50 protein-coding genes are annotated in these 57527 nt (G+C 33.7%); 23 read left to right on the top strand and 27 right to left on the bottom strand.

Translation table 11 applies throughout. The features are described from left to right. The 7 genes from ACQ0RB_RS14235 to ACQ0RB_RS14265 all read left to right on the top strand — a co-directional run. On the top strand, positions 1-558 hold a 558-nt coding region (locus ACQ0RB_RS14235; RefSeq protein ID WP_430499256.1), incomplete at its 5' end, for an alpha/beta hydrolase family protein. A gap of 208 nt (positions 559-766) precedes the next feature. Then, a complete protein-coding gene (locus ACQ0RB_RS14240; RefSeq protein WP_430499258.1) occupies positions 767-1252 on the top strand; it encodes a hypothetical protein in 486 nt (161 codons plus the stop codon). A 152-nt stretch (positions 1253-1404) separates the two neighbouring features. After that, positions 1405-1977 carry an RDD family protein gene (locus ACQ0RB_RS14245; RefSeq protein WP_343795127.1) on the top strand — a complete coding sequence of 191 codons (573 nt, stop codon included), beginning with the start codon at positions 1405-1407 and terminating at the stop codon, positions 1975-1977. Positions 1978-2130: 153 nt separating this feature from the next. Next, positions 2131-2712 (top strand): MBL fold metallo-hydrolase, encoded by a 582-nt coding sequence (locus tag ACQ0RB_RS14250; RefSeq protein ID WP_430499260.1) that lies wholly within the window; start codon positions 2131-2133, stop codon positions 2710-2712. A gap of 83 nt (positions 2713-2795) precedes the next feature. After that, positions 2796-3287, top strand: a complete 492-nt coding sequence (locus ACQ0RB_RS14255; RefSeq protein ID WP_430499262.1) for a hypothetical protein — start codon at positions 2796-2798, stop codon at positions 3285-3287. 141 nt (positions 3288-3428) lie between these two features. Beyond that, positions 3429-4073 (top strand): hypothetical protein, encoded by a 645-nt coding sequence (locus tag ACQ0RB_RS14260; protein ID WP_430499264.1) that lies wholly within the window; start codon positions 3429-3431, stop codon positions 4071-4073. A 105-nt stretch (positions 4074-4178) separates the two neighbouring features. Next, a complete protein-coding gene (locus tag ACQ0RB_RS14265) occupies positions 4179-4634 on the top strand; it encodes a hypothetical protein (protein WP_430499265.1) in 456 nt (151 codons plus the stop codon). Positions 4635-4722: 88 nt separating this feature from the next. Here the strand turns inward: ACQ0RB_RS14265 and pheS are convergent, their stop codons facing one another. Continuing rightward, positions 4723-5742, bottom strand: a complete 1020-nt coding sequence (pheS, locus tag ACQ0RB_RS14270; protein WP_430499266.1) for a phenylalanine--tRNA ligase subunit alpha — start codon at positions 5740-5742, stop codon at positions 4723-4725. Between the two features lie 33 nt (positions 5743-5775). Continuing rightward, positions 5776-6132: a hypothetical protein gene (locus tag ACQ0RB_RS14275; protein WP_344726737.1), complete on the bottom strand. Its 357-nt coding sequence runs from the start codon at positions 6130-6132 to the stop codon at positions 5776-5778. Positions 6133-6533: 401 nt separating this feature from the next. On the opposite strand from ACQ0RB_RS14275, the gene ACQ0RB_RS14280 reads away from it, so the two are divergent. After that, the gene (locus ACQ0RB_RS14280) at positions 6534-7073 is read left to right on the top strand and encodes a CvpA family protein (protein ID WP_430499317.1); all 540 of its coding nucleotides are present in this window, start codon (positions 6534-6536) and stop codon (positions 7071-7073) included. On the opposite strand, the gene ACQ0RB_RS14285 is transcribed toward ACQ0RB_RS14280, so the two are convergent. The 4 genes from ACQ0RB_RS14285 to ACQ0RB_RS14300 all read right to left on the bottom strand — a co-directional run bounded on the left by ACQ0RB_RS14285 (position 7070) and on the right by ACQ0RB_RS14300 (position 12505). Further along, positions 7070-9253, bottom strand: a complete 2184-nt coding sequence (locus ACQ0RB_RS14285) for a PepSY domain-containing protein (RefSeq protein ID WP_430499269.1) — start codon at positions 9251-9253, stop codon at positions 7070-7072. The two genes, ACQ0RB_RS14280 and ACQ0RB_RS14285, sit on opposite strands and share 4 nt — an antisense overlap. A gap of 293 nt (positions 9254-9546) precedes the next feature. After that, a complete protein-coding gene (locus ACQ0RB_RS14290; RefSeq protein ID WP_430499270.1) occupies positions 9547-10029 on the bottom strand; it encodes a DUF2271 domain-containing protein in 483 nt (160 codons plus the stop codon). Between the two features lie 84 nt (positions 10030-10113). Beyond that, positions 10114-11595 (bottom strand): ankyrin repeat domain-containing protein, encoded by a 1482-nt coding sequence (locus tag ACQ0RB_RS14295; RefSeq protein WP_430499272.1) that lies wholly within the window; start codon positions 11593-11595, stop codon positions 10114-10116. Position 11596: 1 nt separating this feature from the next. After that, positions 11597-12505, bottom strand: a complete 909-nt coding sequence (locus ACQ0RB_RS14300; RefSeq protein WP_430499274.1) for a DUF6607 family protein — start codon at positions 12503-12505, stop codon at positions 11597-11599. A gap of 104 nt (positions 12506-12609) precedes the next feature. Here ACQ0RB_RS14300 and ACQ0RB_RS14305 point away from each other — a divergent pair, with 104 nt between their 5' ends. Both ACQ0RB_RS14305 and ACQ0RB_RS14310 read left to right on the top strand, forming a co-directional pair. Continuing rightward, positions 12610-14685, top strand: coding sequence for a TonB-dependent receptor plug domain-containing protein (locus ACQ0RB_RS14305; protein ID WP_430499276.1), 2076 nt, complete (start codon positions 12610-12612; stop codon positions 14683-14685). A gap of 26 nt (positions 14686-14711) precedes the next feature. After that, positions 14712-15341 carry an HmuY family protein gene (locus ACQ0RB_RS14310; RefSeq protein ID WP_430499278.1) on the top strand — a complete coding sequence of 210 codons (630 nt, stop codon included), beginning with the start codon at positions 14712-14714 and terminating at the stop codon, positions 15339-15341. 80 nt (positions 15342-15421) lie between these two features. Here ACQ0RB_RS14310 and ACQ0RB_RS14315 read toward each other — a convergent pair whose 3' ends face one another. The 14 genes from ACQ0RB_RS14315 to ACQ0RB_RS14380 form a co-directional block, all read right to left on the bottom strand. Further along, entirely contained in the window at positions 15422-16051 is a 630-nt protein-coding gene (locus ACQ0RB_RS14315; RefSeq protein WP_129760835.1) for a carbonic anhydrase family protein, read from the bottom strand. A 13-nt stretch (positions 16052-16064) separates the two neighbouring features. After that, positions 16065-17927: a SulP family inorganic anion transporter gene (locus tag ACQ0RB_RS14320; protein WP_262733600.1), complete on the bottom strand. Its 1863-nt coding sequence runs from the start codon at positions 17925-17927 to the stop codon at positions 16065-16067. Positions 17928-18073: 146 nt separating this feature from the next. Continuing rightward, positions 18074-18874 (bottom strand): universal stress protein, encoded by an 801-nt coding sequence (locus ACQ0RB_RS14325; protein WP_129760833.1) that lies wholly within the window; start codon positions 18872-18874, stop codon positions 18074-18076. Between the two features lie 7 nt (positions 18875-18881). Continuing rightward, the gene (locus ACQ0RB_RS14330; protein WP_129760832.1) at positions 18882-20474 is read right to left on the bottom strand and encodes a SulP family inorganic anion transporter; all 1593 of its coding nucleotides are present in this window, start codon (positions 20472-20474) and stop codon (positions 18882-18884) included. A gap of 71 nt (positions 20475-20545) precedes the next feature. Then, positions 20546-20848: a hypothetical protein gene (locus tag ACQ0RB_RS14335; protein WP_430499282.1), complete on the bottom strand. Its 303-nt coding sequence runs from the start codon at positions 20846-20848 to the stop codon at positions 20546-20548. 68 nt (positions 20849-20916) lie between these two features. Next, the gene (locus ACQ0RB_RS14340) at positions 20917-21666 is read right to left on the bottom strand and encodes a tetratricopeptide repeat protein (protein ID WP_430499284.1); all 750 of its coding nucleotides are present in this window, start codon (positions 21664-21666) and stop codon (positions 20917-20919) included. 1 nt (position 21667) lies between these two features. Beyond that, the gene (locus tag ACQ0RB_RS14345) at positions 21668-23443 is read right to left on the bottom strand and encodes a BatD family protein (protein ID WP_335972710.1); all 1776 of its coding nucleotides are present in this window, start codon (positions 23441-23443) and stop codon (positions 21668-21670) included. A gap of 88 nt (positions 23444-23531) precedes the next feature. Then, complete coding sequence (locus ACQ0RB_RS14350; RefSeq protein WP_430499286.1) at positions 23532-24395, bottom strand: tetratricopeptide repeat protein; 864 nt, start codon at positions 24393-24395, stop codon at positions 23532-23534. Continuing rightward, the gene (locus ACQ0RB_RS14355) at positions 24392-25429 is read right to left on the bottom strand and encodes a VWA domain-containing protein (protein ID WP_131508656.1); all 1038 of its coding nucleotides are present in this window, start codon (positions 25427-25429) and stop codon (positions 24392-24394) included. Before ACQ0RB_RS14355 ends, ACQ0RB_RS14350 begins: the two co-directional genes overlap by 4 nt. Beyond that, on the bottom strand, positions 25430-26434 hold the full coding sequence (locus ACQ0RB_RS14360) for a vWA domain-containing protein (RefSeq protein ID WP_129760827.1): 1005 nt from the start codon (positions 26432-26434) through the stop codon (positions 25430-25432). Then, positions 26435-28081, bottom strand: a complete 1647-nt coding sequence (locus ACQ0RB_RS14365) for a hypothetical protein (protein WP_430499289.1) — start codon at positions 28079-28081, stop codon at positions 26435-26437. Positions 28082-28089: 8 nt separating this feature from the next. Further along, on the bottom strand, positions 28090-28956 hold the full coding sequence (locus tag ACQ0RB_RS14370) for a DUF58 domain-containing protein (protein WP_129760825.1): 867 nt from the start codon (positions 28954-28956) through the stop codon (positions 28090-28092). Between the two features lie 108 nt (positions 28957-29064). Then, complete coding sequence (locus ACQ0RB_RS14375) at positions 29065-30069, bottom strand: AAA family ATPase (RefSeq protein WP_129760824.1); 1005 nt, start codon at positions 30067-30069, stop codon at positions 29065-29067. Positions 30070-30222: 153 nt separating this feature from the next. Continuing rightward, positions 30223-30999 (bottom strand): DUF4382 domain-containing protein, encoded by a 777-nt coding sequence (locus ACQ0RB_RS14380; protein WP_430499291.1) that lies wholly within the window; start codon positions 30997-30999, stop codon positions 30223-30225. Positions 31000-31216: 217 nt separating this feature from the next. Between ACQ0RB_RS14380 and ACQ0RB_RS14385 the strand changes: the two genes are divergently transcribed. From ACQ0RB_RS14385 to ACQ0RB_RS14395, 3 genes are all read left to right on the top strand, one after another. After that, the gene (locus ACQ0RB_RS14385) at positions 31217-32080 is read left to right on the top strand and encodes an aldo/keto reductase (RefSeq protein WP_430499292.1); all 864 of its coding nucleotides are present in this window, start codon (positions 31217-31219) and stop codon (positions 32078-32080) included. 330 nt (positions 32081-32410) lie between these two features. Further along, positions 32411-33163, top strand: a complete 753-nt coding sequence (locus tag ACQ0RB_RS14390) for an SDR family NAD(P)-dependent oxidoreductase (protein ID WP_262733592.1) — start codon at positions 32411-32413, stop codon at positions 33161-33163. A gap of 40 nt (positions 33164-33203) precedes the next feature. Continuing rightward, positions 33204-34337, top strand: a complete 1134-nt coding sequence (locus ACQ0RB_RS14395) for an ATP-binding protein (RefSeq protein WP_262733591.1) — start codon at positions 33204-33206, stop codon at positions 34335-34337. Between the two features lie 159 nt (positions 34338-34496). Here the strand turns inward: ACQ0RB_RS14395 and ACQ0RB_RS14400 are convergent, their stop codons facing one another. From ACQ0RB_RS14400 to amaB, 5 genes are all read right to left on the bottom strand, one after another. Then, on the bottom strand, positions 34497-35687 hold the full coding sequence (locus ACQ0RB_RS14400) for a DUF1501 domain-containing protein (RefSeq protein WP_262733590.1): 1191 nt from the start codon (positions 35685-35687) through the stop codon (positions 34497-34499). A 3-nt stretch (positions 35688-35690) separates the two neighbouring features. Next, positions 35691-37067: a DUF1800 domain-containing protein gene (locus ACQ0RB_RS14405; RefSeq protein WP_430499295.1), complete on the bottom strand. Its 1377-nt coding sequence runs from the start codon at positions 37065-37067 to the stop codon at positions 35691-35693. 156 nt (positions 37068-37223) lie between these two features. Then, a complete protein-coding gene (locus tag ACQ0RB_RS14410; protein ID WP_430499297.1) occupies positions 37224-37913 on the bottom strand; it encodes a hypothetical protein in 690 nt (229 codons plus the stop codon). Continuing rightward, entirely contained in the window at positions 37891-38601 is a 711-nt protein-coding gene (locus ACQ0RB_RS14415) for a hypothetical protein (protein WP_430499298.1), read from the bottom strand. Before ACQ0RB_RS14415 ends, ACQ0RB_RS14410 begins: the two co-directional genes overlap by 23 nt. Before the next feature lie 114 nt (positions 38602-38715). Further along, positions 38716-40269, bottom strand: a complete 1554-nt coding sequence (gene amaB / locus ACQ0RB_RS14420; RefSeq protein WP_430499300.1) for an L-piperidine-6-carboxylate dehydrogenase — start codon at positions 40267-40269, stop codon at positions 38716-38718. A gap of 237 nt (positions 40270-40506) precedes the next feature. Between amaB and ACQ0RB_RS14425 the strand changes: the two genes are divergently transcribed. The 7 genes from ACQ0RB_RS14425 to ACQ0RB_RS14455 all read left to right on the top strand — a co-directional run bounded on the left by ACQ0RB_RS14425 (position 40507) and on the right by ACQ0RB_RS14455 (position 51164). Next, on the top strand, positions 40507-46077 hold the full coding sequence (locus ACQ0RB_RS14425; RefSeq protein ID WP_430499301.1) for an alpha-2-macroglobulin family protein: 5571 nt from the start codon (positions 40507-40509) through the stop codon (positions 46075-46077). 81 nt (positions 46078-46158) lie between these two features. Continuing rightward, entirely contained in the window at positions 46159-46596 is a 438-nt protein-coding gene (locus ACQ0RB_RS14430; protein ID WP_430499303.1) for a hypothetical protein, read from the top strand. A 7-nt stretch (positions 46597-46603) separates the two neighbouring features. Beyond that, positions 46604-47326, top strand: a complete 723-nt coding sequence (locus tag ACQ0RB_RS14435; RefSeq protein WP_430499304.1) for a YqjF family protein — start codon at positions 46604-46606, stop codon at positions 47324-47326. Beyond that, positions 47323-47658, top strand: a complete 336-nt coding sequence (locus ACQ0RB_RS14440) for an antibiotic biosynthesis monooxygenase family protein (RefSeq protein WP_430499305.1) — start codon at positions 47323-47325, stop codon at positions 47656-47658. Before ACQ0RB_RS14435 ends, ACQ0RB_RS14440 begins: the two co-directional genes overlap by 4 nt. Positions 47659-47742: 84 nt before the next feature. After that, positions 47743-48105: an endonuclease domain-containing protein gene (locus ACQ0RB_RS14445; RefSeq protein ID WP_430499306.1), complete on the top strand. Its 363-nt coding sequence runs from the start codon at positions 47743-47745 to the stop codon at positions 48103-48105. A 197-nt stretch (positions 48106-48302) separates the two neighbouring features. Beyond that, positions 48303-50654: a penicillin-binding protein 1C gene (gene pbpC / locus ACQ0RB_RS14450; RefSeq protein WP_430499307.1), complete on the top strand. Its 2352-nt coding sequence runs from the start codon at positions 48303-48305 to the stop codon at positions 50652-50654. A gap of 63 nt (positions 50655-50717) precedes the next feature. Then, entirely contained in the window at positions 50718-51164 is a 447-nt protein-coding gene (locus tag ACQ0RB_RS14455; protein WP_430499308.1) for a hypothetical protein, read from the top strand. A gap of 55 nt (positions 51165-51219) precedes the next feature. Here the strand turns inward: ACQ0RB_RS14455 and ACQ0RB_RS14460 are convergent, their stop codons facing one another. After that, positions 51220-52278 carry an endonuclease/exonuclease/phosphatase family protein gene (locus tag ACQ0RB_RS14460; protein ID WP_134200503.1) on the bottom strand — a complete coding sequence of 353 codons (1059 nt, stop codon included), beginning with the start codon at positions 52276-52278 and terminating at the stop codon, positions 51220-51222. Between the two features lie 138 nt (positions 52279-52416). On the opposite strand from ACQ0RB_RS14460, the gene ACQ0RB_RS14465 reads away from it, so the two are divergent. The 3 genes from ACQ0RB_RS14465 to ACQ0RB_RS14475 all read left to right on the top strand — a co-directional run bounded on the left by ACQ0RB_RS14465 (position 52417) and on the right by ACQ0RB_RS14475 (position 57045). Continuing rightward, positions 52417-55185, top strand: coding sequence for a carboxypeptidase regulatory-like domain-containing protein (locus ACQ0RB_RS14465; protein WP_430499309.1), 2769 nt, complete (start codon positions 52417-52419; stop codon positions 55183-55185). Between the two features lie 35 nt (positions 55186-55220). Next, entirely contained in the window at positions 55221-56603 is a 1383-nt protein-coding gene (locus tag ACQ0RB_RS14470) for a DUF5689 domain-containing protein (protein WP_430499311.1), read from the top strand. A gap of 64 nt (positions 56604-56667) precedes the next feature. Further along, on the top strand, positions 56668-57045 hold the full coding sequence (locus ACQ0RB_RS14475; protein WP_430499313.1) for a hypothetical protein: 378 nt from the start codon (positions 56668-56670) through the stop codon (positions 57043-57045). 54 nt (positions 57046-57099) lie between these two features. On the opposite strand, the gene ACQ0RB_RS14480 is transcribed toward ACQ0RB_RS14475, so the two are convergent. After that, positions 57100-57527: OmpA family protein (locus ACQ0RB_RS14480; protein ID WP_430499315.1), on the bottom strand; the 428-nt coding region annotated here is incomplete at its 5' end.

Genomic DNA, 57527 nt, shown 5'->3' on the forward strand with positions numbered 1-57527 from the left:
GATTTTAGAGCAAGTAAAGGTTATGGTAGAGATTGGAGAACAGCTATTTACCGTCACATGGGAGGAAAAGACCTTAACGACCAAATTGATGGTGCAAAATACCTGGTTGAAGAACATGGTGTTTCACCAGATAAACTAGGAATTTATGGTGGCTCTTATGGTGGTTTTATAACGCTTATGGCTATGTTTAAATATCCTGATACTTTTAAAAGTGGTGCAGCTTTACGCTCAGTGACCGATTGGGCACATTACAACCATGGCTATACCGCAAATATTTTAAACACACCTGTTGAAGACCCCAAAGCCTACCAACAAAGTTCACCAATTTATTTTGCCGATGGCTTAAAAGGCAACTTATTGATGCTGCATGGTATGATTGATACTAACGTACATTTTCAGGATGTGGTAAGACTATCACAACGTTTAATAGAACTGAAAAAAGAAAACTGGGAGTTAGCTGTTTTCCCTCTAGAAGGTCATGGCTTTGTAGAAAGCTCTAGCTGGAGCGATGAGTACCGACGCATTTTTAAATTGTTTCAAGAAACGTTGAGGGAGTAAACGGTTTGATTTTTTGAGGAACTATATTCAATAAGTTTAGAAGAAACAATTACAACTTTTAAATGTGACCTCAATATTGATAGAGAAATTAATCTTTGGCTGAATAAAAGATTTGCTATCTTAGACATATAGTATGAATGTACGTAATACGTATATCCAATTGTTAGCTGCAAGTTGACCAAAGCAGAAACCGAATTGAAAATAAGAAATGAAAAGAATTTTATATCTACTTATTATTTTGACTTTAGCAAGTTGCAGATATTTTAATGTAAGTCCTGTAAACGGAATTACAACTAAAAATCTGACTGAAAAACCAACTCAATCTGAAATGATTGGAATTTGGGAAGTGGATAAATTCAGTTACGAATTAAATGAGGAAAAAGGATATGAAAAGAAAAAAATTGAATTGGATTTAAAAGAAAACGGAACTTTCGAAATAACAAATCTGCCAAATTATATAAATGTGTTTTACCAAACCGAAGAAAGGTTTGTTAATACAAGCGGAACGTGGAAAATCGGAAAAGATTTTAAAGGAGAGAAATGGGTTTTGAATATGAGTTTCGACAAAAGCAACTTGTATGAAAACGGAATGTCAACTTCATACGATTTGTATTTGCAAGATGACGGAATCATAATTTGGAATTTTATTGGAGACCCAGATTCCGGAGAAAGATTTTTATATAAAAAACAATAAAAAAACCAGCTGCCAACAATGGCTATAAGTAATTGCTTGTTCTCGCCTACTTCTGAAAATCCTCGCGGATTTTCAGTTTGGTATGTACTTGCAAAGTTAACCGCTAAACCACGCAACTACTCATAGCCGAGACCGTTGGCAAACATTTGAGAATGACGAAAAACACAGAAAATCATAGCGGAATTTTATCAATCGAAATGTTTGACAATTTAGCAAATCGAAGTCCTAGTTTTCATAGAATTTCAGCAATGCTATTAGACCATTTTTTAATGTGTATTTTGATAATTCCGATTGCGATTGTATTTGCTATAGCATCTGAAAAACTCGGATTTAAATTGATAGACGGAATGAGTTTCTATGTTTGGGTCTTGATAATCTTTGTATACTACAATAAAGACTTTTTCAATGCTAAAAGTCCTGCGAAAAGAATAATGGGCTATCAAGTCATCGACAGAAAAACGGAAAAACCTGCGACTGAATTACAATGTTTCGTGCGGAATTTTACAATATGCGTTGCTTGGCCAATAGAAGTTATAGTTGGATTTTTTAACCCAGAAAGAAGAATCGGAGATTTTTTAGCTAACACCAAAGTTGTTTCATCTGAAAAAGAAAAATTAAAAACAATTTGGACTGACTTAAAAAGAACAAAACTGAAAATGAATTATTTCGGGATTATAATAATCGGAATCGTATATTTTTACGGATTAAGTTATATAATTCCTTAAAAAATAAAAACGTTTGTCAACAACGTGTAAGCACAATATAAAACCACGAATATGAATAAAATTTTTACTCTGATTTTTAGCCTAATTACAGCTTTTGGATTTTCACAGACAAAAGAAATTCAAATTGAATTTATAGGAAATTGTGGACTTCATATGACAGATGGTATCACAAATTTCTACATTGATTTTCCATACAAATCTGGAGCTCACGGATATATGGAATTTAAAGAATCGGAATTAGATAGTATTAAAGAAAACTCAATTTTCATTTTTACACATAAACACTCTGACCATTACTCTAAAAAGAATCTAAAGAAAGTGATGAAAGAAAAAGGTGGACAGACTTATGGTGTTTCAAACATTTCAGAATTAGAAAAATTAAACGAAACTTTGGATAATTTTGAGATTGAGACATTTAAGACTGAACATAAGGTTTTTGGAATTAATTTCAGACACTATTCATTTCTGATAACGTGGCACGGAAAACGGATGTATTTATCTGGCGACACAACAGAACCTCAAACAATTGGAAAAATTAAAAATATTGATTGGGCATTCGTCCCATATTGGATTTTAAAAAATGCTAAAGAACAGAAGATAGACATTGATGCAGATATGTATTATGTTTACCATCTGTATCCCGAACAAATACCAAGCGCTAAAGAGAATTGGGATAAGGTAGATAATATTCATCCATTGACAGAGCAAGGCGAAATTCTAAAATTGGAATACTAAAAAATACTGTGGGCAACAACGTGTACAGCTCATTGCTGCGTCTTTTCCCGCACTAATCATACACAAAACCGTTGGCAAACATTATGACTCAAAACAAAATAAAAATTAAGACATTATTGATAGGCTTTTTAACATTATTGATTTCTTGTAACAAAAGAGTTAAGAAAACTGAAATAAATAAAGTCGAAACGGAATTAGATTATCTTAAAAGAGAAAATTTAAATTACGACCAGTTCAAAGGTACAAAATGGATTATTGGTGAAATTGGCCTAAATGGAGAAAAACCAGATACAATAATATTCGACAATCCTAAAACATTAACATACATTAGTACTGACACCGGAAAAGAAAGTTGTAATTTTTCGTTTGAGAATGACACTTTAGTTTTTAAATCATATGGAACGGAATATGATTTAGAAACTGATAAAGAAATAACTTCTGAAAGCATAAATAAGTTTCATTACCAAAATAATACCTTCAAGTTTATATTTTGTTATCAAAAAAAAGCAACAGAAAAAGAATTTCGAATTACTAATATGGAAAAATATAATTTAATTTTTCGACAAATAAAATAACGTTTGCCAACAATGGCTATAAATAATTGCTTCTACTCGCCTACTTTGAAAACTCCGTTGGAATTTTCAGCTTCGTGTGTACTTGTAAAGCTAATCGCAAACCCACGCAACTATTCATAGCCGAGACCGTTAGAGTACAATATGAAACAAACATTTACTGATAAAAATTTTAACTGGATTATAATCGGAATATCACTAATTTTTTCAGTAATAACTTTGATAAATATTTTCAAAGGATTCGAATTTTTTAGTAGTTTCCTTTTGAGAATGGTTCTTGCTTTAGTTTCTATAACTGCTCTAGTTTCATTGTTTATAGATAAATTTAATGGAGAACGTTTTTCTCGAATATTTATAATTGTTTATCTAATATTTCCATGTGTTTTAACATTAAATCAATTTCTAACTGACTTAATTTTTTTTGAAGTTAATAGACTAAACTTAATTCAAAATCCCACTTTTCTTTTGAAACTATTAAGCGGAATTTCATTATTGTATTTCGCAATTAAGTTTTCAAAACAACAGAAAACTGAACATATTACAGATTATGCAATTCTAATTATTGGAGTCGGAATTTTTACAATACTTTATGTATTGACCAAAACTTTAGAACCAAATTTCATTGCGCCAGATTTTATAATAGGATATCCTATGTGGAAAACTATAATTAAATCAATAATTGGAATTTTGATTCTCATAATAGGATTAAGAATAAATAAAATAAAAACGAAGTTTAACAGAGGTCTAATATTAACATCGGTTTTAATTTTCATCTTTGGAATGATATAAATACTGTGCCTAACAACGTATCTAATTCATTACTTCCGATTTCTTCATAGGAAATCCATCAGATTTTACGCAACGAAATCATAGCCGAAATCGTTGTACAACATTATGAAACTGACATTTAAAAAAGCATATCAAAATTTCTTAAAGACAATCAATGTTGGAGAACTCAGTGTAGAGGACTTGAATTTGAAAGCAATTATGAAAAGTGTAAAAATGGATTATTCAGAAGTTGAAATTTTAGGACTTGACTTGGATAATCCTGATTGTGATATGTTATTATTTGAATACGGAAATTATGATTGGACTGGAGAAGGCGAAAAATTTAATTTATCGGTAAAAAGACAACTGTTTTTTGAAAACCTCGACGAGTGTGGATATTATGGATTCACGATTTATTTTGATAAAAATAATGTTGGAGAAATTGATGAATTTTCAAAATGGTGTGAAAAGAAAAGTGATGCTGATGAATGGTTATCTGAAATAGAAAAAACGATTGGAATAGAAAAAGTAGAAGGAAAACCTGCGATGAAATTTGAATTTGAACTTGAAAAACCTAATTAAAAAACGTTGTACAGCAACGTATATAATTCATTACTTCCGATTTACTCATAGGAAATCCATCAGATTTTACGCAACCAATCCCTAAATTTTAAATCGAAGACTTAAACTGCTCTAAAAAGCGCACATCATTTTCGCTTAATAAACGTATATCACCTATTTGGTGTAGTAGCATGGCAATACGGTCTATTCCCATACCAAATGCAAACCCTGAATATTCTTTAGAATCTATACCACAGTTTTCTAATACATTTGGATCTACCATACCGCAACCCATAATTTCTAACCAACCTGTTCCTTTTGTAATACGGTAATCTACTTCCGTTTCAAGTCCCCAATACACATCTACTTCTGCACTTGGTTCTGTAAACGGGAAATACGACGGACGTAAACGTATTTTACTTTTTCCAAACATTTCAGTAGTGAAATATTGAAGCGTTTGCTTAAGGTCAGCAAAACTTACATCTTTATCTATATACAAACCTTCTACTTGATGGAAAAAGCAGTGCGAACGCGCAGATATAGCTTCGTTTCTGTAAACACGACCTGGTGAAATAGTTCGAATTGGTGGTTTATTGTTTTCCATATAACGCACTTGTACCGAACTGGTATGCGTACGCAATAAGATATCTGGATTGGTTTGAATAAAAAACGTATCCTGCATATCACGTGCTGGATGGTATTCTGGCAAGTTCAACGCTGTAAAATTGTGCCAATCGTCTTCAATTTCTGGACCTTCGCTTACATTAAATCCTATACGCGAAAAGATATCAATAATCTGATTTTTCACAATAGATATTGGATGACGCGCTCCTATTTCAATAGGTTCTCCTGGACGTGACAAATCATCATAAACACCTTTATCTTCTTCTTTGCTCTCTAACTCTTCTTTTAAAGCGTTTACTTTATCTTCAGCAGTCTTTTTTAAAGCATTGATAACTTGACCAAATTCTTTTTTCTGGTCGTTAGCTACATTTTTAAATTCTTTAAAATAATCATTAAGCAACCCTTTTTTTCCAAGGTATTTAATTCTAAATGCTTCAACTTCATCTTTAGTTTCAGCTTTGAATGCTTCTGCTTCAGCAATAAGCGCTTTAATCTTGTCTATCATGATATCAATAAAATGAGTGCAAATTTAGTAAATCTATTCAATAAACTCAGCTTCCAAAAAATAATTGACAATGGCTTCTTTCATTAAAACACTTTGCTCGCCTGCTTTAAGGTGAGGCAGTTGTTCTTTTACTTTATAATGTGGCCAACCATCGTCATCAAAAAAATCAAATTCATAATACCCATAAGGTTCTAACAACCTACATATGGCAATATGCATCAAATCTAGTTTGTGGTCTTTTTTAAAACGACGGTGTATTTGCCCTAATTCCTGAACGCCAATAAGGTATATAATGGCATCTAAATCTAACGTGTCGCCATCAGCAAACTGTACAGACAGCTTGTTAACCAAAAGTTCCCATCGTTGTTTTAACTGTTCGTCTCTAGACATATATATTTTCCTACCAAAGCAGGAATCTCAATTTAATTAAGTTGCAAAGTTAAAAAACCTTGATATTTAAACCTACAAGGTAACAGAAACCTTAAAAAAAGTTTTACTTATAATCTAGCTGTTCTAGACTTGGCCAGAACTAACAAATCTTAGGCGCAATATTTTTAACTAACGCAATTCGATATAATTATTTTCATAACGAACTGATCACAATTAATTTAAAATTACTGTCAGGTCGAGCGTAGTCGAGACCTAATCAAAATAGACCGATTTTGAGACCTTTCGACTGCGCTCAAGGTGACAATGTTACAATTTCATTGACTTAAGAAACAACTATACTAATGTTTTACGTCAAACTCACGTTAACTATTAAAAAGTTATATTTGAAAAAAATTAACATAATGGCTGTTATTGATATTGTTTTAGGAGCGTTGTTGCTTTTTGGACTTGTAAGAGGGCTTTTTAAAGGCCTTTTTGTTGAAGTTGCTTCACTTGTAGCTTTGGTTGCTGGTGTTTATGGCGCCATTCATTTTAGTGATTATGCTGCTTCTTTTTTTGAAGATAGTGTAGATTGGGATGAAAAATATGTAAACATTCTTGCCTTTGCCATTACGTTTGTAGTTATTGTTTTAGCAATTGCTTTGGCAGGAAAAGCCTTAACTAAACTAGCTGATTTTGCTGCTTTAGGAATTTTAAACAAACTTTTGGGAGGTGTATTTGGTGCACTTAAAATTGGGTTAATATTAAGCATATTGCTTATTGTTTTTGACAATATGAACAACACCATTCCGTTTGCAGATGAAGAAGATTTAGAAACGTCTATTCTTTACAAACCTGTAAAATCTTTAGCTCCTATGCTGTTTCCAAGTATTTTAAACAAAGGAAAAGACGTTGATGAAGAAACTGGTCCTGAAGACACTCAAGAACAAAGCGATACTTAATAGCAGTCGCTTTTTATTTGCTGGTTGTTTTGATAATAGCTCAATGGTTTGTTATTGTGCGTCATAACAATATCCTCTAAAACACTTATTACACCTTTATGCATTGCTAGCGAACCGCAAATCATAATCACACCATTATTGTAAAGTGTTTCTGCAATACGTTTTGCATCTTTATGCAACGCATCTTGCACATATTGTTTATCTTCTTCTCTAGATAAAGCTAGTGAAAACGTGTTTAGCTTTTCTTCGGAAATAAGCGCGTCTATTTGATTTTTATACATGCTGAATGACGCATTTGTTCGCAGCCCAAAATATAAATGAGTTTCTGTTTTTTTGTTCTGCTGAAGCATTCCAAGAAATGGAGCAATTCCAGTTCCGTTTGCAATCATAATCACACGCTTTGCTTTTTTAGGAAAATGAAATGCAGAATTTTTCACCAAACGCGCTTTTAGTTTTGAGCCTATTTCAGCGTTATGTAAAAACCCTGAACCTAAACCTTTATCATGTAACTTAACACTTAAATGAACATTTCCGTTTACTTTTCCTATAGAATACAAACGCTCTCTATAATCGTTTTTTGGATAGATAGCCAATAAATCGCCCGAAGTAAATTGATGGTGTTTTTTAGGCTTTAAGGTGATAAAAAACGTGTCATCTATATTGGTTTCTGTTTTGCTGATTACCTTAAATTTTTTAAGCTGCTTGGGTTTGATCACTAATTGCTCTTGCGGAATATTTACAGTAATTCCTGTAGCTTCGCACCACTGATTGATCCATTGATTAAACGCTTCAACCGACTTGTCATTGATGGTAAACACAGAAACATCTTGTTGAAATAATTGCTGTAATGCTTTATCAGCATCAAACGCAAATTGGCAAAAATCTGGATATGCTAACGAGCCAAATCCAACCACCGAAAACTGCAAGGTGCTTGCATTGGTTTCCGATTGTAGTTTTTGCAAAAACATATTGGCGTTTGTTGGTGCATCGCCTTGACCATAAGTCGCAGTCATTATTACCAAATGCTTTGCTTTTGGATACTGCGTGTATGCATTCATTTCGGTAATTACTGCTTTTTTTCCAGTAGCAATAAGTTGTTTGTAAAATGCATTGGCATAGTTTATCGTGCTTCCGTTTTCTGAACCCACAAGAATAACAATTTCAGCATCTTGAGGTTTGAACTTATTTTTCAATCGGCTTTTACGACGTTTTAAAGTCATGGCAAACCCAGAATAGATAAAAAACAGAATATTTGCCGTTGCAATGGCTAAAATGATAGACCATAAAATGCTGCCTTTTCCGGTGTGTAAATTCACACTTAAATTAGAAAACAGCGTGACATTAGGTAATTGTATATCGCTTAAAACATCGCCTGTAAACTGATTAACAAGCAGTTCTTTATCTTTTAATTTTACTGTAAAATAATCTTCTACATCACTAGAAAAAGGAAATTCAATAGCTTTTACTTTAGAAAGCGGTGTGTTTTTAAACACTTCAAAATCTGATAACGGTTGTTTTGGTGTTTCAGAAAGCGTATCAAAATCTACTTGATGTGACATTTTAGCTTCTGGTAAAGCATCAAACTTTTCTAACGACAAATACACCCCTGTAACCGTAATTATGATGATTGGAATTAAAGACAAACGCCCTAAAACGACATGCCAATACTGGTTAAAATCTTCATTAATTATTTTTGAAAAAAAGCGCTTAAAACCACGTTGTCGCTTTATGATTAGGACAGTTCCAGTAACAGCAATTAAGCACAACAAGAATGAGCATAAACCTACAAAAAATCGGCCGACGCTTTTTAAGAATAACGACCTATGGAAATTGGTTACCCATTGAAAAAAAGGTGAAGGTTTTAACTCTTCGCCAAGATATTGGGCAGTAACAGGATTAAAATAACCACTTAAATCGTTTCCTTCTTCAGTAAAAACAGAGGCAACCACAAAATCATTGCCATCAACTTTTATGTCAATAATTTCAGGATAAGTCTCTTGAAAAACTGTAAGAGTTTCAGCAAGTGTGATGTTGTCTAAATCGGCAACATGGTAAGGTTCTAATTGTTCGGAAATAGGCTGAAACGCCAGAAGAATTCCGGTTACAGAAGCTAAAACGATAAAAACAAAAGAAGATACAGCCAACGCAAGGTGACTGTATCTCCAAATGGATATGGTCATTGTGTTCTTTTTAGTAAACAGTTTTTCAGTGGCAGTAAGCAGTCTTTCAAAATTCTTTCTTATTCCTACATTACTTTAAATGACAAACTTGTATTAATTTTTTGTTTAGAGACTTCTCGACTGCGCTCGAAGTGACAATTATTATAATCTTGTCATTCCGTACTTGATGCGGAATCCATTAATAAAAAAACACTGTGTCAATTTGGATCCTGAATCAAATTCAGGATGACAGTTCGTTGTTTTTATCAAGTTTTACCAGTTTCGTCTTCATCTTCTACTTCGATTTCAACGCATTAATTCGGCATCATTCTAATATAGCGAATAAAGCCTTTACCTTCGTGTTTTCCTTTGATGTTTTCTGTTGTTAATGGGAATTGTACATCATCAACAAAATATTCATCATCTTCAACAGCGGTTTCAAATCGGATGCTGTAACCAGCATCTATTTTAGAGTCTTCAATATCTATCACTTCTATAGCACGTTCGCCACCTGCAACTGTTGCGCCTGTGATTGCATCAATATTATGACGTTTTTTGCCATAAAATTGCCACCATTCTTCAACCGTATTGTACCACTCATCGTCATCACCTTTTACATACAAGGTTTTTTCATAAGCTCCTTCAGGGTTGATTAACGAAATCACAATGTAAGCGCCTTCTCCTGTATAATTCGTCATTTGAATCATACACTTATACTTGGTAGATTCTGTTAAAGTTGTAAAGGATACCAATCCTAAAACTAAAATGCTTAAAAGGGTTATATATTTTAATTTCATGTTTTAATTATTAATAAGTGTCAGGTCGAGCGCAGTCGAGACCTAACTAAAAGTTCTCGACTGCGCTCGAACAGACAATAAATTTTACTTTAAGAATTTAATTGAAACATTGTTCTTTTTTAGTAGCTCATTTTCTGAAGCTAAATCGTAAGCTGTTTCATCAAAATCGGTAGTGATAGTTTTGTCTGCACCTTGTTCTAAAAGGAATTTTAAAATGCTATCATCTTTTGCTTTCATCGCTGCAATTAACAAAGCGGTATTCCCTTCTTTGTTTTTAGCATTGATATCTTGACCAAATTCAGTAGCCATTTTTAAAAGCTCTAAACTGTTTTTTTCAACAGCTAAATGATACCATGTGTTTCCATTTTTTTGAGGTGCTTTTAGGTCTAACCCTGTACTCTTTACTAGGTCTAACTTTTTTAAGAAACCGTCTTTATTTCTGTTTGAATAACCACTAACAACATAGTAAGCTAGATTGTTACCATCAGCATCTACTAGTTCTAAATTAGCTTCTTTTTCTATCAAGAAATTGACAACCTCTGGACTATTGTTTTGCATTGCAAGCATTAAAGGGGTTTCTCCTTTTTTATTAGCTTGATTAATGTTTTCAAGTTTATTATCGTACAACAAGCTTACTATAGCTAAGTCGTTTCTAGAAGCTGCATTTAAAAATGGTGTATTACCATTGTGATCTTTAGCATTTACATTTAATCCGTTTTCTAAAAAGTAATTAATGACTTCAGTATCTTTAGATCGTGAAGCAAGCACATGCAATGGCGAAACACCTTCGTGGTTTGTTGAATTAGGCTTTAATCCTTTTTCTTCTAAAAATTTATACACTTCTAAACCATTGGTTTTTCCGCGTGTTCCATAAGCAGCAAACATAAATGCTTGGTCGTTTCCTTTAATCCCTTTAGCTATAAGCTTATCCATTAGATCAATATTTCCTGTTTTAGCAACATAGTTAAAGGCATCATTACCATTAGCGTCAGTACTTTTTAAATCTACACCTTTAGACACGAAATAGTCTAACAATTTAAAATCTGAATCATAAGGAGCGGACAATAATAAAGCGTTAGCTCCATCAGGATTTAGGTCTATTTTTGGGTTTGCTCCATTTTTAATACAAAGTTCGTATACCTCAGTATTTTGCTGACCTGAACCAGCGGCAAAGTTTAAAATGGTGTTTCCTTTATCGTCAGTTAAGTCGGTTTTAGCCCCTTGTTTTAAAAGGTGCTTCATAAACTCTATATTTCCTTTGTAGGCAGCCCAAAAAATATACGTTCTACCATCGTGAGTTAATTTGTTAGCATCGTTTCCTTCTTGAGATTGAAGGTGAATAATGGTTTCTAATGGTGCGTTTTGTAAAATCGCATACACTACACCATCAAAATTATTCCTGTTTGCCTCAGCAGGATTGTTGCCCTCTTTTATTTTTTGGTCAATTACCTTAGGTGTAGGTTTAGTATCCCAAAAATCACGGCTTAAAAAAATATTGTCTTGTGAAAATCCTTGAACACTTAATAGAAGTGCTAAACCAAGGAGTTTTAGTTTAAAATTTTGCATCTTATTTTTTTACAAATGATTCAATTAACGGATTGATTTCTTCAGCTGTTTTATAGTTCTCTTCATCAAATAAATATTTAAAGAGTCCTTTATTATCAACTTTTTCCTCCAAAGACAAGTTTGTATGTCTTGCAAAAACTTCACTCCATTTAGCACGTACAATAGCCCATTTAGCTTCGTTTTCTTTCCAGTAATCTTGAGCTGCTTTACATTTACTGTCTTCAACTTTAACGTAAGTATTAAACCCTTTTTCTTGAGCTAATACTACATCAGCTTTTCCTTCTTCACGAATTACCTTGTCGTTATCTTGGTCGTGAATCCAACCGTTATTAACGATTTCATGACGATTTCTTCTAATAGTTACATTGTAATCGCTACGTTTAGTGTACTCACGTCTTGGTAATGGTGCAGACGTTGTGTTTTCCCAATAACTTTTACCATCAACATGTACCCAAGAAGCAGATCCTTCATAACGAGGGCTATCATCTACTTGAAATACCTTTTGAGTCCATTGTCCTTTAACATCACTTTTAGGAAGACTAACATAATTCCAGCTATTATCATAGTTGTACTCATACAAATCGGTATTTTCAAATTCCCAATCTTGTCTCCAATGTTTTACAATCATTTTATTATTAGGAGGACCAACAATTAATAAGTGTTGCATAGAAATTTTATCTTTATCATCTTCAACTAATTGAACCCACTCTAAACCTTTATCATGTTTTACTTTTGATGGTATATAAGTTGAATCTCCTGAGTATTCAAAAGTTTCGGCAAAGTTAAAAGTAACTTCATAACAACCACACATACTCTTTATGGCGTCCTGGTCTTGCTTTTTTGTGCTTTGAGCATTTAAATTAATTATAAATGCAAACGCTAAAACTGTTGTTAAGGCTAATTGTTTCATTATTAAAGTTTTGTTTTACTGTTTTAAATTTTATTGAAAAAATTTTGTTCTTATTTAGACTGATTTAAAATAACATTTTATATTTGCAGCAAATTTAATCAAGAATGAGTCTAAATAAAAATAAAATCTGTATTTATTTTTCACTTTTTTTTAGCTTGGTAGCGTTTGCTCAAGAAGTTGAAACTGATTCTACTGAAACCAAGCAACTTGACGAAGTAATTGTTACTGCAACACGTACAGTAAGACAATTATCTTCGTTACCATTACCAGCTCAGTTAGTCTCAAAAAAAGAAATAAAAAGTGTAAACTCATTACGATTAAGTGACATATTAAACGAGCAAACAGGATTAATTACAGTGCCTGATTTTGGTGGTGGTGAAGGTATACAACTACAAGGTTTAGACTCTCAATACACATTAGTTTTAATTGATGGAGTACCTCTTATTGGTCGTTCTGCAGGAACACTAGACATTAGCCGAATTACAGTTGGAAACATCAAACAAATAGAAATTGTTAAAGGTGCTTCGTCTAGCTTATATGGAAGTGAAGCTCTTGGTGGTGTTATAAATATAATTACTGAAAACCCTAAGTATGGGTTTAATGGAGAGCTAAACTCTAGAGTTGGAAGCTTCAATACACTAGACAACAGCTTTAATTTAGGTTACAGAAAAGAAAAGTTTTCTGTAAGTGCTTTTGTAAATAGTTTTAGTAGTGATGGTTACGACCTTAATGAAAATGATGCCTTAAACACTGTTGAACCTTTTAAAAACCACACGTTCAACACAAAGCTTACTTATAATTTTAACGAAAATACTAGCCTGTTTTTATCAGGAAGATACTATACACAAAATCAAGATTATGTAGCATCTGAAGATTTAAAAGGCGAAAGTGATATTAATGAGTGGAATGCTCATGCTAAATTAAGCCATACCTATAACGAAAAATGGAGCAGCTATTTTGAGTTTTACGCGACACGCTACATAGCAGATGAATACTTAAACAATACAGACAATTCTAGATTTAGTGAAAGTGATTTTAACCAACTATTACTAAGACCAGAGATTAGAGCGAGTTATAAATCTTCAGAAAAAAGTGATTTTATTGGTGGTATTGGCTGGAATCATGAAACCTTAAAACGTACTGATTTTTCGACCAACCCTGAGTTTAATTCTCCTTATGCCTACTTACAGTATGACACCAATCCAACCGAAAAACTAAACGTTATCCTTGGTGCTCGTTTTGACAACCATAGCGAATACAAATCACAGTTTAGCCCTAAAGCTGCATTAAGGTATAAGTTATCTAATAAAATTGCTGTAAAAGGATCAGTAGGTTACGGATTTAAAGCTCCTGATTTTAGACAGTTGTACTTCGACTTTACAAACTCATCAGTAGGTTATACGGTTTTAGGTTACAATGCTGTTACTACTGCAATTCCGCAAATGGAAGCTAATGGAGAGCTTGCTAACATTGTTGTTCCTATTTCAGAATTTGAAAACGAATTAAACCCTGAAAACTCAATTGGTATTAACGTAGGTGCAGATTACAGACTTTCTAGTACAGTAAAAGTAGACCTTAATGTATTTAGAAACAATATTGAAGATTTAATTGATACTCGAGTAATCGCTAATAAAACCAATGGGCAAAATGTATTTAGCTACTATAATGTTCATAAGGTATTTACACAAGGATTAGAGTTTAATGTGAATTGGAAACCTAGCAATAATTTAAAATTAATGGGAGGTTATCAATTACTATTTGCTAAAGACAAAGCAGCTGTTGATGCCTTTGAAAATGGTGAAGTTTATGCAAGGTTAACTCCTAGCTCACCTTCATTTCAGCTTAAAAAAGAAGATTACTTTGGGCTTTACAACCGTTCGAGACACATGGCTAATTTTAAGATTTTCTACACGTTTGAACGTTGGAAACTCGATGCAAACCTTAGAGGAACTTACAGAAGTAAATATGGACTTTACGACACTAACGGAAACACTTATTTAGATAAATATGATGAGTTTGTAGATGGTTATTCTACTTGGGACATCGCGTTTAACAAAACACTTTATAAGAATTACACATTAGGCTTTGGTATTGACAATGTTTTTGGCTTTACAGATACACAAAACATAAGCAATATTTCAGGTCGCATTATATACGGAAAACTTAATATTCAAATTTAATAAACATTAAATAACACTTAAACATCATGAAGACACTTAAATTTTTAGCATTAGCAATCGTTTTAATAGGATTCTCATCTTGTAGTAGCGATGACGACAATGGAGGTCAACAATTATTAGACGTTGAGGCAGAAACCATATCTAATATACAAGCAACACAAACTGCTGACTATTCAACTAACCCTCCAACAATTACTGGAGATTACATTAAATTTTCATTTGAAACAGGTACTACTGTAACAGGAGATAATTGGGATATTGCTTTTAGAGGTACAACTATTTTAGTAAATGGTGGTGAAGCTACTGCTGATGATCAACCTGTAAGAATGGGTAACGCTGGAGCTTATTTTGCTACTGGAGCTTTATCAGAAGTTGCAAGTGTTGATACGACTCTTTTTACACAAGATAGCGAAGCTAATGGTTTAGCAATCACAACAGGTTCAGGTAATGGTTGGTACAACTATGATCCAACAACTCACATTATTTCTCCAATTGCAGGAAAAGTTTTAGTTGTAAGAACTAACGATGGTAAGTACGCTAAAGTTGAAATTTTAAGCTACTATGAAAATGGTGAGCCAAATGCTGATTTAAGCAACTCACAATATTACAGCTTTAACTATGTATATCAACCTAACGAAGGTGAGATTACATTTTAATTTTTCTCATATTTAGAATTAGTTAATTAAAAAAGCCACTCCAATTGGAGTGGCTTTTTGTTTTTGGAGATTAATATAAACTATTCATAAAAAGTTACTCCTCCTGTATTGATATCATACATTGCACCTACTATCTTAATTTCTCCATTCTTTTCCATTTCTGAAAGGATAGGGCTTTCTGCATGAATTCTTTCTAGTGTTAATTCCACGTTCTTTTTTGATACTGAATCCACAAAATCTAAGTTTTTAGATGTTCTTAAGCTTTCATCTTTAGGCTCTTCAGTTGCATTAACGGCAGGCGTTATCTTTTGTATAAGTTTTGTTAAATTACCCATTTCAGCATGGTCACAAGCTCCTTTTACAGCTCCACAACTTGTATGACCTAAAACTACTATTAACTTAGTTCCTGCAAGTTTACATGCAAACTCCATGCTTCCTAATATATCCTCATTTACGAAATTTCCAGCAATACGAACACTAAAAATATCTCCTAGACCTTGGTCAAACACTAGCTCTGCTGACACTCTAGAGTCAATACAACTTAAGATAGTCGCAAAAGGGAACTGTCCATCACTAGTATCGTTAACTTGCTCTAGTAAGTTTCTATTTGCTTTTAAATTATTTTGAAATCTTATATTTCCTTCTTTTAAGAATTGTAAAGACTTTTCAGGAGTCATAGTTGCCTGAGATTCTTTTGTATGTGCTTTCATAATTTTCTGTTTTTTAATATTTGTCTTTTACGTTAATTTTTATCCATTGTGTACACTCTTTAAAATTTTTAAAGATGTGTTCTCGAGGTATTAAATCTGGTATGATATCAATACGCTCCATCATATATTTTGGTTGTTTTAATAAGTCTACAAAAAGAACTTGAACATTATTTTTTCTTAGCTCTTGTAATACATCTTCCATAGCATATAAGCCAGATTGATCCATATATTGCATACGCCCTAAACGAATGACTACTGTTGAGGCTGTATGTGGTATTTGAGCTGCTAAACTTTGAAAATCGCTAGTTGAGCCAAAAAACAAAGGGCCTTTTATATGTTTAATAAAGACTTCTTCTTTCAATTTTACAGGAAAATCAACCTCATCTGCCCAAGCTTTTTCTTCTCCAAGTTTTTTAACATCAGAACGTTGTGCTGTTAAATCCCCAAGTTTTTTCATAAACATCAACGATGCTATTACTAAGCCTATTCCAACAGCGTAAACTAAATTCCAAAAGGTTGAAAGTGTTAACACAACTAACATTATCAATACTTCTGAACTTAAATTTAATGGTCCTAGTTTTATGTCTTTTGGCAATACAGGTATTGCTTTAAGTCCTTTATAGTCCATTACACCTATACCAACTGTTATTAAAATACCTGCTAAAACAGCTGCAGGAATTTTTGATGCAACTGGACCTAAAGCCAATAGTATTACCAATAGCATTACACCTGCAATCATACCTGACAATCTTGTTTTTCCTCCAGATTGAATGTTAACCACAGTTCTTATGGTTGCACCTGCTCCTGGAAGCCCTCCAAAAACTGCTCCAATTGTATTACCTATACCTTGTCCCACAAGTTCTTTATTAGGTTTGTGTTTAGTTTTGGTCATATTATCAGCTACTACACTTGTTAAAAGTGAATCGATAGCTCCTAAAAGCGCTAAAGTTAAAGCTGTAAAAATATAAGGTGTTATACTACTGAGTTTAAACTGAGTGATGATTTCTATATTAGGCATTGGAAATCCGCTAGGTATTTCCTCAATAGGTCTATAGTCTAAACCAAATCCTACAGCAATCCCAGACATCACCAATAAAGCAACTAGAGTACTTGGTATCGCTTTTGTAATTCGTTTAAAACCATAAATAATAAGTATTGTGCCTAATGCCAATAAAACTTCAAGTAAACTAATGTTTTTTAAAGCTCTTCCTAAAACCTTAAATGTTCCTAAAACACCTGAAGCTTCTTTAGCCGCTAGCGTTTTAGACTCTTTGAGTATGTCGGCTTCGGTTACTAATTCTGCTCTTCTAATGGTTTCTTTAAAGTCTTCAAGTACTAGAATTCCTTCATCTGCTTCCTCTTCAAGAATATTTTTTAGAATTACACTTTCGGCCTTAGGCTTAAACTTATTTACATACTCTTGGTCTTCTTTAGGATAATACCCAACAGCAGGTAAAATTTGTGTAATTAAAATAATAACACCTATTGCTGTCATAAAACCAGAAACTACAGGATATGGAATGTACCTTATGTATTTTCCTAAACCTAGAGCACCAAGACCAATTTGCATTAAACCAGCTAATAAAAACACTGTTAAAATAGCAGGTAGAGCCTTTTCAACATCTCCATCGTTAGCAGCAATAATACCAGCAATAATTACCATGCTTACTGCTGTCATAGGTGCTGTTGGTCCTGATATTTGGGTATTAGTTCCACCAAAAAGCGCTGCGAAAAAACTTATAAAGATTGCGCCATACAATCCAGCACTTGGACCTAAACCAGACGATACTCCAAATGCTAATGCTAATGGTAATGCTACAATACCTGCAGTAATACCTCCAAATGCATCTCCTCTTATGTTTGAAAAAAGCTTCATATTTAGCAGTTTTTAAAAGTTTGCTTTCTAATTTAACCTTTATTTCTCAAAGAAAAAAGCAATTCTAAACATTAGCTTTGGTTTTATATTATCGCTTTTTATGGCTTATTTTTACCAAAAAATACTTCCTCCTTGTGTATATTCACTTAAGCAATTAAAAGTGATACATTAAGGTTATTTATTAATCGTTCTGCATTAAACATTGAAGACGATTTTGAACTGTTACCAGACCTTGTTTCTTCTTTGTTGAAATACAAAAGATTTACATTGCTTTTTGTTAAATAATTTGACAAGTTACTGATTGCATTATCACTCTTATCAAATACGTATTCAATTACTTTAGAGTTGAATAGTGCATTTGAAGTGGTGGAATGCATTTCGCCATCAACCAACTTAAATGATTTTAATGGTTGGGTGTTTTTCTCAAACAAGTTTTTAACAAAAGCATTGTTTACAGTATCTCCTGAGTCTTGTAACAAACCTAATGACAATTCTTGATTAGGCTCTAAAGTACTCTTTGAAGGTACAATTAAAACGGTTCCTTTATGCTGTTTTAATACATAATTAGCAATCCTATCTCCTACCACGCTAAAGGCTTTCTTTTTCTTACCTAAAACTATTACATCAGGTTGTTGCTGACTTATGTAGTTTTTGATTTCGTCTTTAACATTGCCAAAAGAAAACTGATAGTTGATTTTTATATCACATGCTTTTGAAATTGGCTCGACAGTATTTTTTATGTCTTTTTCAAATGCATTGTACTTCTCATTTAAAGTTCTCATGGCTGAAAGTTGACTTTCTCTTTCAACCACATCAGTAAATTTTTGTACAGAGAAGAGATCAATTTCGCCATCAACCTTTTTTGCAAGGTTGACAGCGTTGTTGAGTAAAGTACTTGGTGAATCTTTAAGATCGGTAAGTACTAATATTTTATATTGTTTTGACATGGTGTTTTTAGCTTAAACTTATTTTCGATTTAGGTCTTTCATTAAAGAACCTAATAAAGCTCGAAGGGTTTTCAACCACACCACGTTTAGAGATTAGTTTCATGTCAATGTTTCGTTCTTCAGCCTTTAAGATAAAGTCTTCAAGAATTTCAATAATATCATAATCTAGATATCTTGTTTTAATTAAATCAATTTCAAGATATGTATCTCTTGGTATGCTGTCCAACTCCTTAAGGATTGCTCCTTTATTTAAAAAGATAACTTCCTCGGCAAGTGTCATTTTTATTTTATGTTTTCCATTACTCTTGTCTTCAATATGAAGGAAATGAGAGTTTTGGTAACTCTTTAATAAAATAACTACTATACCAACTGCAAGACCTAAACTAATACCTACTAACAAATCGGTAAATACAATACCTATTACAGTAACAAAAAATGGTACAGATTGCTTCCATCCTAGTTTATACATTTGTTTAAACAATGCTGGTTTTGCAAGTTTGTAACCTACCACTAGTAATATTGCTGCTAATACTGATAATGGAATCATATTAAGCAAACGAGGTATAAGAATTACAGATATTAAAAGGAAGAATCCATGAATAATAGCCGATAATTTTGATCTACCTCCAGATTGAATATTGGCAGAACTACGAACAATTACCTGAGTAATTGGTAATCCTCCAATAAAACCAGAAATCATGTTACCAGCACCTTGAGCCAATAACTCTCTGTTAGTTGGTGTTACATTTTTATGAGGGTCTAACTTATCAGTTGCCTCAACGCAAAGCAAAGTTTCTAAACTTGCTACAAGTGCAATTGTAAATGCTACAACCCAAATATCAGGATTAGTGATAGCAGAAAAATTAGGGAAACTAAATTGACCAAAAAAGTCCGATGCGTTTTCAGGTATTGGAACGCTTACTAAATGCGACTCAGCAATAGATAAGCTTTCGTTATCCTTAGTAAACACATACCATATAATACCTAAAATTACGGCTACTAAAGGCCCTTGTATCAATTGGAATATTTTACCTTTTTTAGACAAAACTTTATCCCAAAGGATAAGAATTGCTAAACCTACAGCTCCAATAATAAAAGAGCCCCAAATAATATTATCAGAAATGCTAAGCAATGCAGAAAATGTGTTTTCACCTGAAGCTTCTAAAAAACTATCAGCTCCTTCTGGCTCAGCATCATACCCAAAAAAGTGTGGGATTTGTTTTAAAATAATAATGATACCAATACCTGTAAGCATTCCTTTAATTACTGAAGACGGGAAATAATACCCAATAACTCCAGCTTTTAAAACTCCAAATAAAATTTGAATACCACCAGCAATTACAACAGCTACAAGAAAGTTTTGATAACCGCCTAAAGTTCCAATAGCAGTTAATACAATAGCTGCTAAACCTGCTGCTGGACCACTTACTCCAATTTTAGATCCACTTAAACCTCCTACAACAATACCTCCAACTATACCAGCTATTAATCCTGAAAATAATGGTGCTCCACTGGCTAGAGCAATACCTAAACACAATGGTAAGGCAACAAAAAACACGACAATACTTGCCGGCAAATCACTTTTAATTGTTTTAAACATATTAAAATTTGTTTTTAAAATTTGATAATAAAAATGTGACCTATTACTAAGCTAATAGGTAAAAAAACTAATTATAATATGTGCTGTTCGGGAGGTGGAGAGAGGTTCTCTAGGCTTAGAGAAGAATAGTTAATTTGGTAATGCGAGTTGTGTTTTATACTATTATCAAATACAATTAAATCATCGTATAATGAATTGTCTAAAAACTTAACCTCAACATTTTTACTTATTTCGTTTTGGCTATTTTCCTCTTCGTTTACACTGTAGAAAGCAGCTACATTAAAATCTTTGTCCACAATAGAAATAATTGTAGGTGCAGCTAAAAAAGCTGAAAAGATTATTAGTATAGCTAATGATGTGACTTTCTTACCCATAAAGGAAAATTACATAAGTTGCAAATATAAAACTTGAACTTTAAATATTCGTTAAATATATTTTAAAACTATAGTTCTTTGATATCCTTATTCTGAATCCAGCCTTGTTTTCCGTCTGAAAGTTTAATTTTTTTCCAATCGTTTACTGTATCCAAAATTTGAACTTTAGTGCCTTCATGAAGTTTAAAGGCTTCTTCGCTTCTTAGGTTTGGTTCACTCTTAACTTGGCTTTCTTGAGCAAACACTATTGCTGGTTTATTGTTTTTATCGATTTCAAATTTATGAAATGCAAAGGCTAAAGCCACTAATGACAATACTAAAAACAATAAGCTAGAAACGAAAGTTATTCGCTTTTTACCGGTAGATTGACTAAAATAATATACAATACAAAGTACTACAAACAATATAATTCCTACTACCGATAAATAAGCCCAATTATCATAGCTAAATGTATTTGTTGCGCTTTTCATTAGTCTTGAAAAACCAACTTCTGGCATTACATCGATAGCATCAATAGTCATATTCTTTGCAAAAGCCATATTGTTTTTAATATCCTTATCGTTTGGCGACAACTGTAATGCTTTTTCGTAGTAATAAATGCTAGGAGCTACATTATTGAGTTTATAATGCGCATTGGCCAAATTAAAATACAATTCGGCTGAGTGTTTGTCGCTTTTTAAAATAGCATCATACTTCTCTATTGCTTCGGCATATTTACCTTCATTGTATAACGTGTTTCCCTGATCAAACAATGCTTCGTTTTGTGAAAAACCAAAAGAAGACACCAATACTGTTATAATTACCAATATCTTTTTCATCTTATTGCATTTGTTTATCAATTAACGAAATAGTTTTTGCAGCTTTATCATAATCCTGTTGCATCTCCACATTAGAAATTGGTGTATATCTTGCCAATTCGCAGTTTTTAAGGATTTCAATAAATTCTGATACAACACTAGCGTCTACACTTTTTTCAGCAAGTAATGCTTGTATTTTATCTTTACTTAAATCGCTTGTTTCAATGTGCAGTTTTGCTTTTAAGTAATTATGCAGTGCCTTTTCTAAAGCAATGTAAAAGGCTTCTTTTTTACCTAAAGCACGTTTCGCTTCGCTTAAGTATTTTTTAGCTAGCTTATCGGCTTTTCTAATTTTATTACCGAACACATCTGCATTACGCTTTTCTTTTTCTCTTCTAAAAACTATTGCTAAAGGAATAGCTAAAAGCGGTAACAACAAAGCACTCCAAAATCCTGTAGACTTGAAGAAATGAGTAGTAGTTGTTGGCGTAAGATTTGTTTCAGTCTTTACAAAAGCAAATTGGTCGTTGCTTAAGACAACCTTCTGTTTGTTATTTGCTGCAGTAGTAATGCTGTTATCTGATGCTGAATTGTTTGTAGGACCTTCTAAAACATCAATTATAATCTCTTTTGAAGATACTCTCTTGTAAGTTTCAGTCTTTAAATCGAAATACGAAAACGACACACTTGGTATAGGATACTTTCCTTTAAATTGTGGCACAACTGTGTAACTATCAGAAATGCTTCCTTGTGTACCATCTAAATTGGTTCTCACGTTTTCAGAATGCTCTGGTTCATAAATTTCCAATGAACTAGGTACTGTAATTTTAGGAAGGTTAAATAGTTTTAAATTTCCGTTTCCTGATACTTCAACTTTTAACTGTAAAGATTCCGAAGCATTTAATTGACTTTTAGATGCTGAAATATTAAAATCGAAATCACCAACAGCTCCTGTAAAATCAGCTGGTTTAGTACTTTCAGGAAGTGGTTTTACGTTTATAGTTTTGCTGCCTGCAGATACTGTTCTATGCACAGAGGTCATTAATCTTCCTCCAAATATATCTCTTCGGTTTGTTGGCACATCTACAGTAACATCTAGCGACAAAGGTTCTATTTCAAGCTTTCCTGATTTTTGAGGATAAAGCACTGTTTTACGAAGCACTACATAACGATAGTCTTCACCATTATACGTTCCGTTTTGAACCTTTAACCCTTTGATATTGATGTTTTGACTCCAAAAATCATTATATCTAGGATTATCAATTTCACGCCAATTACTTACTCCTGTTGAAGACGACACATATAGCTTATAAACTACAGTTATTGCTTCATTAAGGTAAGGGTTGGTTTTAGAAATTTCGGCAACTAGATGAATATTCTCATTCGCAACATTTTCGGCATTATCAGGATCATTAGGTCTACTCACAGCAGCAGTAACCTCTACTGAAACCGTTTGAGTTTTATACACCTGATCATCAATTTCAATAGTTGCTTGTTTAATAGTAAACTTACCTCGCTTTTTTGGTGCTAAAAAGTAGCTATAGGTTTTAGAAAACGAACGTTTACCATTTAACCACGTATTACTTACTGATGTGTTTGGTCCACCAATAACCGTAAAATCTTGAAAATCTGGAGGTGTAAAATTGTCTCCATCTTTATTCATTTCAAAATCAATACGTAAACGCTCATTAATACCTAACTTAGTTTTGCTCACCTTAGCTTCAAACTTAACCTGAGAAATCCCTATACTTGTAACAAGTAGAGCAATTAACAATGTTATGTTTTTTAAGATTTTCATGGTGTAAAACTCTTTGATTTTATGATTTAACGTTTACTGTTATTGTATTTGTTTCTTCTAGCTTATGCCTTCCAGCTTCAAGCTATCATTACCAATCCTTTTCTGTTTGTACTTTTATTCCTTTTTGCTTTTCGGCATTCATTTTTTCTTGAACTTTCTGTTCTTGGTTATTCATGGCTTCAAGCAAATTCTTTATTTGTTGAGGTGATAATTGACCAGGTTGCGGTTTTTGCTGCGGTTTGTCTTTATCTCCATCTTTTTGTTCTTGTTTTTCATCTTTAGGCTTGCCTTCTTCATCTTTCTTATCGTCACCTTCTTTCTTGTCCTGGTCGCCTTCGTCTTTTTTATCTTGATCGTCTTGTTCTTGCTCTTTTTCTTGATCTTCTTTCTTTTCGTCCTCTCCGTTTTCGTCGTCTTTTTTATCTTGATCTTGACCTTGTTGGTTTTCTGCACATTCTTTAGCCAATGCTAAATTGTAACGTGTTTCGTCATCGGTTGGGTCGTTTCGCAATGCATTTTTATAAGCTTCAACAGCTTCTTTACATTGTTCGTTTTCCATTAAAATATTTCCAATATTATGAAACGCACTATGTTTTGCTGCTTTATCAGTTGAATATTTTGTGGCTTGTTCTAATCGATACAAGGCTTCTTCGTAACTCCCTTTTTGAACGTAGGATGTTCCTAAATTATAAGCTCCAACTACATTTGACGGCTGTTCTGAAATAGCTTTTCTATATTCCATTTCAGCAGAAATATAGTCGTCTTTTTCTATTAAATCGTTAGCTTCATATACATGGTCATTAGCTTTTTTTAAAGCCAATAATTGCTCTTTTTCTTTGTCTTGAGAATAGACAGAAAAAGCGGTCAACATAAGTATTAATAAAGCAATCTGTTTCATGGCATAAGCTTCAAAATCAACGAATATTACTAATTTTTTGACATTTACTATCATAAGTTTTCGTTAAATAAATTCAACTTCTTTAACCAACCTGTCTTACGTTCTAACAACAAAACATCAAAAACTAATAGAAAAATTCCGAAGGCTAAAAACCATTGGTATTGGTCTTTAAAATCGGCAAATTCTTTTGCTTCAAACTCGGTTTTATCCATCTTGTTAAGAATATCTCTAATGCTATCTACAACTTCGTTTGTGTTTTTTCCATTAATGTAAGCTCCATTTGCTTCTTCGGCAATTTCCTTTAAAGTGTCTTCATTTAAACGTGTGATAACCGTTTCGCCTTGGTTATCTTTTTTATAGTTTAAAACCACTCCATTTCGCTTTATTGGAATTGGTCCTCCTTTTTCGTCTCCTACACCAATTGTAAAAATCCTGATACCTTCTTCACCAGCTTCTTCAGCAACATTAGTGGCAATATCGCTATGGTCTTCACCATCAGAAATAATGATTAATACTCTATTGGTTTGTTCCTCATCGTCGTAATAGGTTTTAGCCAATTCGATAGCTTCGTTGATTGCTGTTCCTTGAGAGGATAGCATATCGGTATTCATATTCTGAAGGAACATTTTTGCCGAAGCATAATCGGTTGTAATTGGTAATTGCGGAAACGCTTTTCCTGCATATGCAATAATACCTACTCTATCACTTGCTAAATTGTTTATGATTTGAGTTACTAGCTGTTTTGCCTTGTCCAATCTATTAGGAGCAACATCTTCAGCAAGCATACTTTTAGAGACATCAACTGCAAAAACAATATCTACTCCTGAACGTTTTACGGTTTCTAATTTTGTACCAATTTTTGGGTTTACCAGTGCAATTGTAATAAACGTAAATGCCAAACAAAGCACTAATACTTTTAGAATTGACTTGAATAATGATTGATTAGGACTTAATCGTTTTAAAAGTGTTTTATTGGCAAACTTACGTTGCGTTTTATACTTCCATAATTGGAGTAACAAAAAGAACAGTAGTATTACCGGAATAACCAGTAGCAACCAAAACCATATTTTTTCTTCTAATTGAAACATCTATATAAAACTTCTAAAAACTGTATTTTTTAATAAGAATTCTAACAACAGTAAAAATCCTGCCAGTAGTACTAACGGACGGTATTTTTCTTCGTAATTGTAAAACTTGAATTCTTCTATTTCGGTTTTTTCTAACTTATTGATTTCGTCATAAATCTCGGCTAACTTTTTATTGTTAGTTGCTCTAAAATACTTTCCGCCTGTAACCTCAGCGATTTCTTTTAGCAGCTCTTCGTCAATTTCAACCTGAACTCTTCCGTATTGAAAGTTTCCGTTTGATAAAATTTGAACAGGAGACAATGCCATACCATTGGTTCCTAAACCAATAGTATAGGTTTTTATACCATACTCAACCGCTAATTCGCTAGCAATTTTTGGATCGATAAACCCTGAATTGTTTACTCCATCGGTTAATAGAATGATAACTTTACTCTTGGCTTTACTATCTTTTAAACGGTTAACAGAGGTTGCTAAACCCATTCCTATTGCTGTTCCGCCTTCAATAATAGTATTGTATTTAATCTCGTTTAACGAACGAAGCACTATAGCTTTGTCACTTGTTATAGGTGTTTTTGTATAGCTTTCTCCTGCATACTCAACAAGCCCTATTCTATCATTTGGCCTACCTTTTATAAATTGAGCAGCTACCTTTTTTAAGGCTTCCAAACGGTTAGGTGAAAGGTCTTTTGCCAACATACTTGCCGACACGTCAATAGCCATTACAATATCAATCCCTCTAGTGGTTTTGGTTTTTGTTGAAACATCAACCGTTCGTGGTCTTGCTAATGCAGTAATTAATAATCCTAATGCTATTAACCTAAACGCAAATAAAAGATGCTTAAGTTTTGGCAACCATGAACTAGTTACCTTAAACCCTTTAAGGCTAGATATTTTTAATTCGGCTGTTTGTTTTTTGTGTTTAAGGATATACCAAACCAACAACAATGGTAGTAATAACAACAACCAAAACAACTCTTTATTTAAAAACTCAATACCTTCAAACATCTATTCGGTTTCTTTTTGTTGTAATTCAATTGAATTAATTATTCTATCAACAATTTGATTTGCATACTCATCATCTTCAACCCAAGTGATAAGTACTTGTTGGATAACTACACCATTACTAGTAAAACTCAAAATCGTGTATTTACCATGTATAAAATCGGTTGGCGATTTAGGAAAATCTAAAGTTCCATAGGTTTTTAAGCCTTCGGCTCCATTAGGTGTGGTAAACTTATCTGATTTAGTAATAATATTTTTTGCACCTTTACCTTCTAACGTTTTTAGGTTATCTTCAACAGCTAAGTTTAAATCTATACCTTCTTGTTTTTGGGCTAAAGTTGTGGTTGAAATGACTATAGTTAGTTCTTTTGGTAATTCATAACCAAAAGTGGTCAATTTCATTTTATCCTTCATCTCATCAGGAACAGGAACTTCTATGCGTTTAAGAACCTCTGGTGTTGAAATTCTTATTGGAGGCACACCATAATCACTAGTTACCCAATTACCTTCTAGAAGTTGTTTGGTTTCTTTTCTTATGATGGTATCCACAACATAGTTAAACCCATATTTAATTGAAAACCCTGTAAAAGTTGCTGCCATAAGCGCTAAAACTATTGCAGCAGTTAGTATAATTTTCTTTCTTTTTTTCTTACGTTCTTGTGCTTCTCTATACTGTTGGTCAAGCAGTTTTTCTTCTTCAGAAGGTTCTGGTAAGGCTTCTTTTACATGGTCAATTTCTAGATCAATAGTATTTCGGTCTAATTGGGCTAGTGCAACATCTGGAGCAGATTTTGCGAATTTTACTAAATCGGCACGCTTAAGAATATTCTCAAGGTTTTTAATGTCTTCTTTTGAAATGTCAATTTGATTAGCATCTTTTAAAAGATTCAATCTTGAAATCAGCTCGTCCGTTGTACTTTCTAAGGCTTTATCATAGACCTTTTCATCTAAATACCTTCTGATAATAAAGGTCAATTCAGAATAATATTCTTTTAACTCAGCGTTTTGAAGGTAATTAGTTTCATCTAGCTTTTTTAAAGCAAGTTTTGCTCTGTCATAAGGTGGAAGTAATGCAATTTCCTCTTCTTCGGTTAGTGGCTTTTTTCGCCATATAAACCAATACAGTAAAAAGGCAACTAATGCTAAAATAGCAATTACAATAAGTAGAGTTGTTATCCAATTGGATTTACTTTTTTCAACACCTATAAGTGGTTTAATATCATAAAGACCTTGTTTGGTCGTATCGACAACTACATTGGAAACCTCAACTTTTAACGAATCGGTAAAAAAGGTTTTGTCTCCAATAACAATTTTTTGTCTTGGTATGGTATAGTGACCAGAATCAAACTGAGTTAAACCATATTTTTTGATGAGACTATATTTGGCATCGAGCTTTGTAGTATCTACTTTATAAGACTCAATCATTTCAAGAGGTGAAAATGTTTGACCTTCAGGAAAAACCACAAGTGCAGTGGTGTCTGCCTCAACTTGAATTTTATAAGTGATTTGCTCACCTATTTTGATTTTAGTAGAATCTATTGATGATGTAACCTGAGCAAAAGAGAATACAGAACAAAGCACAAAGCACAGAGACAATAACATTGTTCTGTTCTTTATTTTAAAATTCATATTTCTAAAATCGTTAATCATAAATTGTTTTATCCTCTACGTTTAAAATACCCTAGCAATTTTTTCACATAACTTTCGTCTACTCGACAATCAATAGTTCCTGCACCAGATTTTGTAAAACTGTCCTTGTAATAGTCTACACGCTCTTTATAATATTTGCTGTAGTTACGTCTTACTGTTTTAGACTGAGTGTTTACAAGCATTAACTCTCCACTTTCTTCGTCTTGCATTTGTACCATACCAATATTTGGTATGTCTTCTTCGCGTTTATCATAAACCCTAATACCAGTAACATCGTGTCTTCCTGATGCTATTTTTAAGGTTTGCTTATAGTCATCAGTAATGAAATCACTAAGCACAAAAACTATGGCTTTCTTTTTCATTACATTAGAAAGAAACTTCAACGCTTCAGCAACATTGGTTTGTTTACTTTTAGGTTGAAATTCTATGAGCTCTCTTATAATACGAAGTACATGCGAGCGTCCTTTTTTAGGTGGAATATACAGCTCAACATCATCTGAAAAGAGAATGAGTCCAATTTTATCATTGTTTTGAGTTGCAGAAAATGCTAGTGTTGCAGCTATTTCGGTTACAACTTCATTTTTAAACTGAGCTTCGGTTCCAAAAAATTCAGAACCTGAAACATCTACCATAAGCATCATGGTAAGTTCTCGCTCTTCTTCAAAAACCTTGATATATGGTTCGTTATAACGTGCAGTTACATTCCAGTCTATATTACGAACATCATCACCATATTGGTACTGCCTTACTTCAGAAAAAGTCATACCACGACCCTTGAAGGTTGAGTGATACTCACCACCAAAAATATGATCAGACAATCGACGTGTCTTAATCTCTATTTTTCGTACTTTTTTTAGTAATTCTTTAGTATCCATTTTTTTTAGTATGCAGTGTTCAGTATGCAGTAAGCAGTCCTAAAATAGCATCCAGTAATTAGTTTTCAGTTTTGCACTGAAGACTCACGACTGAATACTGCCAACTAATTAAGGTACTTCAATCTCGTTTACGATTTTATTAATGATGTCTACTGAAGTTACATTTTCGGCTTCGGCTTCGTAAGTAATTCCAATTCTGTGACGTAACACATCATAAACCACAGCTCTAACATCTTCAGGAATAACATATCCACGACGTTTTATAAAAGCATAACATTTTGCAGCAGTTGCAAGATTGATGCTTCCACGAGGTGATGCACCAAAAGAAATTAGTGGTTTTAAATCGGCTAGTTTATATTTTTCAGGATAACGTGTAGCAAAAATAATATCGAGGATGTACTTTTCTATTTTTTCATCCATATACACTTCTCTAACTGCTTTTTGAGCATTGAGAATTTGTTGAAGTGATACTACAGGGTTTACTTTTTCGAAAGCACCTTTTAAGTTAGCGCGAACAATTAATTGTTCTTCTTCAATTTTAGGATAATCAATAACTGTTTTCAACATAAAACGGTCGACTTGTGCTTCAGGTAACGGATAAGTTCCTTCTTGCTCAACTGGGTTTTGTGTTGCCATAACCAAAAACGGCTTATCTAATTTAAAGGTGTCGTCACCAATAGTTACTTGCTTTTCTTGCATCGCTTCTAGTAATGCCGACTGCACTTTTGCAGGTGCTCTGTTAATCTCATCAGCAAGTACAAAATTGGCAAATATTGGTCCTTTTTTTATAGAGAAGTCGTTTTGCTTCATGTTGTAGATTAATGTACCTGTAACATCGGCAGGTAATAAATCTGGTGTAAACTGAATTCTGCTAAAACTACCATCAACCGCTTGAGAAAGCGTGTTAATAGCCAATGTTTTTGCTAACCCAGGAACTCCTTCTAGAAGGATATGACCTTGTCCAAGTAATCCGATAAGTAATCGTTCAACCATGTGTTTTTGCCCAACAATTACTTTATTCATTTCTAAAGTAAGTAAATCAACAAAAGCACTTTCTTTTTCAATTTTCTCGTTAATTGACTTAATATCAATTGTACTTGTATCTTCCATCATTTTTTGGTTTTTAAAAAGCTCGAATATAGTATGCTTATTTGAGTGATGCAAATTGTTAAAATTTTTTGTGTGCTGTTGTTAATAATTGGTTAAAAAATAAAGCGTAGTGCCAATTGCACTACGCTTTAACAAATATTTATATGTTTTAATAATTTACTCTAAGGTTACAACGCCTAAATCAGTATTTGAGCCTACATTGACTTCAACATTTTCAATAGTCTGTATTGGCAATTCAGAACTTACATCAGGAGTTATTGTAACAGTATAGCTTCCTGAAGTTAATCCTACTAATTGGAAATAACCTGATTCATCTACAAAGGCAGATACAGTATCAACACCATTGGTTGCACTAACTTCTGTTTGGATTCCTATTGGTAAAACACTTCCGCTAATAATACCTGTTTCAGCTTCAACCGAAGCTCTAATAACAGGCTTTAGATTAATATTCCCTGAGTTTCCTGCAATTACCACAGACTCATCTACATCAAAATCTAAAAGAAAAGTATACTCATAATCTGGGAGCAGTGTTTCGTTTACTTGAATTTTTAAACCTGATTGTTGCGCTGAAGGTGTATTTAATGGTTGTGTTTCCCCATCAATTACAATTGTATTGTCATCGCCTAAAACCAAGCGTATTTGATTAAGTGTTCCTGAAGGCACTTCATAATCGTCAGCTAAAAGCACATTAATTCCTCCTGTGAGTTCTAGTAAATCATAAACTCCTGTGTTTATAGCTTCAACGCTTACCCATCCACTATCATCATCACTGTCGTCATTTACTTTAACCATAACGTCAACTACTTCAACAAATACATTGTCATAATCTCCAGGTGCATCCATTAATTTTACTGAAATCTTTGATGTTCCTTGTGGAGAACTTGTTGTATCATCATCACTACATGCTAAGAAACCTAGTGTTAAAACTGACATTAAAATTAATTTAGCTTGTCTCATAAAAATCATATTAATTGTTTTTTGGTTACATAAATATGTACGCACTAAAAAGCATTTTAGATGTTTTTCCTTATGAAACCACGAATAAACAACTAATAATCAATTCATAATAAATTTATAAACCAACAAAAGTTTAATAATAAATGTGTTTTAAGTATTTTTATCTGATAATTACAATAAACATTAAAATCTCTTGAACTATTCTAAAATTATTGCAGGTACGATGACCTGGGGAAATTGGGGAAAACAGTTTTCTAAAAAAGAAATGGTGGCCTTTATGCACCATTGCATAGAACAACAAATCACAACTTTTGATCATGCTGATATTTATGGAGGTTACACCAATGAATCTCAATTTGGTGATGCCTATGCTATAAGTGGCATTAATAGAGAACACATACAACTGATAAGTAAATGTGGCATACAGTATATTACTGAAAACCGCAATAATAAAGTGAAGCATTATAACTACAGTAAAGATTACATTATCTGGTCTACCGAAAACTCTTTAAAGCATTTAAAAACCGATTACTTAGATCTATTATTATTACACAGACCAAGTCCATTAATGCATCCTAATGAAATTGCTGAAGCTATTACAATCTTAAAAAAAGAAGGAAAGATAAAATCGTTTGGAGTTTCAAATTTTACACCTTCACAAATGGAGCTTCTTGGGTTAAGAATAGATATAGATGTAAACCAAATTGAGTTTTCACTTACACAACATACAGCTATGCACGATGGCACACTAGACTATATGTTAACCAACGGTATAAAGCCAATGTGTTGGTCTCCTCTAGGAATAGTTTTTAAAGATGAAACTAACCAAACCCAACGCATACACAAGCAACTAGAAGCATTAACTGATAAATATAACGCCTCAAAAGACCAACTACTTTTGGCTTGGATATTAAAGCATCCTGCTCAAATAACACCTGTTGTAGGAACTACTAATAAAGAACGCATTGTTGCTACCTCAAAGGCTGCTACTATTGATTTAGAGCTTGAAGATTGGTTTTTAATTTTAACCGCTTGCCAAGGCCATAAAGTACCTTAAAACAAAAAATATAATGAAGAAAAAAGCCTTTAAATTAATACTTAGGTTATTAGTTTATTTTTCTATTTCAATAGTTATAGGCTTTTTTATGGTTAAACTTCCCTATCAAAAAAGCATATACCTCTTCTGGTCTGCAATGTTTTTAATGGGATTAACCGCAGTAATCATTAGATTTTTTCCTGACAAAACAGAAAGTAAAATTGTTTCATTTTCGTGGCATATTTGTATCACTTGCATTTTTAGTTTTTGTATGTTTTTCATCATCGACACATATTATAAAACTGAAAACTCTAAGTATCTAATTCCGCCAGAAAATAAAAAAAAGAGACTATGAAAAAAACAGCGTTAATCACTGGAGCCACAAGTGGTATTGGACGAGCAACAGCACACCTATTTGCTAAACATGGTATCAACTTGATACTTTGTGGTCGTAGGCAAGAACGTTTAGAGATTGTAAAAAAGGCTTTAGAAAAAGAAACCGATGTTGTGACTCTTAATTTTGATGTAAGACACAAAAACGAAACATTAGATGCTATTGCTTCGTTACCTGAAAATTTTAAAACCATTGATATATTAATCAATAATGCAGGAAATGCCCATGGACTTGACCCAATACAAGATGGAAGTCTCGACGATTGGGACGCAATGATGGATATAAACGTAAAAGGTTTACTTTATGTTAGCAAAGCGATTATTCCACAAATGACTGAGCGAAAATCAGGTCATATAATAAACATTGGGTCATCAGCAGGAAAAGAAGTCTATCCAAAAGGCAATGTGTATTGTGCCAGCAAACATGCCGTGTTAGCGATTACTGAAGGTATGCGAATAGATTTAAACGAATTTGGAATAAAAGTAACTGCTATAAATCCTGGTTTGGTTGAAACAGAGTTTTCTAAAGTACGCTTTAAAGGAGGTGAGCAAGCAGACTCTGTTTACAAAGGTTACAAGGCACTACAGGCTGAAGATGTTGCTGAAATAATTTATTTTGCAGTAACACGACCTGCTCATGTAAATATCGCTGACCTACTTGTATTTCCTACCGCTCAAGCGAGCTCGACAATTGTGAAAAAAGAACATTGAACTATAATATAGATTCCTGCTTTCACAGGAAATTTAAATTATGATTAATAAACGCCTACTCATAAAAAACCTACTAGCTCATAACGATGAGAACAGTTTTTATGACAAAAAGCGAAAAGTTGATATTAGTCAAAAGGAAGGAAAAGCTAAATTTTTAAAACACATTTGCGCCTTATCTAATAGCAACCCTAAAAACAATTCTTATATAGTTATTGGTGTTGAAGATTCAGATAATGCTATTATTGGCGTTGATTTTTTTGACGATAGTAAAATTCAAAACCTCATCAACGCTTATCTTACAAATCCTCCTATTGTACAATACGAAAACATACCATTTCCTCATTTACCTGACGACAAAGTTGTGGGTTTGGTAACCATTAGACCAAATGATAAAATTACTTCATTAAGAAAAAACATTTGGAAATATTATGGTGGCTCAGTCTTTTTTAGAGACGGTAGCATGAGCATGCCTAAAGTGTTTGATATTGAAATAAAAGATGTCAATTCAAAACTTGTTGAAGCCATTGAATCTCATGCGCAAAACAATATAGAACACACACTTGATGGTGTGTTTGATTTTATGACCAAACGTAAAGATTTTAACCCTCAATATAAGGTGTTTAAAGAATACTTTGTAGTGTGTTGGTCAGGGCAGAAAAAAGTAGTGAAAAATGAAATATTCTTTTCAAGAGTAGATATTAAATTGATAAACGAAGAAGTGCGCTTGTTTTATTCAACACTCGATGAAGTTTCTATTGAATACACTGAAAGTTCTTTTAAAATAGTTGAATACGTTAGCCTTGGACTTCAAAATTCTTATAAGTATTATCCTTTAGAGGAAACCATAATTAGTTTTGAAAACAACGCAAACTACAGCATTAATACACAGCTACTGTTTCAGCCTCCACAATACGACAAAAAAGTACTTCATCATATATACAACACCAACAATAAAATTCTTGAAAAACTAAAAAAAGGGCTTCTTTTAAATAAAAATGAAGAAGAAGATTTATTAAACTTACCAGCAACATACTTAATATGTTACCTCAACCTTTTTCATGAAGCTATTGATAAACTTGACGAAGCTAAACCATTTTTAAAAGCACATAAAAGCAACGTGTATTCACTTTATAAAGACACGATGAGAATTTTAAGAAAAGTGAAATACAGCTAGTTTTTTATTGAATTTACCGTTCATACATTTTTTTCTGCATCTCATAGTATTTTTTTACCTATATATTTAATTTTTATGATTTTAGCAGTGCTATTAATCAATTACAAATCAACCTTATTTCTCCCGATAAAAGTTCGGCATTGAAGTAAGGTTTTTGTTTTATATAAACTTTAGATTCATAAAGTTTTTGTTCAAAATTTTAGTGTCATCTACCATTAACCATTTGTTTAATACTGTAGCATAAATAGACCTAAAATCGATTTCAAATTTTATATCTCCATTGGCATCCAAGTTAGATAAGCTAGCCATATCATTGTAAAGTCCTTGTCGCTTTAAGTTTTCACCAACAATAAATACATTGTTTGCAGAACCATGATCTGTACCATGTCCTGCATTTTGTTTTACGCGTCGCCCAAATTCAGAAAAGGTTAAAATGAGCGTGTCTTTAAAGGTGTTTTGCTGTTTCAAATCTTTTACAAAAGCCTCAATACTTTCTGCATAAATTTCTAATAACCTACTATGCGTACCTTTTTGGTTTGCATGAGTATCAAAACCTCCTAAAGAGGAATAAAACACTTTAGTATCAATACCTGAATTAATAAATTTAGCCATTGTTTTTAACTGCGCTCCAAATTGGTTATTAGGATATTCTTGAGTTGAACTAATCGTTTTTGTAGTTTCATAAATGTACTTTGCTGATGACTCTGCAGCTATCATACTTTTATACAAATAGCCCAAATTGTGTTCACTTAAGTGTTCATCATTATAGTGGTTAAGTACTCCTCTAAAATATGGGTCGTTTGCGGTTTTAAATAATGCTTCAGGGTTTTTAGTTGCAATACCATTAAACTCTTCACCTTTTAAAGCCAATGAAAGACTGTCATCTATTTCAATTGCATTGTAAGGATGTTCGCCATAATTATCCAAAAAACGACCTATCCAACCACTCTGCTTATACTCTTCAGAGCCGCTTGCGGTTTGCCAAATGTCAGTAGCTCTAAAATGTGACCGATTAGGGTTTGGATACCCAACATTGTTTATGATAGACAAGTAACCTTGATCATACAATCGTTTTAAAGGACCCAAGCTAGAGTGTAATCCTATATCATCATTCAACTTTAAAACATCGTCTTTTCCTAATGCTATTGTTGGTCTTGCGTTATGGTACAAATCATCTCTAAAAGGAACAACAGTATTTAGCCCATCATTTCCTCCTGACAATTGAATAATGACCAATCGTTTAAAGCCTAGTTTAGAACTTGCTACTGTTTCAAAGGCTTTTACAAAGCTTGGAACAAAAAACAAACTGCTTGCTAAGGTTGAGTTTTTTATAAATTTTCTTCTATCCATAACTTAACACATTTGATATTCTGGCAACGACATAAGTTGAATACATACATCTTGTTTTGAAGATTTGTTTAAATTATTAAGATAAGACAGCGTACCATTGTTTAAAGGTTGTTGAATAATATACTCTTTAAGGTCATTGACCTTTGTTTTACTGAAATTAGACTCAAAAACCGACCATTTAGCATCTGTTTGAAAAGGTAGGTTGTTTTTATTTCTTTTTAATAAACGCTGTTTATAAGCATCAACAAAATCACCATCTTCTTTACTAGATATAAACGCATTATTCAATAAAACCGAAGCTAATCTTAGCCTAATCATAATTGTGTTACTGTCTATCCAACTTCTTCCACCTTTCCAGCCAGCAACATTAGGAGGAGAAAGTAATACTTGACCCAAAACACGTTGAATTTTTAAAGAATCGCGCTCATTTTTCAGCTTAAATGGTACAGTATTATTTATCCCAACAATTAATTCAACTGGTGATTTTATTTTTGAACCAATATGTTCTTCAGCATAAAACCAATCACATGAAAAAACAAAACGCATTAACTTTTCAATGTTATAATTAGGATAAAATTGATTAACCATCTGTTCAATGTGAACTGAATTTACTCTATCATTCACAAAATACTTGTACACCTTTTCACATATAAACTTAGCGCATTGTTTTTGCTCTAAAATAATGTCAATTATATCATCACCATCATACTTTCCTGCCTTACCAAAAAAGTATTTAAACCCTGTGTCATGCTGTCTTTGTCTAAGATTGAAATCACCTTCAAAGTCATGATTATATCCTGTAAATGCTTTTGCACTCTGCTTAATATCTTGCTCAGTGTAATGACCTGCTCCTAAAGTAAAAAGTTCCATTAATTCTCTGGCAAAATTCTCGTTAGGGCTTTGTTTTCGGTTCTGTTTGGTATTGAGGTATTTTATCATTGCAGGCTCTTTGGATATGGCTTTTACAAAATCGCCAAAATGCCCTAAAGCATATTGTCTTAAAACATTGTTATATTGCTGAACAAATACTGCGTTATCTTCTTTTACAACAAAATGATTTGCCCAAAACAAAGTCATTTTTTCTCGTAGTAACTCATTAGCACTAGAAAATCGTTGCATCCAAGCGTCACTAAACTCAAGTATTTTTTCTCGACTTATTTTATTGAAGTCCATCCTAGCGGATTTACTCTTTTTAAGCCTATCACCAGAAAAACTTTCGAGCTCTATTAAATCAATTACTAAAGGAGTAGTTTTTGAAGATTGCCTAAAGAGCGCGTCAACTACCTGTGTTTTGGTTTTACCAATAAGTTGCTCTATTTGCTTTGGTGTAATACCAAAACCCGCTCTCCAGTATAAGTGTTGAATGTGCTTTTGATTCATATATATTTGACTTACAGAAACCTGAAACGTTTAAAACAATAACTCAAAAACAGTTCCAAAAATTTTAAAAACAACACTAAAAGTTTGTTAAAGCTTTCAATTTTTACTTAATAGATTAACAATATCACTGATTTTTAATCAATGAATTCTTTCAAACTAGTCTATGAAGGTAGATAACACATCTTTACTGCCTAATGCAAAAATTAAGCCTATTCCTATGCTATGATATTTGCCTTTTTCGAAGAATTGGTTCAGCTCAGTTGAAGTATTTATTTCCGTTTTGGTAGTTCTATAAGCATAGTCAATATAAATCATAAAGTGACTACTTAATTCATAATTGAAATAGACTCCAAAACTATTAAGGTTTCCTTTGTCTACTTGATACACATTACTTGTTTTGGAATAGTAATTTTTAAATCTTGAGTCTCCATAAAACGAAGCTAATGCTCCTAATCGCATTCTATCAGCTGGCAAAAACTCATACCCAATATATAGATAACTTTCATTTAATGTTGATTTTTTATAGTTGCCAACCAATTCAACATCTTTAACATCAAAATAACTTGCACCTGTGTAAAGACCTAAAAAAAATTGTTTATAAACATACATTTGAAATTTAAAATCAAAACCCGATTTACCTTGTAAACCATCTCCCATGAAATTATCTCCTGTTGTGTTTGGATTATGATAACCCATAGAAAAAAACCCAAAACGTTGTCTATTATTTTCATAAGAAATATTTGAACTCACGCTATCCTTTTCAGAACTTGACTGGGAAAAAGCATTGAACGCAAACAACACAAAAACAGCAACATAAAATGTCTTAATAGGAAAATATAAACTCATTATTACTATTGTTTTCAACTATGAATGTTTCAGTACTTTCAGGAGCTTCATTAACTGAATAAATAAATACAACTTCTGTACCAATGGGAGCATAAAAATCTCCCTCTATATCAGGTGTACTGTCATTTAAAATACCATCTAAAAGCTGTTGCGTATTACATTGAGAATCTTCAATATTTAATACTCCTTCATCATATACTTCTAAGCAAAACTCACCAGTAAATCTAAATGAATACTGAATGTTATTTCCCTCTTCGCTAATTCTATTGATAGTATAGTTTACAGCAGTCAACTCTAATAGAATTCTATTTCCTAAATCAAAAGTCAAATTTGTAGGTTCATAATTAATTGTACTGGTTTTATAAACATATTTAGAATAGTTTGGACCTGCATCTATTTCAACCGAAAAGTCTTCATCTTTATCAAAAAGAGAAACTACAGAAAATTCACCATTTGAATCTGAAAAACCGCTTCCAAGTAAAAACTCTTGTTCTCCACCTAAAAAAGAAGTAACACGGCTTGTGTAGACATTTATTTGTGCATTTTGTATTGCTAAATCATATTGATCTTTTACACTCCCTTTAACTAAAATTCTGGTATTATCTTCAAACCGTGTTTCACAAGCTATAAGTAAAGTGATTAACAGAAATAGCATTAAGCGTCTTAAAATTATCTTTAGCTGAGCCATAAAGTATTTATATACACAAAAGATGTATTTTGTAAGAAAAGGTTGCGTCAAAAAGTGTTAAAACTAAAAAAGCCACATCGTTTGATGTGGCTTTAATTTATTTAAAAAAACAGTTTATAAATCAAACTTAATACCTTGCGCTAATGGCAACTCAGTAGTATAATTTATGGTGTTTGTTTGGCGACGCATATACACTTTCCAAGCATCACTACCAGACTCGCGTCCTCCACCAGTTTCTTTTTCTCCTCCAAAGGCTCCACCAATTTCAGCTCCTGATGTTCCAATATTTACATTAGCAATTCCACAATCGCTTCCTGCATGAGATAAGAAACGCTCTGCCTCGCGTAAGTTATTAGTCATAATCGCTGAAGACAATCCTTGAGCTACACCATTTTGCATCTCAATAGCATTTTCTACATCACCAGAATATTTTAATAAATATAATACTGGAGCAAAAGTTTCATGCTGTACAATTTTCATGTCATTTCTAGCTTCAGCAATTGCTGGTTTTACATAGCAACCGCTTTCATAACCTTCTCCTGAAAGTACACCGCCTTCAACAACAATATTTCCTCCTTCTTCAACAACTTGTGTTAATGCATTTTGGTACATTTTTACTGCATCAGTATCAATTAATGGTCCAACATGATTGTTTTCATCTAATGGATTACCAATTCGTAATTGCTTATAGGCATCTACTACAGCGTCTTTTACTTTATCGTATATTGAATCGTGAATGATTAAACGTCTTGTAGAAGTACAACGTTGTCCTGCAGTTCCTACAGCTCCAAACACTGCTCCTATAACAGTCATTTTAATATCAGCATCTGGTGTAACAATTATTGCGTTGTTTCCTCCCAATTCTAATAAGCTTTTACCTAAACGTCCTGCAACTTCTTGAGCTACAATTTTACCCATTCTTGTTGATCCGGTAGCAGATACTAAAGGTACTCGTGTATCTTTAGTCATCATTTCACCTACTGTATAATCTCCATTGATTAAACAAGAAATCCCTTCTGGTAAATTATTAGCTTTAAAAACTTCAGCTGCAATGTTTTGACAAGCTACTCCACAAATTGGAGCTTTCTCACTAGGTTTCCAAACACAAACATCACCACAAATCCAAGCTAAAGCTGTGTTCCATGACCAAACAGCTACAGGGAAATTAAATGCAGAAATAATACCAACAACACCAAGCGGATGGTATTGCTCATACATTCTATGTCCTGGTCTTTCAGAGTGCATCGTTAAACCATGAAGCTGACGAGATAACCCTACAGCAAAATCACAGATATCAATCATCTCTTGAACTTCACCTAAACCTTCTTGGTAAGATTTACCCATTTCATAAGACACCAATTTACCAAGAGCTTCTTTCTTTTCTCTTAATTTATCACCAAACTGACGTACTATTTCTCCACGTTGTGGCGCAGGCATTACTCTCCAAGTTTTAAAAGCTGAAGTAGCTGCTTGCATCACTTTTTCATAATCGTCTTTTGTTGTCGCCTTTACTTTGGCTATCAATTTTCCATCAACAGGAGAAAAACTTTCAATAACATCTCCATTAGAGAAGTTATTTACACCTGTAGATGTACCTTCATTTATATCTTTAACTCCTAATTGTTGTAACGCTTCTTTTATTCCGAAATCGGTAGCGATTGCATCCATATTTGTCGTTTTTTTATGAATTATTAAATTTTTATGCGAAGATACTAATAAATTGTCGTTTTAACTTGAGAGTTCATTTTTAAAAAACGTAACTTTAAAACTTTAAGTTTAATTAAAATTTTAAGACTTATTTAACAGAAACCCAAAGACTAAAACTTAAAAATTGAGCGTAATTATTTTATAAGGAATTACCTACACTTCTTTTTATTAAGTTCAATTTTTTAAAACCATCAATCTATGCCATTAAGAAAATTTTTGGCTATCGTAGCTGTGCTTACGCTAGTCGCATCCTGCAAAAAGAAAGAAGTAGAAACCGACAACCTTTTTAAATTTAGAGATTATATAAGTTACACCTCTTCAGGATTAGTTTCGGTAGTTGATCCTATTCAAATTAATTTGGCAAACGATGTTGAGGGTTGGGAAATGGGACAAGAAATTACCGATAAAATCGTGTCTATTTCACCACATTCCGAAGGAAAACTAACAGTAGCCAACAAGCACACATTAATTTTTACTCCAGATGAACCTCTAGAACCTACAACAGAATACACAGTTACAGTAAAGCTGAACAAGATTTACGATAACATTCCGAAAGGGTTTGAAGATTACACCTTTCAGTTTAAAACCATCACGCCAAATTTCAGTATCGTTACCAACAACCTACAATCTTACAGCAAAAACTGGCAGTATTTAGAGTCTATTTTACGTTCGGCAGATGTGATTAATTTAAAAGACGCAAAAAAATTGGTTGAAGCCACTCAAGCCGGAAAAAATCTGTCCATTGTTTTTAATGAAAACAACACGCGTTCAAAAGTTTTTGAATTTAGAATTGATAGCATCAACCGAAAAATTGAGGACAGCGAAATTCTCGTAAAATGGAGCGGAAAGGCTATAAAAGCAGATAATTCAGGCGAAAACAAAGTGCTTATTCCAGGTATTAACAACTTCACCATTATTGATGTAGATGTTATTCAATCGCCTGAACAATACCTTTCTATAAACTTTTCCGACCCATTAAAGAAGCAGCAAAATTTTGACGGATTGGTCACTATTCAAAATGTTAAAAACCCAAAATATGTTGTTGATGGCAATGTGCTAAAAGTGTATCCAGACAGCAAGTTGGTTGGCAATATTATGGTAGATGTGTTTCAAGGCATTTCCAACGATGAAGGCTTTAAACTCAAAAAACCGTTTTCCGAAAGTATTGCTTTTGAAGCTCTAAAACCGCAAGTTCGATTAATCAGCAATGGTACCATTTTACCAAATTCACAAGAATTGAAATTCAACTTTGAAGCGGTGAATTTAAGTGCCATTGATGTGCGTATCATCAAAATTTTTGAAGACAATATTTTGCAATTTCTTCAAGACAACAATCTCAACAGCAACAACGAATACAACATTAAAAAAGTTGGTCGTCGCATTGCCAAACAAACCATTCAACTGCAAACCGCTGCCGAAAACACCGGAAAATGGAAAGCCTATAGCATCGATTTATCCCATTATTTTAAGGCTGATGTTGGCGCAATGTATCGTGTGGAATTGAGTTTCAACAAAAATTATTCGTTGTACGATTGCTCTGTAAATACTTCAAATTCTGATACAGATGAATACGACGATTATTACTACGAAGAAGACTATTATTACGAAGGCGACTACAATGAGACTTTTACCGAAGATGAGGAATTAAAGGAAGAAGAATATTGGGACAACCTCACTTACAGATACCGAAACTACACCTACAATTGGCGCGAACGCGATAACCCTTGTCACGAAGCGTATTACAACGAAAATCGTATCGTATCTCAAAATCTGTTAGGTTCTAACTTGGGTGTGATTGCCAAAAAAAGCACGAACAATTCCTATTATTTTGCGGTAACTGATATTTTAACCACCAATCCGGAAGCCAATGCGTCGGTTAAAATTTACAACTTTCAGCAACAAGAAATCGCTTCTTTATTTACCGACAAAGACGGACTCGTAACTATTGATGCCGAAAAACACGCGTCATTTGCCATTGTCACCAAAGGCGCCAACAAAACTTATGTGAAATTAGCTGATGGCAATTCGTTGTCGTTAAGCAAATTTGATGTTTCTGGAAATAAATTGCAACGCGGACTTAAGGGCTATATTTATGGCGAACGTGGTGTGTGGCGACCTGGAGACACGCTGCATTTAACTTTTATGCTGAATGATGTTGCCAACAAACTCCCAAAAGGACATCCTGTAAAACTAGAAATCACAGACCCTAATGGCAAGTTGGTTTACAAAAATATAACTGCGGATAACCTCAACAATTTTTATACGTTTACTGTACCAACATCAACCGAAGACAAAACCGGAAATTACAACGCCAAAGTGTCGGTTGGTGGAGCGACCTTTCATAAAGGATTGAAAATTGAAACCGTAAAACCCAACCGATTAAAACTTAAAGTCGATTTTGAAAACGACATTTTAACAAGTAACGAACCATTAAACGGAACTTTGGACGTAAAATGGCTTCACGGAGCTGCTGGAAAAAACTTAAAAGCTGAAGTGAAGGCAAAATTCAGCACGTCGTATTCAGGGTTTAAAAATTATACCGATTACGTTTTTAACGATCCAACGCGCGAGTTCAACACCGAAGAAATCAACGTGTTTGAAGGCAATGTAAATGCCGAAGGTTTAGCAAGCATCAACAAAAAATTGGAAGTCGGCAAAAATGCTCCAGGAATGCTGAACGTACAGTTTTTGGTTCGCGCCTTTGAAAATGGTGGCGATTTCTCAATGGATGCTTTTACCAAACAATACGCACCTTACGAGTCGTTTGTTGGGTTGAAATCACCTAAAGGAAATGCTTACGGTTCGTTTTTTACAGATGAAAACCAAACCTTTGATGTGGTTGTGGTCGATAAAGATGGTAAACCTATTAAGCGTAACAATCTTGAAGTAAAAGTCTATAAAATTGAATGGCGTTGGTGGTGGAATTCCTCTTACGATAACCTATCGAGTTACGTATCAAGCACCTACCACAGACCGTATTTAGACACAAAAGTCAATACCAATGCCAACGGAAAAGGCTCATTCAGCATAAAAATTCCAGATAACGAACGTGGTCGTTATCTCATTAGAGTGGTTGACCCAAAAAGTGGTCACGCCACAGGACGAACCGCTTATTTCTATAAAAACTGGTGGCAAAAAGCACCTTCAAACGATAAAGAAGCGGCTAAAATGTTAGTGTTTTCAGCCGATAAAGAACAGTACAATGTTGGCGAAACGGCAAAAATCACTTTTAATTCTGGTAACGAAGGTCGTGCTTTGGTAAGTATAGAAAATGGTACTGAAGTTCTCGATTACAGATGGGTAAAAACCCAACAAGGTGAAACGGTTGTGGATGTTCCGATAACCAATATAATGGCGCCAAATGTGTTCGTCAACATTTCATTACTACAACCGCATGCTATTTCGGCAAACGATTTACCCATCCGTTTGTATGGCGTCATTCCAATTATGGTGGAAGACCCAAATACCAAGTTGGAACCTCAACTAAAAATGCCAGATGTGTTAAAACCAGAACAAGAATTTAAAGTTTCGGTTTCAGAAAAAAACAACAAATCCATGACTTACACTATTGCGATGGTGGAAGAAGGTTTGCTCGATTTAACGCGTTTTAAAACTCCAAATGCTTGGGACGAATTTTACAAACGTCAAGCTTTGGGCGTAAAAACTTGGGATATTTTCGACGATGTTATTGGCGCTTATTCTGGTAGTATCGACCAAGTATTTGCCATTGGTGGTGATGGCAGCGCATTGGCTGGAAAGAACAAAAAAGCCAACCGTTTTAAACCTGTGGTTACATATTTAGGCCCATTTACTTTAAAAGCTGGTGAAAACAACACGCACAGCATTAAACTGCCAAATTATATTGGTTCGGTTCGCACTATGGTCGTTGCTGGAGACAATACCAAAGAAGCTTACGGAAGCACCGAAAAAACCGTACAAGTAAAAAAACCGTTGATGGTGTTGGCTTCGCTTCCGCGGAAATTAAGCCCTGGCGAAAAAGTAACGCTTCCTGTGACTGTTTTTGCGATGGAAAACAAAGTAAAAAACGTCAATATTAGCTTGAAATTAAGCGATGGCATTTCCGTAGTTGGTGCGCAAACCCAAAACTTGAGTTTTGCTAAACCCGATGAGCAAATGGCGTATTTTGAATTGGATGTGAGTAAAGCAAAAGGTATCAATACCGTTGAAGTCATTGCCTCTGGAAATGGTGAAAAATCGACTTACAAAGTAGAATTGGATGTGGTGAATCCGAATCCAATTACTTCAAAAGCCATCGACAAAACTTTAGAAGCTAAAGCCACAGGTTCGTTGGATTTTTCAACCTTTGGCGTTGCAGGAACCAACAGCGCAACAGTAGAATTTTCAACCTTGCCTCCAATGGATTTCACGCGCAGATTACAGTATTTAATTCAATATCCACATGGTTGTTTGGAACAAACTACTTCGGCTGTATTTCCGCAGTTATTCTTGAGTGATATTTTCGATTTAACCTATGATAAAAAGCAAAACATTCAATCCAATATTGAAAATGGTATTAAAAAATTAGCTCATTTTCAGCAGCCAAATGGCGGAATGAGTTATTGGATGGGAGAAAATACCGCTAACGATTGGAGCACAAGTTATGCAGGACATTTTATGTTGGAAGCTGAAAAGAAAGGTTTTGTGTTGCCGTTAACCTTCAAAAGCAATTGGTTAAGCTATCAAAAACAAGCTGCTCGCGATTGGAGACCGAGTTACAGAACTTACAATTCCGATTTAGCGCAAGCCTACCGATTATACACTTTGGCGTTGGCTGGCGAACCCGATTTAGCTAGCATGAACCGTTTGCGTGAGTTTACCGAAATTTCAAACGAAGCCAAATGGCGCTTGGCAGCAGCATACGCATTGGCAGGACAAAAAGAAGCGAGTGAAAGCATTTCACAACGTGCCAATATTGATTTTCAACCGCCTAGATACAACTACTATACTTACGGTTCGATAGATAGGAATAGAGCCATGGCATTGGAAACTATGGTCTTGACCAAAAACCCAAAACAGCGCGAATTGGCACAATACATTGCCAAAGAACTGTCTGGAAATCGTTGGATGAGCACCCAAACCACAGCCTACAGTTTATTGGCTATGGCAAAAATGGTAGAAGCCAATGGAGGAAAAGCCTTGAACATAAGCTATACCAACAATGGCAAAACCGAAACCATAAACACCAAAAGTGCCATTGCGCAGCGAGAACTCAACATTATTGATGGTGCTAATTCACTTTCATTCACCAATAACATTGACAATGTGGTGTATGTACGTGTATTGAATTCAGGGAAATTGCCTTTGGGTGAAGAAATTGCAGAACAACGTGGATTAAGCGTTTCGGTGCAATACAAAGATTTAAAAGGCAACAAAATGGATGTTTCTAAACTGCAACAAGGTCAGGATTTTGTGGCAACTGTTAGCGTTAGTAATCTTAAAAATGAAAACGTGAACGATGTAGCGTTGACGCAAATTTTCCCTTCTGGTTGGGAAATTGTGAACACACGTTTCACCGATTTTGGCAACACGACAACAAGTCAAGCACGTTATACTGACATAAGAGACGACCGTGTGAATTTCTATTTCGATTTAAGTAAAAAAGGAAAACATGACACCAAAACCTTTAACGTGATGTTGAACGCTTCCTATTTAGGAACCTATTATTTACCGGGAATTCAAGCCGAAGCGATGTATGATAATGAGTATTTAGTGAGAACTAAAGGACAATGGATAACTGTTGAGAAGTAATTGTCATTCCGTACTTGATACGGAATCCAAATGAAATAGATTCTGCGTCGTAGCGCAGAATGACAAAATTGAATTCATAATATGAGAAAGGTAATTTTTTATTTAATTTTTGCATTTACAACCTCTCTTTTAATAGGTTGTAAAACTGATAATGTTGATGGGATCATAATAGGTGACACTTTATTTGTTCATCAAAGCTTTAGCAGAAACAAAAAAATGAAAAAGTTGATTCAACAATCCTTGAACAAGGATGCTAATGCTTTAGTTAGTTTGAAAAATTTTCCTAATGGAGGTGCTGCTAGTAGTTATGATTTAGGCTATGTAATAACACAAATTATTTACAGACTAGGTGAGGAGGAATTTATAAATTTAGTTAAAAGATTTCCTGAAAACGAACAAGATTTCGAAGGGTTAATCGATGTAGGATTAGAATATGGTGACAATGATTATAATGGCAAAATGGATAATAAACGTTTTAAAGATGAATTCCCGAAGTTGTATAATTTTATAAATCATTAATCTCGTTTTGAAAGCAAACGAAATATTAAATCATACCAAACACAGGCCTTTTGAAGTTCCTTCAGGCTCTTGGAAATTTTACCAAGAATGGAACAAAGCTATTTTTTTGCATTGGGAAGTTACTCCAGAGCAAATAATTCCTTTTCTGCCTAAAGGCGTATTGGTAGATACAATTAACGGAAAAACTTGGGTGAGTTTAGTGGCTTTTAATATGAATAATATTGGTGTAAGAAGTTTGCCTAAAGTCCCACACATATCAGATTTTCATGAAATAAACATACGCGTTTATATTACTTGCAATGGCAAACCTAGTGTTTATTTTTTAAGTATGGAAGGCGGTAAACGTTCATCGTGCAAGGTCTTAAAAGCAATGTCTAAATTCCCGTATTATTATTCTAAAATGAATCGAACGGACTTTAGTTTTACTTCCAAAAACAAGAATTACAACAATTCATTTTACACTGAATATAGTTTTGACAACAAACAGATTATCAAAGATGAAACCGATATTTGGCTAACCGAACGCTATGCAGTTTTTCAGGATTATAAAAACCATATTATTGAGTATGATGTGCATCACGTAGAGTGGCCAATGGAATCTATTTCAATAAAAAAGTTAGAACTAGATTACCCTAAATTCAATCGCTTAATCAATAACAAACCTGATAGAATTCACTACTCTAAAGGAGTTCAAGTTTTAACTTGGGACAAAAGAAAGCTTACGCTATGAAGAAAGATTTTAAACCCTATTATGCAGTCATTTTCACTTCAACTCAAAAAGAAGACATAGAAGGTTATGCTGAAATGGCAAACCAAATGGAAGCACTTGCCAAAACTCAAAACGGCTTTTTAGGTATGGATAGCGCAAGAAACGACACTTCGACTGCGCTCAGTGCAGGCGTTGGAATTACAGTGAGCTATTGGGAAAGTCTGGAAGCTATAAAAAACTGGAAACAGCACACCGAGCATTTAGTAGCGCAACAAAAAGGCAGACAAGATTGGTACAGTTGGTACAATGTGAAAATTTGTAAGGTAGAGCGTGAGTATAAGTTTAATAGCTAATGAAACTCCTTCCCTTTTTTAAGGGAAGGTGGGTTTGATTTCAAGAAAGAAATCAAAGTCGGAAGGGTTTAAGGAAAGTACACTATGAAAAACAAAATACACAACCATAAACATTTAGAAGAACGTCGAAAAGAACTTCGAAAAAATCTAACACCTGCTGAAGCCACACTATGGAAGTCACTTCAACGCAAACAGTTAAAAGGCAGAAAATTCAGAAGGCAACACAGCATCACCAATTTCATTGTGGATTTTTATTGTGCTTCGGAAAAGCTAATCATTGAACTGGATGGTGCATATCATTTAGATTTTGCACAACAAAATTATGATTATGAGCGCACACAAATTTTAGAAAATTTAGGATTCAAGGTAATCCGTTTTGAAAATAAATTAGTGTTTGAAAATTTAACCGAAGTTTTGAAGGAGATAAGTAATCATTTCAGAGAGTAAGAACCACCTCGCTTTCAATTTCTTTATTGAAATTGAAACCACTCCTCCTTACAAAGGAGGAGAGTAAAACAGAGAATATCACGAACTAACGAACAAAGAAAGAAACAAGCCAGCAAACAAACCAAACTCCTTCCCTTTAAAGGGAAGGTGGCTTTAAACCCAAATAAGGGTTTAAAGTCGGAAGGGTTAAGGGTAAAATGAACAGAATAACAACCTACATAAAAAACAACAAAATAAAGTCAGTAGTACTTTTTGTATTGCTGATTGCCTACTATTTCTGTTTGCCAAAACAACTTTTCAAAGACCCAACCGCAACGGTTATCACCAGTAAAAACGACGAATTATTAGGCGCTAAAATTGCAAAAGATGGCCAATGGCGATTTCCGCATAACGATAGTATTCCCGAAAAATTCAAAACTTGCATTATTCAGTTTGAGGACGAATATTTCTACAAACATCCTGGTTTTAATCCGGTTTCCATTTTTAAAGCTTTACGCGAAAATCTAAAATCAGATGGTATAAAACGTGGCGGAAGCACCATTACCCAACAAGTGATTCGTTTATCCAGAAAAGGTAAAAACAGAACCTATTTTGAAAAAGCCATTGAAATTATTCTAGCAACACGCTTGGAGTTGCGAACTTCAAAAGATAAAATTCTCTCTTACTACAGCAGCAATGCGCCTTTTGGAGGCAATGTCGTTGGTTTAGATGCTGCTTCGTGGCGCTATTTCAACAGAAATGCAAACGAACTTTCTTGGGCTGAAAGTGCCACTTTAGCGGTTTTGCCTAATGCTCCAAGTTTAATTTACCCTGGGAAAAATCAGGAACGTTTACTTAAAAAACGCAACCGACTTTTAGCAAAACTACTTCAAAACCAAATTATTGATTCGTTAACCTATAATTTATCAGTTGCAGAAAGTTTACCACAAAAACCGTATCCGTTGCCTCAAATTGCACCTCATTTGTTGCAAAAAGTGGCTCAAGATTATTCTGGTAAACATATAAAAACAACCATCAACACACCATTGCAGCAACAGGTTAATCGTATTGTAAAAAGACATTACAATCAATTAAGTCAGAATGAAATTTACAATGCCGCAGTTTTGGTTTTAGATGTAAGAACCAGACAAGTTTTTGCTTACGTTGGAAACACGCCTACCGATAAATCCCATCAAAAAGATGTAGACATTATTGATAAACCAAGAAGTACAGGCAGTATTTTAAAACCGTTTTTATATGCTGCAATGCTCGATGCTGGCGATATTTTACCCAACACTTTAGTTGCCGATGTGCCGACGCAATTTGGGAGTTACAATCCCGAAAACTATAACAAAACATACGATGGCGCCATACCAGCAAGTAGAGCTTTGTCACGTTCACTGAATGTGCCTTCGGTGAGGATGCTTCAAGAGTTTGGGTTGGATCGGTTTCATCATTACTTAAAAACACTTCAGCTAAAAGATTTAAAATACAATGCTAATCATTACGGGTTATCGCTTATTCTTGGTGGAGCCGAAAGTAACCTTTGGGACTTGTGCAAAAGCTACGCTGCATTGTCTTCAACCTTAAATCATTTTTCTGAAGCGTCAAGTGAATATTATTCCAACGAGTTTTGCGAACCAACATTTTTAGCTTCGGAAACGGTTGACTTCGGAAAAAAAACCAGTGAAAAAACTTTGTTTGATGCAGGCTCCATTTACCTCACTTACGAAAGTTTAAAAGAAGTAAACCGACCAGAAGGTGATGAAAACTGGGAGTTTTTTCATGGTTCTAAACAAATTGCTTGGAAAACAGGCACCAGTTTTGGCTTTCGTGACGCTTGGGCTATTGGCACTACAACAGATTACGTGGTTGGTGTTTGGGTTGGAAATGCCGATGGAGAAGGCAGACCAGGTTTGGTTGGAGTACAAGCTGCAGCTCCTATTTTATTTGATGTGTTTGATGTGTTACCCAACAGCCCATGGTTTGCAAAACCTTTTGATGAAATGCAAGAGGTTACTATCTGTAAAAAAAGTGGTCATAGAGCATCGCCAAATTGTGATGATACCGAAAATAAATTCATTCAAATTAGCGGATTGAAAACTAAACCTTGTCCGTATCATGTGTTGGTACATTTGGATAAGACTGAAACATTTCAAGTGAATTCTTCTTGCGAAAGCACAAGCAATATCACGCATAAATCGTGGTTTGTGCTGCCGCCTTTAATGGGGTATTATTACAAAACCAAAAATCCGTTTTACAAGCCTTTGCCCAAATTTAGAAGTGATTGTTTGGGTGAAAACAGCATTTCAATGGCATTTATCTATCCAAAGGAAAACAACAGTATTTTTCTGCCAAAAGATTTTGATGGTTCAACTAACGATTTAGTGCTCCAAATCTCACATTCAAAACCTGAAACTACTGTGTTTTGGTATGTTGATGATATTTATATGGGAAGCACGAAAGACATACACGAACTCGCCATAATCCCCAAACAAGGTAAGCACTTAATTACTGTGGTAGATGAATTTGGTAATGAAGGCAAACGACGTTTTACAATTTCAGAATAAGCTTATGCTTATTGATGCCATAAAATCACTATTTTTGTTTTACAAACATTTTATATACTAACTATGTACGATACTATTAAATTTTTACATTCCTATTGGGCTTACTTGGTGCTTTTGGTTTTAATCATTGCTACTGTTAATGCTCTTGTTAAGTTTTTTGGCAACAAAGAATTTCAAGCCTTTGATTTTAGAGTTTCATTATTCACTCTTATTACTTCTCATATACAGCTCTTATTAGGGTTAATATTCTTTTTTGTATCTGATTATATGGCTTTAATTAGTGATATGGGAATGGGTAGTATTATGGGAAATGATGATTTGCGCTCTAAAATTATTGAGCATCCTTTTGCAATGATTATTGCCGTTGTACTTATTACAATTGGCTATTCTAAACACAAAAAGAAATTAACTTCTAAACCTAAGTTTAAACTTTTAGCCATATTTTATACTATTGCGTTAGCATTTGTATTGTATATGATACCATGGAAAACTTGGTTGGGTATAGCATAAATAAAAAAAAGCGCAAATAAATATTTGCGCTTTTTTTATTTGAAGATGACTCTTCTTATTCTTTTACTTCTTTAATGACATAAACGTATACTGGAAAGTGGTCACTAAAGCCATCGGTAAATCCACCATCGGCAAAACTTCTTAATGGATATCCTTTATAACGTCCATATTTATTAGTTAAGTAGTTTTTGTTAAAAATACCTGCTTTGTACATTCTAAATGAATCGTAATCTTTTTCAATTAAAGGTTTAGTAACCAAAATTTGGTCAAATAAACTCCATGCATCTCTATATGCTGTTGTTCCTAAGCCATCTTTCTTAAAAAAATCTTCATAAGGGTTATAAATTCCTTTAAGTTTTACTTTGTCTTTATTGTTTTCAGCCTTAAGAACCTTTTTTACACTTTCATTGGTAGGATCATCATTTAAATCGCCCATGATGAATATTTTAGCATAAGGATCGATAGACTGAAGCGAATCTACAATACGCTTACTAAGTTTAGCTGCTGCAACACGCTTTGGTCTACTACGTGCTTCACCACCACTACGAGAAGGCCAGTGATTAACCACAACATGCACTAACTCACCATCTAATTCTCCACTCACTAAAAGTTGATCTCTAGTATACACACGTTTTCTACTAATATCGTCATAGAGTTTCAACTCGTGAGAACTTGTGCTTATTGGTCTGAATAACTTTTTTTGATACAATAAAGCAACGTCAATTCCTCTAGCATCTGGTGAATGGTAATGAATAATACCATAGTCTTTATCTAATAATTGAGGATCGTTAACAACATCTTCAAGTACATCTCTGTTTTCAATTTCAGAAACACCAATAATAGCTGGAGCGTTTCCTGTAACATCTGCACCAATTTCAGAAATTACTCTCGCCATATTTTTAACCTTTTTCTCATAAACCTCTTGTCTGTTAGCGCTCATTTCCATAATTGGACTCGCCTCGTCAAACTTTAATGGGTCATTAATGGTGTCGAATAAATTTTCTAAATTGTAAAAAGCAACTGTGTGAATTTTAAATTTCTTTTTCTCTTGCGCATTAGCGGTAAAAAAAGATGCTACAAGTAGTAATGCAGCACAAATTTTCAAGTATTTCATTTATAGCTATGTTATGTTATCATTAATATGAGTACAAAACTCAGGCCAAAAGTATATATTTATTATAAATAATGTAAATTTGCACGCCTTAAATAATAATTATTTAATGTAGACAAGACAATTAACTTAAAATTTAGTATGAAAAAAAGTTTATTAATTTTTCTATTTGGAATTTTTTCATCTCTTACAATGTATGCTCAAAGCACAATTGTAAAAGGTAGTGTTAAAGATGCAGTAACATCTGAACCAATTCCTGGTGTAACGATTACAATAGAAGAAACACAACAAACAACTACTACAGATGCTCTTGGTGAGTTTACATTTTCTTCAAACTTGCCACTAGGTGAGCAAGTTTTAAGAATTTCAAAAAATGGATATACTACTAAAAGATATCCTATTGTAGTAAATGAAGGAAGAACAGTAAATATTACAGACATGACATTAGATATTGATGTCTCTGACTCTGTTGATTTATTTACTATCACTCTTTCTGACGATGAGTTAAACGATGATACCAGTGCTGCCGACAACATTTCTGGTCTTTTACAATCATCGCAAGACATCTTTCAGCGCACTGCTGCCTTTGAATTTAGTTCTTCTTTCTTTAGAGTAAGAGGTTTAGATTCTGAAAACGGTTCCATATTACTTAATGGAATTGAAATGAACAAAGTTTTTGACGGAAGACCACAATGGAGTAATTGGGGTGGACTTAATGACGTGTTACGTAACCAAGAATTAACTACTGGTTTAACACCTTCTGCTTACAACTTTGGAGGTGTTTTAGGAACTACAAATATTAATTTAAGAGCTTCTAGCTACAGAAAAGGTGCTCGTGTTACATATTCATCTTCAAATAGAAGTTATACTAACCGTTTAATGGCTAGTTATGCTTCTGGTTTAGTAAAAGGAGGTTGGGCTTACACTTTTATGGTAGGAAGACGTTGGGGAAATGAAGGTTTCCAAGATGCAACACTATATGATGCTAATTCATTTTTTGCTTCTATAGAGAAAAAAATAAATGACAAGCACAGCATAAACTTTACTTCTATTTATGCGCCTAACAGAAGAGGAAAATCTTCTCCTAACACACAAGAAATTTATGACTTAAAAGGAATTAAGTATAATGAATATTGGGGTTATTTAGATGGTGAAAAGCGTAACTCTCGTGTAAAAGAAGTTGAAGAACCAATTTTAATGTTAAACCACTATTGGGATATTAGCAGCAAAACATCTTTAAACACTAACGTTGCTTACCAATTTGGTAAATTAGGAAATAGTAGATTAGATTTCTCAGGTGGAGCTAACCCAAGTCCTGCTTATTACCAAAAACTACCAAGTTACTTTTTAGCAGATAATGATGGTCCTGATTATGCAGGTGCTTATACAGCTGAACAAGAATTTATTAACGATGGTCAGTTAGACTGGAACAGAATTATAGACGCCAACCTTACCAATAATATTAATGGTGATAATGCTGCTTATGTTTTATATGAAGACAGAAGTGACGATAAGCAAATTACAGCTAATACTATTTTAAGCTCTGAGCTTTCTCAAAATATATTATTAAATGCTTCTGTTAATTACAGAAAATTAAAATCAGAAAATTTTGGTGAAATCATTGATGTTTTAGGCTCAACAGTTGGAGCTTTAAACGTAGATGCTTTTGATGGTTATCAATTTGATGCTCAAAACCCTGACCGTAGTGTAGGTGAAGGAGACAAGTTTAGATATAACTATAACTTACATGCCGATATCGTTTCAGGTTATGCTCAAGCGCAATTTAAATACAACAAAGTTGATTTTTATGTTGCTGGTAGCTTAACAAGCACACAATATCAAAGAGAAGGTCTTTGGGAACACAGTAGATTTGCTGGAGACGGTTCATACGGTAAAGGTGAAAAACTATCATTTACTGGTTTTGGTGCTAAAGGTGGATTTACCTATAAAATTACAGGTAAACATTTATTTGATGTTAACGCTGGTTACATTACAAGAGCACCTTCTTTAAGAAACACGTACTCTAACTCAAGAGAAAACCACAATATCGTAAGAGGTATTGAAGAAGAAAAAGTAACCTCAGTAGATGCAAGTTATATTTTTAGATCTCCAATTGTAAAAGCTAGACTTACAGGTTTCTATTCAAAAATAGAAGATGCTAACGAGGTCTCTTTTTACTACGCAGACGGTTTAAGTGGTTTTGAAATTGAAGACAATGAAACCTCAGCATTTGTTCAAGAAGTATTACAAGGTATAGATAAAAGACACATAGGAGCAGAATTTGGTATTGAAGCACAAGTAACACCAACCATTAAATTAAAAGGAGCAGCTTCAATAGGACAATACACTTACGATAACAACCCTAATTTATACCTAACATCTGCAAGCTTTACATCGCAAGACGGTTCAATCTCTTACGGAGAAGCTAACTTAAAAGATTATAAAATTGCTGGAGGACCACAACGTGCTGCTTCAATTGGTTTTGAATATCGTGATCCAGACTACTGGTGGTTTGGTGCAACAGCAAACTTTTTCTCAAACGCATACTTAGATATTAATCCATTAACAAGAACCGAAAACTTCTATTTAGACGCTGATGGATTACCATTTAATGACTATGATGAAGCTATTGCTACTGAGTTATTAAAACAAGAAGAATTTGACGATTATATGGTAGTTAACCTTATAGGAGGAAAATCTTGGAAAATTGACGATTACTACATTGGTTTCTTTGCAAGTGTAGGTAACTTATTTGACAAAGAGTACAAAACAGGTGGTTTTGAACAAGGTAGAAACGCTAATTATAGAGAGCTTAGAGACGACAGCGCTAACCCAAAAAGAGTATTTGGACCAAAATATTGGTACGGTCGTGGCACAAACTACTTTGTAAATGTGTATTTTAGATTCTAGAAAAAGAAAAATTAAATAAAATTAATTAACAAATTATGAAAACAAACAAATTATTAACATTCGCATTTAGCTTAATGGTATTATTTACTATTACTTCATGTGTAGAAGATGACGACTTTACTATTCCTAGTAATTTAGGAACTGAAGAAAACTTAGGTCTTCAACGTATTTTAGATTCTGTAGCTATGTCAGACAACTGGTCAATGATGAGTATTGCAGATGTAAAAAACTTATATAATGGAGCACCTACTGCAATAGAATCTAACATTGTTGTAAAAGGTTATGTATCTTCTTCAGATTTAACAGGAAATTTCTATAAAGAGTTTTACATGCAAGATGCACCTGAAAACCCTACAGCAGCAATAGGTATACTTTTAAATCAAGTTGATTCATACAATCAATTTAATAAGGGTAGAGAAGTTTATGTTTCTTTAAATGGATTATACATTGGAGAAAACTCTAACGAACTTTTAAGTATTGGATTAGAAGATGGCGATGAAGTAACTGAAATAACAGCTGCTATGGTGCCTGACTATGTTTTTAGATCTGATGTTACTGAAACCATTGTTCCTTTAGTTGTAGATCCTTCAGACATTAACTCTTCACACTTAGGAATGTTTGTGTCTTTAGAAAACATGCAGTTTTTAAGTGATTTAGAAGGTAGACCATTTGTTGATCCTTATGATGATTTTGATACACAAAGAGCAATGTCTAGTTGTGAATCAGGTTATGAATTTGATGTATTTACTAGCTCATTTGCAAGTTTTTCTGACTTACCTGTTCCAACTGAATTCAGAGGAACTATATCAGGAGTTGTTTACCAAACTTACGGAGGAGATGAAATAGTATTAAGCCTTAATGATACTAGTGATATTGACTTTAACGATCAACGATGCGATCCTGTTTTTGAAGAAGGATTTGGTTCGGCAATCGATAATACCGAACTTAATATTGATGGTTGGATTAACTATGCTGAAGCTGGTAGTGTAGTTTGGACTGAGCAAGTATATTCTGGAAACGGTTATGCTGAGCTTAATCCTTATAACTCTGGAGACTCTTCTAATATTGCTTGGTTAATCACTCCAGGAATTGATATGGATGCTCAAACAGGTGAAACATTTACTTTTGCAACTGAGCATGCTTATCCTGATGCAGGTCATGACCCTTTAGAAGTATTAATCTCAACTGATTTTGATGGTACTGAAGATGGAGTAACAACTGCAACTTGGACAACTTTAACAGTAAACAAAAGTTATATTGTAGATTTTGATACATGGTTTACTTGGGTAAGCTCTGGTTCTGTAGACCTTTCTTCTTATACAGGAACTGCTTATATAGCGTTTAGATATACAGGAAGTGATACATCAAACCAAAATATGACATTACATGTTGATAATGTAAAAATATCTGTAGATTAATTAAGCTAGATAACTTATTAAAAACCTGCTAAAATTATTTAGCAGGTTTTTTTATATTTAATAAATGACAACCTTTGATACTTTATTCTTTTCCTTTTTTAATCAAATTAAAAAAAGGTATAAACAGCGTTCAAACACAATTAGTGTTGCCTACATTTCTTTAGTACAATGTTCATTAGTATTGCTTTTAGGTATTTTCTTTTCTGAATTCTTAGCCCAAATGAAAGTAAATACTATCTCATCCTCTAAAGCGTGGACACTTTTTATCTTAGTTTCAATAGCACTTTATTTTAGAAATTGGATGTACTATAGTGGCAAAAAACGAAAAATTCTTAATACTAAAACAAAGAGTAACAATCCTCAATATAGTATTGTCTCATTAATACTTTTACCAATTGTAACCATAGCTATTGCCATACTATTTCTGGTAAAAATCTCATAAAAAAAGCTCTATCTTTTACGATAGAGCTTTTTTTATTTTTTACTTAAAGCAATATTACATAGGTCCACCACTAACGATGATGAAGTCTGACCTTCTGTTCATCTGGTGTTGTTCCTCTGTACATCCTGATCCACAGTCTTCCTTAGGCTCACTCTCTCCTTTGCCTGATCCTGTTATTCTTGATCTGTCTATCCCTTTAGAGACTACATAAGATACTGTTGTCTTTGCTCTCCTGTCCGATAAGGCCATGTTGTATGATGCTGACCCTCTACTGTCTGTATGTGACGATACTGAGATAACCATCTCTGGATACTTTTGCATCACCTGTACCAGCTTATCCAACTCAAATGCTGCCTGTGAGGTAATGTTAGACTTGTCAAAATCAAAATAAATTGGGTCTAAGTTTACTCTGTCCACTGCCACTATCTCTTCTATTGGATCTAGTGCTATAGCTACTGCTACTTCTTCTTCCTCTGAGCCTT

Source organism: Gaetbulibacter sp. PBL-D1 (assembly GCF_050509525.1).
Classification (GTDB): Bacteria; Bacteroidota; Bacteroidia; order Flavobacteriales; family Flavobacteriaceae; genus Gaetbulibacter_B; species Gaetbulibacter_B jejuensis.

What these genes read in the sequence shown, in the direction of transcription:
- ACQ0RB_RS14240 (WP_430499258.1), top strand. Translation starts at nt 767, where the DNA reads ATGAAAAGAATTTTATATCTACTTATTATTTTGACTTTAGCAAGTTGC.
- ACQ0RB_RS14245 (WP_343795127.1), top strand. Translation starts at nt 1,405, where the DNA reads ATGACGAAAAACACAGAAAATCATAGCGGAATTTTATCAATCGAAATG.
- ACQ0RB_RS14250 (WP_430499260.1), top strand. Translation starts at nt 2,131, where the DNA reads ATGACAGATGGTATCACAAATTTCTACATTGATTTTCCATACAAATCT.
- ACQ0RB_RS14255 (WP_430499262.1), top strand. Translation starts at nt 2,796, where the DNA reads ATGACTCAAAACAAAATAAAAATTAAGACATTATTGATAGGCTTTTTA.
- ACQ0RB_RS14260 (WP_430499264.1), top strand. Translation starts at nt 3,429, where the DNA reads ATGAAACAAACATTTACTGATAAAAATTTTAACTGGATTATAATCGGA.
- ACQ0RB_RS14265 (WP_430499265.1), top strand. Translation starts at nt 4,179, where the DNA reads ATGAAACTGACATTTAAAAAAGCATATCAAAATTTCTTAAAGACAATC.
- pheS (WP_430499266.1), bottom strand. Translation starts at nt 5,742, where the DNA reads ATGATAGACAAGATTAAAGCGCTTATTGCTGAAGCAGAAGCATTCAAA.
- ACQ0RB_RS14275 (WP_344726737.1), bottom strand. Translation starts at nt 6,132, where the DNA reads ATGTCTAGAGACGAACAGTTAAAACAACGATGGGAACTTTTGGTTAAC.
- ACQ0RB_RS14280 (WP_430499317.1), top strand. Translation starts at nt 6,534, where the DNA reads ATGGCTGTTATTGATATTGTTTTAGGAGCGTTGTTGCTTTTTGGACTT.
- ACQ0RB_RS14285 (WP_430499269.1), bottom strand. Translation starts at nt 9,253, where the DNA reads ATGACCATATCCATTTGGAGATACAGTCACCTTGCGTTGGCTGTATCT.
- ACQ0RB_RS14290 (WP_430499270.1), bottom strand. Translation starts at nt 10,029, where the DNA reads ATGAAATTAAAATATATAACCCTTTTAAGCATTTTAGTTTTAGGATTG.
- ACQ0RB_RS14295 (WP_430499272.1), bottom strand. Translation starts at nt 11,595, where the DNA reads ATGCAAAATTTTAAACTAAAACTCCTTGGTTTAGCACTTCTATTAAGT.
- ACQ0RB_RS14300 (WP_430499274.1), bottom strand. Translation starts at nt 12,505, where the DNA reads ATGAAACAATTAGCCTTAACAACAGTTTTAGCGTTTGCATTTATAATT.
- ACQ0RB_RS14305 (WP_430499276.1), top strand. Translation starts at nt 12,610, where the DNA reads ATGAGTCTAAATAAAAATAAAATCTGTATTTATTTTTCACTTTTTTTT.
- ACQ0RB_RS14310 (WP_430499278.1), top strand. Translation starts at nt 14,712, where the DNA reads ATGAAGACACTTAAATTTTTAGCATTAGCAATCGTTTTAATAGGATTC.
- ACQ0RB_RS14315 (WP_129760835.1), bottom strand. Translation starts at nt 16,051, where the DNA reads ATGAAAGCACATACAAAAGAATCTCAGGCAACTATGACTCCTGAAAAG.
- ACQ0RB_RS14320 (WP_262733600.1), bottom strand. Translation starts at nt 17,927, where the DNA reads ATGAAGCTTTTTTCAAACATAAGAGGAGATGCATTTGGAGGTATTACT.
- ACQ0RB_RS14325 (WP_129760833.1), bottom strand. Translation starts at nt 18,874, where the DNA reads ATGTCAAAACAATATAAAATATTAGTACTTACCGATCTTAAAGATTCA.
- ACQ0RB_RS14330 (WP_129760832.1), bottom strand. Translation starts at nt 20,474, where the DNA reads ATGTTTAAAACAATTAAAAGTGATTTGCCGGCAAGTATTGTCGTGTTT.
- ACQ0RB_RS14335 (WP_430499282.1), bottom strand. Translation starts at nt 20,848, where the DNA reads ATGGGTAAGAAAGTCACATCATTAGCTATACTAATAATCTTTTCAGCT.
- ACQ0RB_RS14340 (WP_430499284.1), bottom strand. Translation starts at nt 21,666, where the DNA reads ATGAAAAAGATATTGGTAATTATAACAGTATTGGTGTCTTCTTTTGGT.
- ACQ0RB_RS14345 (WP_335972710.1), bottom strand. Translation starts at nt 23,443, where the DNA reads ATGAAAATCTTAAAAAACATAACATTGTTAATTGCTCTACTTGTTACA.
- ACQ0RB_RS14350 (WP_430499286.1), bottom strand. Translation starts at nt 24,395, where the DNA reads ATGATAGTAAATGTCAAAAAATTAGTAATATTCGTTGATTTTGAAGCT.
- ACQ0RB_RS14355 (WP_131508656.1), bottom strand. Translation starts at nt 25,429, where the DNA reads ATGTTTCAATTAGAAGAAAAAATATGGTTTTGGTTGCTACTGGTTATT.
- ACQ0RB_RS14360 (WP_129760827.1), bottom strand. Translation starts at nt 26,434, where the DNA reads ATGTTTGAAGGTATTGAGTTTTTAAATAAAGAGTTGTTTTGGTTGTTG.
- ACQ0RB_RS14365 (WP_430499289.1), bottom strand. Translation starts at nt 28,081, where the DNA reads ATGATTAACGATTTTAGAAATATGAATTTTAAAATAAAGAACAGAACA.
- ACQ0RB_RS14370 (WP_129760825.1), bottom strand. Translation starts at nt 28,956, where the DNA reads ATGGATACTAAAGAATTACTAAAAAAAGTACGAAAAATAGAGATTAAG.
- ACQ0RB_RS14375 (WP_129760824.1), bottom strand. Translation starts at nt 30,069, where the DNA reads ATGATGGAAGATACAAGTACAATTGATATTAAGTCAATTAACGAGAAA.
- ACQ0RB_RS14380 (WP_430499291.1), bottom strand. Translation starts at nt 30,999, where the DNA reads ATGTCAGTTTTAACACTAGGTTTCTTAGCATGTAGTGATGATGATACA.
- ACQ0RB_RS14390 (WP_262733592.1), top strand. Translation starts at nt 32,411, where the DNA reads ATGAAAAAAACAGCGTTAATCACTGGAGCCACAAGTGGTATTGGACGA.
- ACQ0RB_RS14395 (WP_262733591.1), top strand. Translation starts at nt 33,204, where the DNA reads ATGATTAATAAACGCCTACTCATAAAAAACCTACTAGCTCATAACGAT.
- ACQ0RB_RS14400 (WP_262733590.1), bottom strand. Translation starts at nt 35,687, where the DNA reads ATGGATAGAAGAAAATTTATAAAAAACTCAACCTTAGCAAGCAGTTTG.
- ACQ0RB_RS14405 (WP_430499295.1), bottom strand. Translation starts at nt 37,067, where the DNA reads ATGAATCAAAAGCACATTCAACACTTATACTGGAGAGCGGGTTTTGGT.
- ACQ0RB_RS14410 (WP_430499297.1), bottom strand. Translation starts at nt 37,913, where the DNA reads ATGAGTTTATATTTTCCTATTAAGACATTTTATGTTGCTGTTTTTGTG.
- ACQ0RB_RS14415 (WP_430499298.1), bottom strand. Translation starts at nt 38,601, where the DNA reads ATGGCTCAGCTAAAGATAATTTTAAGACGCTTAATGCTATTTCTGTTA.
- amaB (WP_430499300.1), bottom strand. Translation starts at nt 40,269, where the DNA reads ATGGATGCAATCGCTACCGATTTCGGAATAAAAGAAGCGTTACAACAA.
- ACQ0RB_RS14425 (WP_430499301.1), top strand. Translation starts at nt 40,507, where the DNA reads ATGCCATTAAGAAAATTTTTGGCTATCGTAGCTGTGCTTACGCTAGTC.
- ACQ0RB_RS14430 (WP_430499303.1), top strand. Translation starts at nt 46,159, where the DNA reads ATGAGAAAGGTAATTTTTTATTTAATTTTTGCATTTACAACCTCTCTT.
- ACQ0RB_RS14440 (WP_430499305.1), top strand. Translation starts at nt 47,323, where the DNA reads ATGAAGAAAGATTTTAAACCCTATTATGCAGTCATTTTCACTTCAACT.
- ACQ0RB_RS14445 (WP_430499306.1), top strand. Translation starts at nt 47,743, where the DNA reads ATGAAAAACAAAATACACAACCATAAACATTTAGAAGAACGTCGAAAA.
- pbpC (WP_430499307.1), top strand. Translation starts at nt 48,303, where the DNA reads ATGAACAGAATAACAACCTACATAAAAAACAACAAAATAAAGTCAGTA.
- ACQ0RB_RS14455 (WP_430499308.1), top strand. Translation starts at nt 50,718, where the DNA reads ATGTACGATACTATTAAATTTTTACATTCCTATTGGGCTTACTTGGTG.
- ACQ0RB_RS14460 (WP_134200503.1), bottom strand. Translation starts at nt 52,278, where the DNA reads ATGAAATACTTGAAAATTTGTGCTGCATTACTACTTGTAGCATCTTTT.
- ACQ0RB_RS14465 (WP_430499309.1), top strand. Translation starts at nt 52,417, where the DNA reads ATGAAAAAAAGTTTATTAATTTTTCTATTTGGAATTTTTTCATCTCTT.
- ACQ0RB_RS14470 (WP_430499311.1), top strand. Translation starts at nt 55,221, where the DNA reads ATGAAAACAAACAAATTATTAACATTCGCATTTAGCTTAATGGTATTA.
- ACQ0RB_RS14475 (WP_430499313.1), top strand. Translation starts at nt 56,668, where the DNA reads ATGACAACCTTTGATACTTTATTCTTTTCCTTTTTTAATCAAATTAAA.